The organism is Nocardiopsis alba (genome assembly GCF_000710955.1).
GTDB classification, from domain to species: domain Bacteria; phylum Actinomycetota; class Actinomycetes; order Streptosporangiales; family Streptosporangiaceae; genus Nocardiopsis; species Nocardiopsis alba.
Window position 1 is genome coordinate 228,983 of sequence record NZ_BAZE01000005.1, and the last position, 41,068, is coordinate 270,050.

Below are 41,068 nucleotides of genomic sequence, written 5' to 3' on the forward strand. Positions count from 1 at the left end.
CCCATCCCGGAAGCGGCACCGGTGACCCCGACCACCGGTCCCGCCGCACGTGAAGGGCTGTGCTCTGGGCGAACCTGGCTGCTTTCGGTATTCACTCCGGGCGACTCCCAGCTAACGTGACAGTGGAGACCAAACCTAATCCTGCCTGAGGTCTGATTGTGAGCGACCTGCCTTTCGGTTTCAGCATGCCGAACGATCCCGATGACGAGTCCGGACGCCGTTCAGGCGACTCCGGCTCGGGTGCCGGCAGCGGCCGCCCGGGCGGGGGGGACTCCGGAACGCCGGACGGTTTCCCGTTCGGCGACCCGCAACAGATGGCCGACATGCTCCGCCGCTTCGCGGACATGATGTCGTCCCAGCCCTCCCCCGGTTCCCCCGGGGAGAGCGCGACGTCCTCGACGTCCGGCATCAACTGGGACATGGCCAAGAACATCGCGCGGCACGCGGTGTCCCAACAAGGGGACCCGAGTGTGCCGCCCGCCGACTATGCCCGGGTGGAGGAGGCGCTGCGCCTCGCCGACCTGTGGCTCGACCAGGCTACCGACCTTCCTTCGGGGGTGCAGACGGCCCAGGCCTGGAGCCGCTCGGAATGGATCGAGCGGACGATGGACGCGTGGGCGCAGCTGTGCGACCCGTTGACCGCCAAGACCGTCCAGGCCATGGGGCAGAACCTGCCCGAGGAGATGTCCACCATGGCCGGCCCGCTGCTGGGGATGATCCAGCAGATGGGCGGCATGATGGTCGGTCAGCAGGCCGGTCAGGCCATCGGTGGCCTGGCGCAAGAGGTGATCGGCACCGCCGACATCGGCCTGCCTCTGGCCGGTGAGGGCAACGCCGCCCTGCTGCCCTCGGGGGTGGCCCGCTTCAGCGAGGGTCTGGAGATCCCCGACGACGAGGTGCGGCTGTACCTGGCGGCGCGTGAGGCCGCCGTGCACCGCCTCTACTCGCACGTTCCGTGGCTGCGTTCGCACGTGTCCCGTCTGGTCGAGGAGTACGCGGCCGGGATGTCGTTCGACGTGAGCGGCCTGGAGGACCGGCTCGGTGAGATCGACCTCACCAACCCGGAGGCGCTCCAGGAGGTCATGTCCGGCGGGATGGGGGCCGAGGGCCTGCTCCAGCCGGAGGACACCCCCCAGCAGAAGGCCGCCCTGACCCGACTGGAGACCACGCTCGCCCTGATCGAGGGCTGGGTGGCGACCGTCGTTTCGGCGGCCGTGGCCGAGCGGCTTCCGCACGCCGGGGCGCTCGCCGAGACCACGCGACGTCGTCGTGCCACCGGCGGCCCCGCCGAGCACACCTTCGCCGCCCTGGTCGGTCTGGAGCTGCGGCCGCGCCGACTGCGCGAGGCCGGTGCGCTCTGGAAGGCCCTGGAGGAGGCCCGTGGGGTGGAGGGCCGGGACGCCGTATGGCAGCACCCGGACCTGATGCCCACCGGCGCCGACCTGGACGATCCCGAGGCGTTCGTCGCCGGGGGCTCCGACGAGGGCCCGGACTTCGACATCTCCTCGTTGACCGGCCCCGAGGGGCCGTCCGACTCCGGCGCGGACGAGGACGACCGCGGGGACGACGGCCGTAAGGACGACAGGGGCGAGGGCGGCGCGTGAGCCTGCGTGAGGACGCCCGGGCGGTACTGACCACCTGGGCCGCCCCCGACCCCGGCCAGGAGGCGCTGCGCGTCTCCTACCTGGAGCATCTGGACGCCCATGAGGACGCCATGTGGCGTGACTGCCTGCCGGGGCACCTGACCGCGAGCACCGCGATCATCTCCGCGGACGGGGACCGGGTGGCGTTGGTACTGCATCGGATCCACCGGATGTGGTTGCAGACCGGTGGTCACTGCGAGAGCGACGACGCCACCCTGGCCGAGGCGGCTCTTCGTGAGGCCGCGGAGGAATCGGGGATCGTCGGTCTGACGTTGCTCCCCGCTCCGGTGCGGCTGGACCGGCACACGGTGCCGTGCGGCGGCGGCAGCGTCCATCTGGACGTGCAGTTCGCCGCGGTGGCTCCCGACGACGCGGTACTGGTACGGGATCCGGACGAGTCGGCGGGCCTGGGGTGGTTCCCGGTCGATTCTCCGCCCGAGCCCACCGACGACTCCGTGCGCGACCTGGTGCGCGCCGCCGTGGTGGCCGTTCGGGACCATGGTCCGGTACGCCCCTGAGGAGTATCCGTGTCCTTGATCACCGTCGTCGTCATGGTCGGCGGCCTGGTCACCACCTGGCTCGTCCGGCGTTCCCGTCGTGCTCTCGCGCGATTGCTGCTCGATGAGCGCGCCGGACGGGTCGGGGCGGCGGAGGCCGCCCGCCTCCGGTTCGAACACGTGCGCCGCTCGTTCCTCGTGGGACGGGCGGCCTGTGGTCTTCTGGCGGTGCTGATCGTGGCGGTCGTGGGCCGGGCCGCGGTCTCGGGTTCGTGGGGTGCCGCGACCGGCTACTACGTCGCCGCGTTCGGCGCGCTGCTGCTGGCGGGCCTGGTCATGCTCTGGCGGGTCCACACCGATCTGCGTCGTTCCCGGGCGGCCTTGGAGGGCTGACCCCGTCTTCTGAGGGGGCTCACCCTTCCAGGGTGTTCCGGCCGGTCTCCAGATCGTCCTCGTCGTCGTGGACGCACCCTTCGGACCGGCTGCCCGCGCTGTACCCCTCGAGGTAGCCGCGTGCGCGGTCGGCCTTGGGGTAGCGACGTACCAGTTCCCAGAACTCGCGACCGTGGTTGGGGTGGTGCAGGTGGGCGAGTTCGTGGACGAGGACGTAGTCGACGACCCAGGAGGGCATGCCCGCGATCCGGCGGGAGATGCGGATGTCCCCGGTCTCGGGGGTGCACGAGCCCCAGCGGGAGTTCTGGTTGTCGACCCAGCGGACGCTGGCGGGCAACCTGGTCCCGTCGAGGTGGCGTCGGGCCAGTTCGACGGCGCGTTCGTGGAGTTCGCCGTCGCCGGGGCGGCGGCGGTCCTCGCGTGCCTCCAGTCTCCGCAGCATCTGATCCACCCAGCGCTTTTCCTCTGCGCGGGAGAACGTCGCGGGTACGAGGACGACCGTGGTGTCCCCGTCACGGTAGGCCGACACCGTACGTCGACGACGGGGACTGCGCCGTACCTCGATTCTGGTGTTCGAGGGCACGAACTTTACGGTAGCCGAGGGAAGCGTTTCCGAACAGGTGTGCCCTGTTCTGATATGTCACCGGGATAGCGTTTTGTTCGAGTGGTCCGCACGAGCCGCGCGAGCCCTCCTCGGGTCGGATCTCCCCAGAACAGAGGGGTTCTCGTGGCTCCGAGGCACCATCCTCCACTCGGAACACGGCCCCCCGAACCCTCTCTTGGTTATGAAAAAGAGACCGGACGGCCCCGTGTCGGGTGCCGTCCGGTGCTATCGGATGCCATGTCGGCCGTCTCTCGACGTCAACACAGCCTCGACCACGCGATTTCCATGATCGCCTCTTCCGCACGACGCTCCTCGCGCTGACGGGCGCGCAGGTGCCGGGCGCCGAGCCTTCTGGCCAGACGCTCCCGGGGCTCTTCCTCGGTCCGTTCCACCATGCGCATGAGTTCCTGCATCATCGTTCTTCGAGTCCTTCGGTTCGTGTGGGAGTTGATTCGGTGACGGGTCAGGCCGCGACGGGGGCCGGGTTCTTCCGGGGCCGGCCGCGAGGACGCTTGCGCGCCACCACCTGGCCGGAGACGAGCAGCTGCCCGCCCCAGACGCCCCACGGCTCACGCCGTTCGAGAGCGTCCGTCAGACACTGTTCACGGATGGGGCAGTCACCACAGATCGCCTTCGCGGCCTCGACGTCGGCCGGAGCCTCCGCGAAGAACAGGTCCGGCTCGAGACGGCAAGGGATTTCGACCTCACCCAGCTGGGGCGTTACCAGGACCGACGCAAGCATCGGTGCCCTCCAAGATCTTTGATCGTTCGTACAACGCGGTCGGTGTTCGGTCACCGGAACCGGTCCGGTGAGGGACCTGGACTTGCGATGTCGCCGTCGTTCCGCCGTCCCCGGGGGACGGAGGTACTTCACGGAGATACAAAGAAAGCCGCGGGCCCCTGTGCTGGGGTCCGCGGCCACGGAGTGGAACTTCCGACCTCTAGGCCGGAATCCTCCGTGGACACTCCCCCAGTGCGCCGTACAGGCGCGGGGTTTCGCTCGAGGCGTGGACGTCACCGGTGTGCTCACCGCGATCAAGGGCGAGCTCGGACTCGTCACGCAGCAGAGCCATGACGGCACCGGTTTCGGACACACGGGTCCCCTGCGGCGCGGGCTGGGATCCATTGGCCAGCCTGACGCCGATGACGGACTCGCCACCGAAGGTGCGCATACGGATGCCGGTGAAGGCGCCCTCGAAGGCGCCACCGCTCAGGTCGGTGCCCTCGATCAGGTGAGTCATGGGCGAACGCCAGGTAGCGGCGAAACCGGTGCACTGCTCGTTCTTCGTGCTCATCAGATGGGACACCTCCTTCTACGTCGGGCACGGGGTCTTGCACCCGTACCGAGAGCGGTCATGACGACGCTGTACACATTACGGCCGCCCAAGAAAGACGGCAACCCATTTTTGACCTGCGAAAACGACCGCATCCGGCCAGAAGTTCACGGGAATGCCGAAGGGGCCGCGGGTGTTGCCCGCGGCCCCTTCGGTCGCTCTCTCCGAGATGGGATCCGATCAGGTCCAGCCCTCGGCGTCGACGACCCGGATCAGGCCCTCCTGCACCACCGAGCAGACCAGTCGGCCGTCCCTCGTGTAGACCAGTCCCCGCGCCAGACCCAGCGCCCCCTGCGCGGTCGGGGACTCCTGCGCGTACAGCAGCCACTCGTCGGCGCGGAAGGGGCGGTGGAACCACATGGCGTGGTCGAGGCTGGCCATGGAGATGCCCGCGAACGAGCGGCCGTGTCTCAACAGGACCGTGTCCAACAGGGACATGTCGGAGGCATAGGTCATCAGGCACACCTGGGTGAGACGGTCGTCGGGAAGCCTCCCGTCGACCTTGAACCACACCGGGTTGGTGGCGGTACGCAGCTCGGGGTCGCGTTCGGCCTCGAAGGACATCGCGCCCACCGGCCGCGTCTCGATGGGGTGCCAATGGACAAAGCTGGGCACCTTGCCGAACGCCTCGCGCAACCGGTCCCGGGTGCTGAGCAGCTCCTCGGGCGGAGGAACGTCGGGCATGGGGATCTGGTGGTCCAGGCCCGGCTCCTCCTTGTGGAAGGAGGCGGACAGGGTGAAGATCGGCTTGCCGTGCTGAATGGCCACGACCCTGCGGGTGGTGAAGGAACGCCCGTCACGGACCCGGTCGACCTCGTAGACGATCGGCACCGACGGGTCGCCCGGCCGTATGAAGTAGGCGTGCAGAGAGTGCACGTGGCGCTCGGCGGGCGTCGTCCGTCCCGCCGCCACCAGCGCCTGCCCCGCGACCAGGCCGCCGAAGACCCGCTGAGGTCCGGCCGACGGGCTGCTGCCGCGGAAGATGTCGGCCTCGATCCGTTCCAGGTCGAGCACCTTCAGCAGCTCGGTCAGCGATTGACCCACGCGCCCGTCACCGTCGCGTTCACTCATCCTCTTCCTCTCCGTCACCGGCGACCGTCTCCTCCGGGTCGCGGCCCGCCACAAGCGCGAGCACCGCCTCACCGTAACGATCCAGTTTGACCGACCCGACCCCGGACACGGCGGACAGCCGGGACACGCTCCCCGGCTCCTGCTCGGCGATGGCCTGGAGGGTCGCGTCGGTGAAGATCACGTAGGCGGGCACCTTCTGATCCCGCGCGGTCAGCCGTCGCCATTCGCGCAGGCGTTCCAGCAGCGCCTCGTCGTAGGTGGAGGGGCAGTCCAGGCAGCGACCCAACTTGCGTTCGACGGCGTCGGTGAGCGCGTCGGAGCACACCCGGCAGCGCACGACACCGCCCTTGCGCCGGTCGCGGCGGCCCGGGGTGCTGGGCGAGGCGGGGCGCAGTCCGTCGAGGAAGCGCGAGGGCTTGCGGGACTTGCGTCCACCGGGAGAGCGGGCCAGGGACCAGGACATCACCAGGTGCTCGCGGGCCCGGGTCACCCCGACGTAGAAGAGCCGACGCTCCTCCTCCACCTGGTCGTCGGTCTCGGCGTAGATGATGGGCATCATGCCCTCGGTGAGCCCGACGAGGAACACCGCGTCCCACTCCAGGCCCTTGGCCGCGTGCAGGGAGGCGAGGGTGACCCCCTCGAAACCGGGCGCGTGTTCGGTGGCCATGCGCATGTCGATCTCGTCGACGAGGTGGGCCATGGTGGCCCTGCCCCCTGCGGAGCCGGCCTTGGCGGCGACGTCCTCCGCCAGCTGGGCCAGCGCCGACAGCGACTCCCAGCGTTCCCGCGCCCGACGTCCCTCCGGGGCCTGCTCGACCAGCCCGAGGGGGGCGAGCAGGTGACGCACCGTCCGGACGAGGGGCTCGTCCTCCCCGTCGGCCGCGCCGTGGCGTGCCCCCCGCAGCAGGTGCACGGCCTCGCGGATCTCGGGGCGTTCGAAGAACCGCTCGCTGCCGCGCACGGTGAAGGGAACGCCCTGGTCGCCGAGGGCCTGTTCATAGGCGGCCGTCTGGGAGTTGGTGCGCATCAGCACCGCGATCTCCCCGGCGGGCACCCCCTCCTCCAACAGGACGCTGATCTTGCGGGCGACACCGGTGGCCTCGGCAGGCTCGTCGTCGTACTCCTGGTAGATCGGGTCCGGCCCGTCCGGCCGCTGGGCCCGGAGGGTGAGGTGGTGCGCCGAGGTCGCCCCCTTGGCCTGGGCGATGACGTGGTTGGCCACACGCACCACCTGGGGGGTCGAACGGTAGTCGCGGACCAGCCGCACCAGGGTGGCGTGCGGGTAGCGGTCGCCGAAACCTGTCAGGTAGTCGGGGGTGGCCCCGGTGAAGGAGTAGATGGTCTGGCTGGGGTCGCCGACCACGCACAGGTCGTCGCGGTCGCCCAGCCAGGCGTCCAGGAGGAGCTTCTGGAGCGGGTTGACGTCCTGGAACTCGTCGACGACGAAGTAGCGGTACTGGTCGCGGACCCTCTGGGCGATCTTGGGGCTCTCGTTGATCATCGCCGCGGTGAGTTCGAGGACCGACTCGAAGTCGATGAGGTGCTCCTCACGGCACAGCTCCTCGTAGGCCTCGAAGACCCGCGCGACCTCTCCCTCGGGAAGCGGTGACTGGCGACCGGCCTTGGCCACGGCCTTGTCGTAGTCACTGGGCCGTACCTGGGTGACCTTCGACCACTCGATCTCCCCGGCGAGGTCGCGCAGACCGGTCCGGTCCGGCTGCTGGCCCACCGAGTGGGCGGCGCGGGCCACGGCCTGGACCTTGCTCTTGATCAGGTTCGGTTTGGCCCCGCCGACGGCCTCCCCCCAGAAGAAGCCGAGCTGGCGCAGGGCCGCGGAGTGGAAGGTGCGGGCCTGCACCTTGGGGGCGCCGAGCGAACGGAGACGGCCGCGCATCTCGCCCGCGGCCCGGGCGGTGAAGGTGACCGCGAGGACCTGCTGTTCGGAGACGACCCCACCGGCCACGGCGTGCGCGATCCGGTGGGTGATCGCCCGGGTCTTGCCCGTGCCGGCACCCGCCAGGATGCACACGGGGCCACGAAGCGCTCGTGCCGCCTGGGTCTGTTCGGGGTCCAGTCCCTCCAGGACGCGGTCGGGGTCCATGCTGCTCCTGCGTATGGTCGGACGGGTGGGTCTGGACGGTCAGTCTCTCAAGTATCGGCGGTCACAGGGAGCGAACGGTCCCGCGCGGCACCCCGGGAGACGGAACGATCCGTGTCGCACATTCCCCAGAACCAGTCGCCCTTGTGAGGCGTCCCACGTTGTGTCGAACGGCCATGGGAAGCGGTGACGGCCCCGCGGTGTTGGAACCGAGGGACCGATCCCGCAAGCCATGACAGTCGACACGGAAAAGACGTGAGCGAGATGACGAGTACGGGCACCGAGCAGTTCACGATGTACACCACCCCCTGGTGCGGCTACTGCAAGCGGCTCAAGAGCCAGCTCTCCCGAGAGGGCATCACCGGCCGCGAGGTGAACATCGAGGAGAACCCGGAGGCCGCGGATTTCGTGATGAAGGTCAACGGAGGGAACCAGACGGTCCCCACCGTGGTCTTCAGCGACGAAACGGCCATGACCAACCCGTCCCTCGCTCAGGTGAAGAAGAAGCTGGCCGAGCTGTCCTAGGACGGATCGCGCGGACCGCCCGGGGCGGTCCGCGCGGCGGGCGCCCTCCCTCAGGGCGGACCACCCCTGGTCTCCGAAGAACGACTCGGCCGACACCGACGGACCCGAAACGACGGGGAGTGTTGAGTTGGGGGACGACGTGAGGCCTCATGACATAGCGGTCACCGACACGGTGGACGCCGAAGTGGTACGGCGCACCCCGAACGGGTGGCGTGTGGGCGACGGGCACGACGACCGCGAAGCCCCGGACCTGATCAGCGCCATGGTGCTGGCCGACCTCCTCACCTCCGAGGCGGGCGGGGCCCGGCCTCGTGCCCAGGCCCCCGGACGCGCCCCCGAGGGCGCCTCGGAGGTGGAACGCCTGAAGCACACCATCACCCAGTTGGAGCACGCGCTGCACTCGCGCGTCATCGTGGAGCAGGCGATCGGCGTCCTGTCCGAGCGGCACACGATGCCGCCTCGGGAGGCGTTCGAACGGCTGCGCTCCTCGGCGCGTTCCCGCGGGCGCAAGGTCGCCGACCTGGCCGGGGACGTGGTGGACAGCAGCACCAGCCCGCTGACCGTCCTGCCGGACGAGCTCGCCACGGGACAGGGCTGACCGGATCTCCGGCAGGCCATGACCCGGGGCGAAGCCGCCACGGTGGGGCCGCGGTCCGTCCGTGACGGGGGGTCGGACGGCCCGCGGCCCCGTCGTGTCCGGCTCAGGGGCCGTCGATCAGCTCGCCGCCGTACCAGCCCTCGATGAGGGTGCGGGCGATGGAGACCCGTCCGGGCAGGACGATCTCCCCGGCCGCGGTGGCCTCGGCCAGGGCCTCCCGGGTGAACCAGCGGGTCTCGGCGATCTCGTCGTCCGTGGGACTGGTCCGCCCCACCGCCCGGGCGGTGTAGCCCACCATGAGACTGCGCGGGAAGGGCCAGGGCTGAGAGGACACGTAGACCGGTTCCTCGACGATCACCCCGGTCTCCTCCGCGACCTCGCGCGCCACCGCCTGTTCCAGTGACTCGCCCGCGTCCACGAACCCTGCCAGCACGGAGAAGCGGCGCGCGTCCCAGTGCGGATTGTTGCCGAGCAGGGCCTCCTCGCGCCCCTCGTGTTCACGGTGCACCAGCATGATCACCGCCGGATCCGTGCGCGGGAACTGTTCGGTCCCCTCCTCCTCACAGATCCGGACGTGCCCCGACCGTTCCATCCGTGTGCGCGCGCCGCACATGGGGCAGAAGCCGTGGGCGGCGTTCCAGTTGGCCAGGGCCAACGCCCGGGTGAACAGCCCGGTGTCGCGGTCGTCGAGGACCGCGCCGACGTCGCGCAGGGAGGCGGGCTCGGCCCCGGTGACCGCTCTCACCTCCTCGTGGGAGCGCACCGCGAAGTAGGCGTGGTCGCCGTCGTGGCCCAACAGGTACCGCTCGCCCTGCGGAGCGCGGTCGGGCGTGGTGAGGACCAGCCTCGGGTTCGGACCCGTGGTGACCAGGGCCCGTGTCTGTCGCGCTCTGAGCGCTCCGGGGCCGTAGCCTCCCGGTTCACCGCCCTCCAGGACCAGAACGCGCGTGTGCGGGTCGTTCCAGGCCTTGGCCGACCATTCCTCATCGCCTCGCAGATGCCCGGCGGGATCGACCGCGTTCCGGGAAAGAGCGGGTACCGCTTCGGAGTCCATGGGTCCTTCCGGCGTTCGTACTCGACATGACAGGTGTAACGCTTTCGAGGACCCCGCGCACTCCCCTTCCGCGGAACCGGGGGGAGTGCGCGGTTCACGCACGGTTCGTCGTGGTCGTACGCGGGGTCGGGCCCGGTCAGGTGTCCCGGGCCGTGCCCAGTTCCTCCCAGAGGTGGGCGACGCTCTCGGCGCCCTTCAGCAGCAGCGGCATCTCGACCTTCTCGTTGGGCGCGTGGATGCGGTCCTCGTTGAGGCCCACCGCCACGAACACCAGGGGCGCGTCGAGGATGTCGGCGATGTCGGCCTCGGGGCCGCTGCCGCCCTCGCGGGTGAACAGGATCTCCTTGCCGAACGCCCGTCCCATGGCGGAGCGGGCCGCCTTGAGCGCGGTGGAGGACAGGTCGGAGGCGCAGGCGCGCACGCCCGGGCCGCCGAACTCCAGCTCGGCGCGGATCCCCTCGGGGAGGGCGGCCTCCACGTACTCGCGGACACGGGCCTGGATCTCCAGCGGCTCCTGGCCGGGGACCAGTCGGAAGCTGATCTTGGCGTGCGCGGAACGGGGGACGATGGTCTTGCCGCCGGCCCCGGTGTGGCCGCCCCACATGCCGTTGATCTCGGCGGTGGGGCGCAGCCAGACCCGCTCCAGGGTGCTGTAGCCCTTCTCTCCCCACGCGGCGGTGGAGCCAGCGGTGGCCAGCCACTCCCGCTCGTCGAAGGGCAGGCGGGAGATGAGCTCGCGCTCCTCGGCGCCGGCCTCGACGACACCGTCGTAGAAGCCGGGGATCGCGATCCGCCGGTCGGCGTCGTGCATCCCGGAGAGCAGGTCGCTCATGATCTTGAGCGGGTTGGGAACCGCGCCGCCGAAGGAACCGCTGTGCAGGTCCCTCTCGGGGCCGTACAGGGCGATCTCGACGTCGGTGACGCCGCGCATGCCCACGCACATGGACGGGGTGTCGGCCGCCCACATCGTGGTGTCGGAGATGACCGCGACGTCGCAGGCCAGACGCTCACGGTTGGCCTTCATGAGCTCGGCGAAGTGCACCGAGCCGGACTCCTCCTCGCCCTCGATCAGCATCTTGATCGTGACCGGAGGGGCGTCGGCGCCGGAGACGGCCAGGGCGGCGCTCACTCCCAATGCGTGGAAGAGGACCTGTCCCTTGTCGTCGGAGGCGCCGCGCGCGTAGAGGGAGGTGCCCTTCTCCGTGGGGGTGAAGGGGTCGGTCTCCCACTCCTCGACCGGGTCGACCGGCTGGACGTCGTGGTGGCCGTAGACGAGCACGGTGGGCGCGGACGGGTCGGCGGCGGGCCACTCGGCGAACACGGCGGGCAGTCCGGGCGTCTCCCAGATCTCGACCGTGGGGAAACCGGTTCCGGTCAGGTGGTCGGCGAGCCACCGGGCCGAACGACGCACGTCCTCATGGCGCTCGGGGTCGGCGGAGATCGAAGGGATCGCCAGCCACTCGCGCAGCGCGGTGAAGAATTCGCCCTTGTGGTCCTCGATATAGGCGCGTGCGTCCATCTGCCCTCACTCTTCTCGACATTCTCGTCCGCATCGACCTTAGGACCTGGACGAACCGGACGGTGACGCCCCTCCGTCGAGAAGGGGCGTCGAACGTCGATCCGGGTCAGCCGTCGGTGGCCTCGCGCCAGGCGTCGAGGTACTCGGACAGGTTGGCCTCGATGTCCTTCCAGTCGGGCTCGAAGATCTCGACGCCCTCCATGAGTTCGGCCAGGGCCTCGGCGTCCTCCCCGGTGGGCTCCACGTCGACGCGGGCCGGGAAACCGCCCGCGGCGGAGGAGACCTGCTCCTGGGACCCCTCGGAGAGCAGGAAGTCGATGAGGGCCCGTCCGTTCTCGTCGTTGGGCGCCCCGGTGAGCAGGCCCGCCGTGTAGGGCAGGGCGAAGGTCGTGGGGGCGCCGCCCTCCTCGGCGGGGAACCAGATCCCGAGGTCGGGCATGGAACGGGCCTGGGCGTAGTTCATCTGGACGTCCCCGTTGGCGACGAGCAGCTCGCCCTTGTCGACCTTGGGCCCCAGGGCACCGGTGGAGGAGGAGGGGCCGACGTTGTTCTCCTGGAGCTCGCCGAGGTAGTCCATGGCGGGGTCGAGGCCGCCGAACCGGTGCATGGCCTGGATGAGGACCGCGGTGCCGTCTCCGGCGACACCGGGCGTGGAGTACTGGAGCCGCCCTTCGAAGCGCGGGTCGAGCAGGTCCTCCCAGGTCGCCGGTGGCTCGTCCAGCTCCTCGGTGTTGTAGATGAAGGCGAAGTAGTTGTCGACCACCGTGGTCCACTTGCCGTCGGGGTCGCGGGTCTCCACCTGGTCGGCGCCCTCGGGTTCGTACTCCTGGAGGAGGCCGAGTCCGTCGGCCTGCTGGATGAAGGGCGGCAGGGTCACGATCACGTCGGCCTGGGGGTTGGCGCTCTCCCGATCGGCGCGTTGGACCATCTCTCCGGACCCCCCTTCCACGTAACGGACCTCGATACCGGTCTCGGCCTCGAACTCCTCGAAGACCAGGTCGAACCAGCCGGTGCCGGCCTCGTCTCGCAGGCCGTCGGCGGAGTAGACGGTGACGACGTCGGTGTCGGCGGTGGCCCCGCAGCCGGTCATGGCGAGGGCCGCGGTCAGGGCGATGGGGGCGAGGGCGCGGACGCGCATGGTGTGTCCTCCGGGTGGGTCAGCGATGGCCGGCGCGAGTGCGCACCAGGGAGAGGGCGAACATGACGAGCAGGGTCGTGGCCATGAGGACCACGGCGAAGGCGGAACCGGTGAAGAGCGCGCCGCGGTCGGTGGCGGCGAAGATCCGGACCGGCAGCGGGGTCCAGTCGGGCGGGTAGAGCATCATCGTGGCGCTGAGCTCCCCCATGGACAGGGCGAAGCAGAGTCCGGCGGCGGCGCCGAGCGAGGGCAGCAGCAGGGGCAGGCGGACCAGGAACAGGGTGCGGGCCGGGCGCGCGCCCAGGGAGGCCGCGACCTGGCCGTACACCGGGTCGAGGCGGGTCAGGGCCGCCGACACCGACTGGTAGGCGAAGGCGGTGACCAGGACGGTGTGGGCGAGGAAGACGATCGTGTGGGTGCCGTTGAGCAGGACCGGCGGTCGGCTGAAGGCCACCAGCAGCGCCAGCCCCACCACGACGGTGGGCACCGCGACCGGGAGCATGAACAGGGCGTCCATGATCCGGCGGCCCCTGGGCCCCATCGATGCGGCGGAGAGCGCCGCCCAGGTACCGATGACCAGGGCGCAGACACTGGCGACCAGAGCGGTGACCACGCTGACGCGCAGGGCCTCCAGGGTCTGGGGGCCGAACGCCACCGCGTAGTTGTCGAGGGTGGGCCCCGAGGGCAGGGCGCCGCTCCATCCGGTGCTGAACGAGGCCGCCACGATGACGCCCAGCGGCAGCGCGAACAACGGCAGGAACAGGAGCGCGAAGAGCGCCTGGATCGCCCTGCGGGTGAGCCGGTCATGGACGAGCACGACGACCTCCGTCGGTGGGGGCTCCCAGTCGTGAGGTGAGGGAGCGGTAGAGCAGGTAGAGGCCGATGGAGAGCGTCGCGTTGATGGTGGCGACCACGCAGGCGGTGGTGTAGTCGGCCTCCAGGATCGCCGAACTGTAGACGAGCATGGGCAGGGTGACGACGTCCTTGGCCCCGGTGAAGAGGACGATCGCGAACTCGTTGAGGCACAGCACCAGGACCAGGGCCCCACCGGCGACGAGGGCGGGGAGGGCCTCGGGAAGGATCACCGAGCGCACGACGCGGGCGGGGCGCGCGCCCAGGGAGGAGGCGGCCTCCAGTTGGGCGGTGTCGATCTGCGCGAAGGCCGCCAGGAGCGGGCGCAGCACGAACGGGGTGAAGAAGGTGACCTCGGCCAGGATCACGCCCCACGGGGTGGACAGGAAGGTGAAGGGGCCCGAGTCGGCCCCGGTCAGATCGGTCCACATCCCGTTGGCCATGCCGACGGTGCCGTAGACGAACAGCAGCGCCAGGGTGATGAGGAAGGACGGGAACGACAGGTAGGTGTCGATGAACCGACCGGCCGACCCGCTGCCCGGGAAGGGCACGAACGCGATGATCAGGGCCAGGACGAGTCCGAGGACCAGACATCCGACGGTGGAGCCGACCGCGATCAGGACCGTGGTGGTCAGCGCGGTGCGGAACCTCGTCGAGGACAGGACGTCGACGTAGGGCCTCGTGGAGAACCCTCCGTCCGGCCCGGTGAACGACTCGGAGATCACCGAGCCCAGCGGATACAGCACCGCCAGGGCCAACAGGACCACGGGCGGGATCGCCCAGACCCAGGCCGGTACGGTGATCCCCGATCGGACCGGGGCGGGTTCGGACGGAGACCCGGTCGCGGCGGTGGAGGCGGTCCGGGGCGGGGCGAGGGCGCTCACGGTTCCTCACCCACCGGGATCAGGACCGCGTCATCGCGGTCGAAGCCGAGCTCGACGGCGCCGCCGGGCCCGGGAGGTGTCCGGTGCCCGGCCAGTTCGACGGTGACGGACCGGCCGTCGACGTCGACGGTGAGGTGGTGCACCGAGCCGCGCCAGCTCAGATCGGTGACCGTGCCCCGAAGGGTGTGTTCGGCCGGTCCCAGGACGATCCGGTGCGGACGCAGGCACACCTGGAGTCCGGCCCCGTCGGCGGTGCCCGCGGGCAGGTCCTCCGGGGAGACCGGCAGTTCCAGACCGCAGACGCGCACCCGGTCCCCCTCCAGCCGGGCCGGCAGCAGGTTCGCGCTGCCGACGAACCCGGCGGTGAAGGCGGTGCGCGGACGGTCGTAGAGCGCGCGGGGCGTGTCGTACTCGCGGAGCCGGGCCCGGTCCAGGACCGCGACCCGGTCGGCGAGGGTGAGGGCCTCGCCCTGGTCGTGGGTGACGTGCAGGACCGTGAGGTCGGGCAGCTCCCGGTGCAGACGGGCGAGTTCGTCGGTCATCTCGGCCCGCAGCCGGGCGTCCAGGGCGGAGAGGGGTTCGTCCAACAGCAGGACCTTGGGGCGGATGGCCAGGGCCCGGGAGATGGCGACCCGCTGTTGTTGACCGCCCGAGAGCTCGCGCGGGTAGCGGCGGGCGTAGGAGCCCATCCCGGTCATCTCCAGCGCCTCGGTCACCCTGGACGCCACCTCGTTCCGAGGGACCCCCTGCGCGCGCAGACCGAAGGCCACGTTCCGTTCCACCCTCATGTGGGGGAAGAGCGCGTAGCTCTGGACCACCATGCCGACGCCCCGGTCGTAGGGAGGCAGGTCGGTGACGTCCCTGCCTCCCAGGTGCACCCGCCCCGAGTCGGGGCGCACGAAGCCGGCGACGGTGCGCAGCGCCGTGGTCTTACCGGATCCGGAGGGACCGAGCAGGGCGGTGAACTCTCCGGGTTCGACGGTCAGGTCCAGGGAGTCGAGGACGGTGGTGCCGCCGTAGGAGACGCTCACCCCGTCGAGACGGATCCCCACCGGTCAGCCCTCCCGAGCCGCGAGCAGATCGGGCAGTTCGGCCACGGAGTCGAGCACGTGCCCGGCCCCGGCCAGGCGCAGGGTGGCGGTGTCGTGCGCCCCGGTCCGGACCCCGGCGACCACGGAGGCCCCGGCGTTGCGGCCGGCGCGCATGTCCGAGTCGGTGTCCCCGGCCACGGCGACGGCGGCCATGGAGGAGACCCGGGAGCGCAGGGCCGCGGTGAGGATCATGTCGGGGTGGGGGCGGCCGCGCCCGTCGACGTCGGAGGGGCACAGGGCGAGGTCGACGAGGTCGTTCCAGCCCAGGGCGGCGAGGATCCGGTCCTGGGTGTCCCTGGCGAAGCCGGTGGTCAGGGCGATCCCGCGGCCCTGGTCCCGGAGCCGGCGGAGGGCGTCCTCGGCTCCGGGCAGAGGCGCGCAGTGGCCCTCGTCGACCAGGCGGGCGTAGGCGGCCTCGAAGGCGGCGTTGGCCGCGTGGGCCCGCTCCTCGTCTCCGCCGGTGAGGTGGCGGAAGACGGTGATCTTGGACTCGCCCATGGTGGCGCGTACGTAGGCGAGCTGTTCGTCGGTGGCGTCGGGCAGCGCGGCTCCGAAGGCGCGTTCGACCAGGCCGTCGTCGGCGACGGTGGTCCCGGCCATGTCCAGGACCACCAGTTCGATCCGGGAGGGTCGAGGGTCGAGGAGCGCTCCGGTGCGGGTTCCGTGGTCGTTCATGGTCACCATCCCAGTTCGTCGGCGGTGGTCTCGGCGATGGCGGGGGAACAGGTCATGCCGCGTCCGCCGGGGCCGGTGACCAGCCAGGCGGAGTCGGCGACGGGGGCGCGGTGCACCACCGCGTCGGGGTCGAGGCACTGGGCGTAGACGCCGGCCCAGCGTCGGCGGATCGGGGGCAGGGGACGACCGAGGAGCCGTTCGACCACCCCGGTGAGGTGTTCGTAGGGGTCCTCGACGGTGTCGAAGGAGAAGGGGTGTTCGTACTCGTGGGTGTCGCCGATGGTCAGGGAGCCGTCGGCGCGCTGGACCATCAACAGCTGCATGGCGTGGTCCCGGGCGGTGGGCGGCTGGGGCTGCTCGGCTCCGAGGGCGTCCAGCGCCGGTCCCCGGTAGGCCGGGTAGTAGCGGAAGCTGTCGGCGTCCGCGACCGAGGTGGTGAGGGTCTCGCCCAAGGGCGCGGTCTGCATCATCTGGAGGCGGACCCGGCGCACGGGCGGATCGGGGACGAGTTCGCGGACCAGCCCGCCCAGCCAGGCACCGGTGCAGAGCACGACCTGGTCGCCGTGGTGAAGGTCGCCGTGGTCGTCGCGGACGGTGCCGGGCGCCGGGAGGTCGCGGACCTCGCGTCCGGTCAGCAGGGTGTAGCGGTCGCTGCGGGCGAGCTCGGCCTGGAGTACGGCCTGGGCCACGCGGGGCTCGACCTGGGCGTCGCGTCGGCACCACAGGGCGCCGAGGAGGTCGCCGCGCAGGGCGGGGTTGACCTCGCGAACGCGGTCCGGCGCCAGAAGGCTCAGTTCGCGCAGATGCGCGTCGGGGCCCTCGACCGCGGCCTCGGCCACGGCGAGCTCGTGTTCGGTGGTCAGCGCGGTGAGCGACCCGGAGGGGCGGAAGCCCAGACCGGGAAGCCGTTCGCCGATCTCCTCCCACAGCTCGCGGGCGCGCAGCGCGGTCTGGAGTTCGGGGCCGGAGGAACGGCCGCTGACCCAGACCAGACCGAAGTTGCGGACCGAGGCGCCTCGCGCGGCGGCCTCCCGTTCGATGTGGACGACCTCGTGCCCTCGGGAGAGGGCCTGCCAGGCGTGCATGGTGCCGAGAACGCCGGCACCGACGATGATCACTCGCATGCCCCGAGGTTCTCGGGCGCGGGTGGAGCGCTCGATGACCGCCGGGGACATCCGGGTGAACCGCCTTCGAACTCTGGACCAGACACGTTATCTTTCCGTTATCGAACGGTCCGGGTCGTGTCCCCGAGATCAGCCGGAGGTTCCGTCGGCACCGGTCAGACGGGTGGTGAAGCTGAACCGGTCGCCCCGGTAGAGGGAGCGCACCCGTTCCAGGGGACGGCCCCGGGCGTCCCGGGAGAGTCGGTGGATGAGCAGCATCGGCAGGGCCGGAGGCGTGCCGATGAGCAGCGCCTCGCGCGGGGTCGCCAGGACCGTCTCCAACCGCTCGTCGGCGTCGGCGAACGCCGTGCCCACCCGTTCGTCCAGGTAGGCGTAGAAGCTGGAGTCGGGGTCGAAGTCGACGTCCAGCCGGGGTACGCGTTCCACCGCGATGTAGGTGGACTCCAGACCGACCCGCTCGTCGTCGGCCCACAGCACCCGCTCCATGTGCCAGATCGGCTCCCCCTCGACCAGGCCCAGTTCCTCGGCCAAGGGTCCCGGGCAGGGCCAGCTGCGCAGGTCGACCAGGGTCCTCCCCGGGTCGAGGCCCTGCCTGCGCACGCCTTCGGTGTAGCTGGCCAGGGACAGGGGCTGTTCGAGTTTGGGTCCGGCGACGACGGTGCCGCGTCCTCGACGGCGCAACCGTCCCTCCAGGAGCAGGTCGCGCAGCGCCTGTCGTACCGTCTCCCGCGCCGCGCCGAAGCGCTCGGTCATCTCCCGTTCGGTGGGCAGCGCCTCCCCCTCGCCCAACCCGTCCACCAGCTCGGTGAGGAGTATGCGCACCGCGTAGTACTTGGGCACGCGACCGTGTTCGGGCACCCCGGCACGTACCGGGGCCCCGCCGTCCTGAGGGATACCTGTCACCGACATGCGGGGCATTCTCCCCCAGCCCGGTGAACGTCCGGGTGAACGGAGAGGGACCGACCGGCCGCCCCGGCCGCGTTCTCGCCCCGACCTTGGTGCGTTCGAGGGATTCGAGAAAGGTCGCTCGGGAAACTCCGGCCTCAGGAACATCGACGTGAGGAGACGAACACATGGCCATCACCGGTGTCGAAAGGAACGACGAGAACCTCACCTTGACGGTGGTCGCGGACTATCCGGCCCCCGTCGAGGAGGTCTGGCGGCTGTGGGCCGACCCGCGTCGTCTGGAGCGCTGGTGGGGCCCGCCGACCTACCCCGCGACCGTGGAGGAGCACGACCTGAGCCCGGGCGGCTCCGTCACCTATCTGATGACCGGCCCCGGAGGGGACCGACATCGCGGCTGGTGGAGGGTGGTCTCGGTAACGGAACCGACCTCCCTGGAGTTCGTCGACGGGTTCGCGGACGAGGACGGGACCCCGTCCGAGAACCTGACCAACACCACCCACGTGGAGCTCCTCGAACACGACGGCGGCACCCGGATGGTGCTCCGTTCGACCTTCGTCTCCCGCGAGGACATGCGCAGGCTCATGGAGATGGGCATGGAGGAGGGACTGCGGGAGGCCATCGGCCAGATCGACGCGCTTCTCATCGAGTGAGAGGCGATCCTCCCGTTCGGGCCCCGAGGGAACCTTTCCGGTGGTAGGAGACTCAGAGGGACCGGGGGCGGGACAGGCCCGTCCCCCAAGGAGTCCGGGAGGAAACCCCATGGCCATCACCCCCTCTGAGGCGATCGACGCCAGGTTCGGTCACCTGTTCGACGTTCTCGACACCGACGACGACAAGGTCGCCACCTGGGACGACTACCGCCGGCTCGTGGAACGCTACATCTCCGGCTACAGGCTGGATCCGGAGGAGCGCAAGGCCCGGGCCCTCGACTCCTCCTACCAGGCGCTCTGGCAGGAGCTGCTGCGACGTTCGGACGAGACGGGGGTTCGTCTGGAGCGCGAGCGGTTCGTGGCGGCCATGCGCGCGGTGTCGGAGGACCGCAGCCGGCACAACGCGGTCGAAGGCGTGGCCGAGGCCGTCTTCGACCTGCTGGACGAGGACGGGGACGACCGGATCTCCCTGGAGGAGTTCCTGACCTACGCGGACGTCCTCGGCGCTCGTGAGGAGGACGCGCGGAACCGGTTCGCGCACGTGGACACCGACGGCGACGAGCACATCAGCCGGGAGGAGTTCGTGCTCTCGGCCCGTCAGTACCTCTTCGGCGAGGACATCGAATCCCCGGGCGGTTTCGTGTTCGGCGTGGTCTGAGACCTCGGGGCGGCGGGGAGTGGTCTCCCCGCCGCCGCTCACTCCGGTTCGGGCAGGGCGGTGAAGAGGGCCGCCAGCCCCTCCGCGTCGAGCAGGTCGACGGGACGGACGGTCTCGTCGGCCCGGACGTAGTGGAAGGCCGCGCGGACCTCCTCCGGCCGCACCCCGACCAGGTCGGCCCAGGCCAGCCGGTAGGCGGCCAACTGCACCCCCACCGCGTGGCGTTCGGCCCGGTTGCCCGGTGGGCGTCCCGTCTTCCAGTCGACCACGTCGTAGGTGCCGGTCTCCGGGTCGTGGAAGACCGCGTCCATGCGCCCTCGGACGAGACGGTCGCCGATGACCGTCTCGAAGGGCACCTCCACCTCCAGCGGCACACGCGAACCCCACTCGCTCGCTTCGAACATGCGCTGGAGTTCGGCCAGGTCCTCGTCCTCGCCGGCGGTCTCGTCGGCGGCTCCGGGAAGCTCGTCGAGCAGGGTGGCGTTCTGCCCGAAACGCCCCTCCAACCAGGTGTGGAAGGCCGTCCCCCGCCGGGTGTGCGGGGCGGGCGGTCGCGGGAGCGGTCGCCGGATCTGTCGGGCCAGCGCCGAGGGGTCGCGGGCCAGCCAGACCATCGAGGAGACCGACAGGTGGTCGGGCAGTTCCACCTGGACGGGCCCCTCCCCCGGCCCCGAGGCGGCGCGGTCGCGGTGGGCGAGCAGCAGTTCGGTGTCGCGCTCCCAGCCCCTGAGCCTGCGACGCAGCACCTCGGGGGCGTTCTCGGGAAGGACCCGATCTCCCTCCCTGATCCTCCGACGCGCGCGTTCGACCAGTTCGGCGCCGACCAGGACCCTGGCACGACGCTCCTCGGCGGGGTTCCGAGCCCCTGAGGCGGGGGCGACCTCGACGGTCGACCCCTCCGCCTCGACCGGGGGCTCCGGCGGCCACACGGCCGTGGTCTCCTCGTCGGCGTGCGGGTTGGTCTCCTCCGGATCGGGCGGGGGCGCCCAGGTCACCACCGGTCCGGCGCCCCGCTCACAGGCCTCGCGGATCTCCTCCAGGAACACCGAGGGGCCGCGCGGCGTACTGCCGGTGCGCCCCCACCAGTGGCCGGTGCACACCAGGGCGTAGGAGGCCCGGGTGACCGCGACGTAGGCGAGCCGCCGCTCCTCCATCAGGTGGCGGGCCTCCTCGGCCTCCTTGAATCCGGCGATGTCGTCCTTCTCCACCCCTCGCAGGACGGGCAGGCTCGCCCGGTCCCCGCGCAACGGGTAGGGCAGCATGTGGTCGGCCTTGAGCCAGGCCAGGGGGTCGCGCGCCTTGGCGGGGAACAGCGGGGAACGCCGGCCACCGCTGACGCCGGGGACGAACACGACCGGCCACTCCAGGCCCTTGGCCCCGTGCATGGTCATGAGCTTGACGCTGTCGGAGCCGCCGACGCGTTCGCCGGGGCTGAGCGCGCTCTCGTTCTCCTCCGCGGCGTTGAGGTAGCCGAGGAAACCGCCGAGGGTGGGGTCCTCCGAGTTGCCGACGAAGCGGACCGCGTGGTCGACGAAGGCGTCCAGGTCGGCGCGGGCCGACAGCGGATCCCGGTTGGTGCGGGAGCCCACCTCGATGTCCAGGCCGAGCGTGCGCTCGACCTCGGTGATCAGGTCGGGCAGGGGCTGGCCGACGAGCCTGCGCAGAGAGCGCAGCTCCTCGGCCAGGCGGCCCAGTCTCTCGTAGGCGACCTCGGAGTAGTTCTCGGCCGGCCCCGGGTCGTCGACGGCGTCGACGAGGCTGCCGCTCTCGGCGGTCAGGTCCAGCACGGTACGACGCAGCAGGTCGTCGGTGTCCTCACCGCCGTCCTCTGAGGCGGCTCCGGTCAGGTCCCTGCGGGTGTGCCGGGCCAGTTCGGTCGCGCGGGCGCCCAGGGCCGCCAGGTCGCGCGGGCCCATCCGCCATCGGGGCCCGGTGAGCAGACGCGCCAGTTCGTTGCCGGCCGAGGCGTCGTGGACCACCCGCAGGGTCGCGATGATGTCGCGGACCTCGGGCACCATCATGAGGCCGCCCAGACCGACGACCTCCACGGGGATGTCCCTCGCCTCCAGGGCCTCCCGCAGGGGCGGGAACTGTGAGCGTTTACGGCACAGGACGGCGATGTCGCCCGGACCGATCGCGCCGTCGGAGGCGCCACCGAGCTCTCCGTCGGGCCAGACCCGCCCGTCCGGTGCGAAGACCGGGCCGCCGGGATCGTCGGCCGTGGCCCTGACCAGCCGGTGGACCTGGTCGGCGATCCACTCGGCCTCCTCCGTCTCGGTGGAGAACAGGGCGGCCATGGCGGTACCCCGATCACGTCGGGCGGGGCCCGGGTGCAGGACCGGAACGTCCACGGCCTCGGCCCTCAGCTCCTCGGAGACGCGCTCGGCGACGTCGAGGACGCGGGCGCCGTTGCGGAAACTGACCGACAGACGCCGCACCGGGGCCGGGTTCCCCGGAGAGACCGGGAAGTCGGTGGGGAAGCCGGTGAGGTTGGCGGCGATCGCCCCGCGCCATCCGTAGATGGACTGGCAGGGGTCGCCGACGGCCGTGACCGGATGCCCCTCGCCGAACAGCGCGCGCAACAGTACGAGCTGGGAGTGGCTGGTGTCCTGGTACTCGTCCAAGAGCACCACGCGGTAGCGGCCGCGTTCCAGCAGCCCCACCTCGGGATGGTTGAGGGCGATACGGGCGGCCAGGGCCATCTGGTCGCCGAAGTCCATCGCCTCACGGGCCCGTTTGGCCCGGTCGTACAGGTCGACCAGCGGCAGGAGTTCCTCGCGTCGGCGCTGGGTCGAGACCAGTTCGCGGGTGGGCGCCGTGGGCTTGCGGCGCATGGCGTCCACCTGGGACTGGATCCAGCGCCCCACCCCGCGCACCCGGTCGGTGGTGGTCAGGTGGTCGGAGATCTGCCCGGACAGGTCCAGAACCCTCCGCGTGACGGTGTCGGCGCCGACGTCGACGTGGTCCATGGGACCGTCGTACTCGCCGACGATACGAGCGGCGAGCTGCCAGGCCTGCCCCTCGCTGAGCAGTCGCGAGGTGGGCTCGACCGCCTCGCGCAGGGCGTGATCGGCCACGATCCGCCCCGCGTAGGCGTTGTAGGTGGAGATCGTGGGCTCCCCGTCGAGTTCCTCCTCGGGGAACTGCTCGGTGGAGCGCAGCTGCTCCAGGCGTTTGCGCACGCGTTCGGCCAGCTCGGCCGTGGCCTTGCGGGTGAAGGTCAGACCGAGGACCTGTTCGGGCCGCACCAGACCGTTGGCGACCAGCCAGACCACACGTGAGGCCATGGTCTCGCTCTTGCCGGAGCCGGCGCCGGCGATCACCACACCGGGTTCCAGGGGGGCCGAGATGACCTGGGCCTGCTCGATGGTGGGCTCGGGACGCTTGAGCAGGCGGGCGAGTTCGGCGGGGCTGAAACGGGGGCGGGGGCCGGGGGTCTCGGGGGTGGGGGCGGGGTTGGGTTCAGACATGTCTGCCCTCGTCCTGGACCGGACAACAGGCGCGTACGGCGCACGCGTTGCATCCGATGTTGCGGGTGGCGGCGAAGCGGGAGCCCCCCATGCCGGTGGCGACCTCGTGCACGAGGGTCTTCGCCCAGCCGGGATCGGGGTCCTCGCCCAAGGGGGGCTGGACCTGTTCACGCGCCTTCTTGCTGAACGCGGCGGCACCGACCTGGACCAGCGCGGCACCGCCGGGCTCGAACAGGCCGAGCTTGGCGAAGGCGCCCTGGAGCACGGCCATCTGATAGACGCCGAGCTGGGGGTGGCGGGCCAGGTCGTCGGCCTTGGAACCGCCGGTCTTGATGTCGACGACCACGGCACGGCCTTCGGAGTCGCGTTCGAGACGGTCGACGCGGCCGGTGATCTCGATACCGCCGACGTCCACCTTGAACCCCTCCTCGGTGACGACCAGTTCACGGTCGTTGAGGGCGTCCCAGGTGACGAGCTTCCGGATCATCTCGTCGGCGCGGTCGCGCTGTTTGTCGGACTGCCAGGGGCCGCCGAAGTCGAGGTCGGACCAGATCTCGTCCATGCGCTCGCCGACCTCCTCGGCGTCGCCGCCCTGGGCGACCAGGACCGCGACGGCGTGCACGATGGTGCCCAGGGCCGAGGCGGAGTCCCCGGAGGAGGCCCCGGCGGCGCGTTCGAGCAACCAGCGGAACTGGCAGTTGGTGAAACTCTCCACCTGGGAGGGCGAGACCCGGATGGTGTCCTCCGGGTCGGCGAGGGGACGATCGTCGCTGAACGGGGTGAGGGCGTACCACTCGGAGGGGTCTGCGCCCCGCACCCCCTCCTCCGCCAGTCGGGCCAGGTGGGCGGCGGAGGCCTCGCGCAGAGGGCCCGGCGCGTCGGGGTCGGTGACCACCGAACGCAGGTCGGCGACCAGGGCGGGCAGCGACAGCCAGCGCCGTCCCGTGCCGACCGGCTCCGGGTCGCCCAGTCCCATCTCGTTGAGGAAGCGGGAGGGACGTTCGTCGGACTCCTCCCCTCCCACACAGGTGACGTAGAGGGTGCGCCGGGCGCGTGTGAGCGCCACGTAGAACAGACGGCGCTCCTCGGCGAGGAGTTTGGAGGCCAGGGCGGCGCCGCGCGAGTCGGCGTGGAGCCCCTGGGAGTCGACCAGCTCCTCGACCCCGAGCAGGGAGCCGCGCAACCGCAGGTCGGGCCAGTCGCCCTCCTGGGCTCCGGCCACCACGACCAGACCCCACTCCAGTCCCTTGGAGCGGTGGGCGGTGAGGATGCGCACCGACTCTCCGTCGGGGGCGCGTTCGGCGAGGCTGTCCCCGGGGATCTCCTGCGCGGCCAGATCCTCCAGGAAGCCGTCGGGGGTCCCCGGCGGCAGCCGGTCGCAGTAGCGGGCGGCGCTCTCGAACAGGGCGACGACGGCGTCCAGGTCACGGTCGGCCGCGGCGCCGCGGCGCCCTCCGGCCAGGCTCGCGCGCAGCAGGCGGTCGGCCAGCCCACTGGCGCGCCACAGTTCCCACAGGACCTGTTCGGCGTCGGAGCCGCCGGCGGCGAGCGCGCCGACCGTGCGCAGGGCCTCGGCCACGCGGACGGCCGGGGCGGCGATGACGGGGTCGATCAGGGTGAGCCGGCCGGGGTCGCGCAGGGCGTCCACCAGAAGTCGGGTGGAGGGGCGGTGTTCGGCCTCCTCCGTCTCCCCGTTCTCCCTCGCCTCCCGGACCCGGTCCAGATCCAGCCTGCGCAGGGCGCGGGTCAGCCGGCGCAGACGAACGGTGTCGGCCTCACCGAAGGGGCTCGTCAGGAGTTCGCGGGCCGCGTCGTCGTCCAGTTCCTCCGGACGCAGGCCGTAGCGGATGAGGGCGAGCATGGGGCGGACGATGGGCTCGGCCGCCACGGGCAGGTCGTCGGCGCCCACGGCCACCGGGACCGAGGCCGCGGTGAGCGCTCGGCGCAGCACGGGCAACTGCCGGCTGGAGGAGCGCACCAGGATCGCCATGTCCGACCACGGGACCCCGTCGATCAGGTGGGCGCGGCGCAGGAGGTCGGCGATGACCGCGGCCTCCTGGGTGGGGCTGTCGGCCATCAGCAGACGCACCTCGCCGTCGGGGATCCCCTCGGCGGGTGTCAGGTCGCGGTGGGCGTTGACCCGCCCGCGAGCGGAGGCCACGGCGGGCAGTCGACGGGTGATCGCGCGCGAGGCCGCCAACAGGGCGGCGCCGCTGCGGCGGCAGGTGCGCAACGCCACCACCGGGGCGTTCTCCCGCCGGAGCGTGGGGAAGCGTTCGGGGAACTCCAGGATGTTGTGGACCTCGGCGCCGCGGAAGGCGTAGATGGACTGGTCGGGGTCTCCCACCGCGATCAGATCACGGCCGTCCCCGGCCAGGGCGCGCAGGAGCTCCTCCTGGGCGGGGTCGGTGTCCTGGTACTCGTCGACGAACACCACCTCGTGGGCGGCCCGTTCGCGGTCCTGCACCTCGGGGTCCGAGAGCAGACCGGCCGCGATCCGCACCAGCTCCGCGTAGTCGAGGGTGGGCACGGGGGCGACGTCGAAGCGACCGTTCATCCGGTCCAGGAAACCGGCGGCGGCGACCCAGTCGTCACGATCGCGTTCGGCCCCCATGGCGGCGAGTTCGGCGGGGCCCAGTCCGCGCTCCTGGGCGCGCATCATGAAGTCGCGCAGCTCCTCGGCGAAGCCGCGCGTCTCCAAGGCGGGTTGGAGCCGTTCGGGCCAGTCCCGGGCGCCGTCGGCCAGCTCCCAGGAGAGGAGCTCACGGATCTCCATCAACTGTTCGGGGCCGGAGAGCAGCCGGGGCGGCAGGTCGCCCATCCGCTGGAACTCGCGTCGGATGAGCGCGTAGGCGTAGCTGTGGAAGGTGAGGGCCAGGGGTTCGCGGGTGGTACGACGCAGCCGTCCGGTGATGCGCTCGCGCAGTTCCTGGGCGGCCTTGCGACTGAAGGTGAGCACCAGGATCCGGGAGGGGTCCACCCCACGGTTGTCGATGCGGTCGACGACGGCCTCGACGATGGTGGTGGTCTTGCCGGTCCCCGGCCCGGCGAGGACCAGGAGCGGCCCTCCGGGATGCTCGACCACGAGCCGCTGGTTCTCGTCCAGCACCGGTGGCGGCTGCACCCGGTGGGCACGCCGCACGAGACGGTACGGGGATGTGTTCACCTCACCAGTTCACCAGAGTCGGACGACCATCCCGAACGACCCCGGCCGGGTCGCCTACCTCGTCAGGCCCCGGAACCGCCGTCCCATCGGGCTCGTGTCATATCGACCCGATCGCTCTGAGAACGCATCGGCGTGCCCTCCGCCGCGTAGTGGGAGCGGGCCCGCACCTCGTGTCCGGAGGCCGGCCGACCGTCCGAGCGCACCACGCGCCACCACGGCACTCCTCCGCCCCAGCGGGACATGACCGAACCCACCTGGCGCGGGCCGCCCCGGCCCACGTACTCGGCGATGTCGCCGTAGCTCATCACACGGCCCGGCGGGATGGCCTCCACCACCGCCAGGACCTCCTCGGTGTAATCGTCGGGCACGTCGTCCGTCATGGGGCCGAGCCTAGCCACCCCCGACGACAGGCGTGCCCGGGTTCCCCGCTCCGCCGGAGCCCATGACGAAGGGGCCGCCCTGGAAGGGGACGGCCCCGCTCGCGTCGCGGCGCGGGTCAGGGCGTTCTCGTGGTCACCCCGGCGTCGTGGTGGTTGTTCCAGGCCAACTCCGGGTGTCGCTTGTGGGTCTTGGCCGCCATGACCACACCGAACACGCCCAAGGCGATCAGGAGGCCGCCGCCCACCCACGCGGTGATCGCGGCCGCGAGGATGTGGGTGAAGCCGAGCAGCCACGGCAGGACGAACAGCACCACCCCCGCCGCCAGGACGCCGAGCTCGCTCGCGATCGCGGCGGGGCGGGTCAGCGACAGCACCGCGGCGAAAATGGTCCCCAGCCCCAAGAGGAAGAACATCCCGCCGGAGAACCCGTACATTCCATGCCAGATCCAGCTCAGGCCCACGGCGAAGCCGAGGACGATCGCCGCCCAGTCCGCCCGGCGTCCCTTGTCACGCATCACTCCACCTCCCACGACGAGGGCGCGCGCCGGTCGGCGCGGCCACCCATGTGAGGTTTGTACCCACTTGCGTAGTTTTCAGGGACGCGGGTCCGTGAACGCGTCCGGGCGGCACGGGAGACCCGTACCGCCCGGAGGGAGCGTGACCTAGTAGGAGGGCAGGCTCGGGTCGACCTGGTTGACCCAGGCCAGCACACCGCCGCCGACGTGCACGGCGTCGGCGAAACCGGCCGCCTTCACCGCGGCCAGCGCCTCGGCCGAGCGGACGCCCGACTTGCAGTGCAGGACGACGCGCTTGTCCTGGGGCAGGCGCTCGAAGGCCTTGCCGTTGAGGAACTCGCCCTTGGGGATCAACGTCGCGCCCGGGATGCTGACGATCTCGTACTCGTTCTTCTCGCGCACGTCCACGAGGAAGATCTCGTCGGGCTTGTTGTCCAGGAGGTCCTTGAGCTCCGGCGCGGTGATCGTGGAGTCCGCGGCGGCCTCGGTGGCCTCCTCGGACACGGCGCCGCAGAAGGCCTCGTAGTCGATGAGCTCGGTGACCGGCTCGGTCTCCGGGTCCTTGCGGACCTTGACCTCGCGCCAGGTCATCTCCAGGGCGTCGAAGATGAGCAGACGGCCCACCAGCGGGTCACCGATACCGGTGATCAGCTTGATGGCCTCGTTGACCATCACCGAGCCGATGGAGGCGCACAGGACGCCCAGGACACCGCCCTCGGCGCAGGAGGGGACCATTCCGGGCGGCGGCGGCTCCGGGTAGAGGTCGCGGTACTGGGGCCCGTACTCGTTCCAGAAGACGCTGACCTGACCGTCGAAGCGGTAGATCGAACCCCACACGTAGGGCTTGTTCAGGATGACGCAGGCGTCGTTGACCAGGTACCGGGTGGCGAAGTTGTCGGTGCCGTCCAGGATCAGGTCGTAGTCGGCGAAGATCTCCAACGCGTTGTCCGACTCCAGACGATCCTGGTGCAGGACGACCTCGACGTTGGGGTTCACCTCCTTGATGCTGTCCCGGGCGGACTCGGCCTTGGGCCGGCCGACATCGCTCTGGCCATGGATGACCTGGCGCTGGAGGTTGGACTCGTCGACGACGTCGAAGTCGATGATGCCGAGCGTGCCCACGCCCGCGGCCGCGAGGTAGAGCAGGGCCGGGGATCCCAGGCCACCCGCCCCGACGACCAGCACCTTCGCGTTCTTCAGTCGCTTCTGGCCGTCCATCCCCACGTCCGGGATGATCAGGTGACGCGAGTAACGACGCACCTCGTCCACGGTCAGCTCGGCGGCCGGTTCGACCAGCGGCGGCAGCGACACGGTGACTCCTCATGTCTGTTCGGGTCGCCTCGCATCCACACCCGTACCGAGGGGAGCCCGCGGAGGGCGGGGCGGCGCGCGAAGCGTCTTGCACTCATACCCAACCTAACGGGTGGGGTATTCCATTCCCACCCCGGGGAGGAGTGGTCCACGTCGCTCCACGCGCACGCCCCGTCGAGCGGCCTCCCGGAGGAAGGGGGGCGGGTGTCGAGAGGCACCGAAGGGTGGAGTAACGGTAGTGTCACGGGTACGGAGACGACGTTGGGGAGGACCCCGTGGCATCTTCCGATTCCGACCGGAGAACGGGCGGACGCCGCCCTGAGAACGACGACCCGACCACCGATGTACCCGAGGCCGACGCCGCCGAACAGCGCGCCCCCGCCGGGTCCGACGAACCCGGCGACTGGACCGAGGGCGCGGCCCGCGGCACCTTCGACGAGGCCGACGAGGCCGACGTGATCGAGCAGTCCATCGAGGCGGGCGAGGAGGACGAGGAGGAGCGCCGCTGACCTCCTCATCCGCACCGGCCGACGACATACGCCCCCGCCGCCCCTGAGGACGGCATTCGCCCCGTGCCGCCCACACGGAACCTACGCGGGAGTAAGATGAGGGACGACCTGCGGGCCGGGCCACAGATCACAGGCCGCGTCCGCAAGCACTAGCCACGCAGATGCCCGGTCAACGGCGTGCATCTGCCATGCCGAGTTCGGAGGGTGTGGGTGTGACAGCTCCTTCAGACGCCCGCGCCCGGGGTACCCGCTTGCCCCGGGTCAGGCGCCGTCGCCAGCTCCTGGCCGCGGCTCAGGAGGTCTTCGTCTCCCGCGGATACCACGCGGCGGCGATGGACGAGATCGCCGACCGCGCGGGGGTCAGCAAACCCGTTCTGTACCAGCACTTCCCGGGGAAGTTGGAGCTCTACCTGGCCCTTCTGGAGGAGCACTCCGAGGCCCTGGTCGAGAAGCAGCGCGAGGCGCTGGAGAGCACCGACGACAACCGTCAGCGCGTCACGGCGAGCTTCCAGGCCTACTTCGACTTCGTCGCGGGCGACGGCGAGGCCTTCCGGCTGGTCTTCGAGTCCGACCTGCGCAACCTCCCCGCGGTCAGAGAGAAGAGCGAGCAGACGTTCCGGCGTTGCGCCGAGCTGATCGGCGAGGTGATCCGTCAGGACACCAGCATCTCCGACGACGAGGCCCACCTGCTGAGCATCGCCCTGGTCGGTATGGCCGAGACCAGCGCCAGGTACTGGCTGAACAACGAGGGTTCGATCCCCAAGGACGCCGCCGAGCAGCTGGTCGCCCGGCTGGCCTGGCGCGGCATCAGCGGCTGGGACCTGACCCGCTCGGCCGAGGAGGACGGCTCCTAGCCTCTCCCTCGCGAAGACGACACCCCCGGACGCCCACGCGCCCGGGGGTTCTTCCGTTCCACCCCGAGGAAGAACACGGGTCGCGAATTCTCCCATCTTGAAAAAGGGAATTCACCCAGCTCTCCACCAAATCCCGATAAAGGACATGCAATCACTTCGAGGTATTGCTGACAAACGGTTCGAAACTCCCTCGACGGGTATCGCGAAACTGAGAAGTAACGAGCTTCTCTTCGCCGTATCCGCTCGACTCCGGCCACCGGAATCACGGGCGGGACCAGCGATTCGGGGGTGAAGACGTATGGACATCGGGCAGGGTCTGATGAGCGCCTGGCAGTCGATAGCGGGCTTTGTGCCACTGCTGCTGGGCTTCCTGGTGATCCTCGTTCTGGGCTGGATCATCGCCTGGTTCGTGGGCAAGGGGGTCGCCAAGGGGCTCCACGGCGTCGGGCTGGACCGCGCCCTGCACCGCGGCGGTGTGGGCCACTACTTCGAGCGCAGCCGCTGGACCGCCAGTGAGCTGGGCGGGAAGATCATCTACTACGTCGCGCTGCTGTTCGTGTTGACGCTCGCGTTCAACGTCTTCGGGCCGAACCCGATCAGCACGCTGCTCAACGACGTCATCGCCTGGATCCCGCGGGGCATCGTCGCCCTGGTGATCGTCGTGGTGACGGCCATGATCGCCAAGGCCGTCCGCGACCTGATCGACGGGGCCCTGGGCGGACTCTCCTACGGACGCCTGCTGGCGAACATCGCGGCCGTCGCGATCGTCGCCCTCGGTATCATCGCCGCGCTGAACCAGATGGGCGTGGCCGTGGCCGTGACCCTGCCGGTGCTGATCACGGTGCTGGCGACCATCGGCGGCATCCTCGTCGTCGGTGTCGGCGGCGGTCTGATCAGGCCGATGCAGTCGCGGTGGTCCCGCTGGCTGGACGTGGCCGAGCGCGAGACCAGCCGGCTGAGCGAGGAGAGCAGCTACCGGGCCGGGCGCGAGGCGGCCATGAACCGCCCCGGGGCCAGGGCCGAGGAGGAGACCGCCGAGACCAGGGAGGAGAGCTCCAGCCTTCCCGGGCAGCGCGGGACCGGCGGCGAATCCACCCCGTAGCCGTCGGGTCCCGCACGTTCCCACCCGTCCGGGAGGAACGCGAGATCGGCGGACTCGGAAGCACACGAAAAGAGGGCGGGGCCCGGCGGCCTCGCCCTCGTCGTGTGTCCCGGACCGAGCTCGGACGTCTACGGCCGGAGGCGACTCACAGGAACTCGGAGTCGCGCAGCTCCAGTCGGGAAAGGTGTTCGATACGCCGGAAGGCCAGCACGACGGTGGCGATCAACGGCAGGAAGGCCAACCAGAAGACGACGCTTCCGGGTCCCGTGAGCACCATCGACGCGAGCGCGACGACGAAGATGAGTGCGAAAAGCGCGAAGTCGACGCGATCCTGCTGGATCAGGACGCCGACGGGTGGGCGCGCCGCCCCATGCCGACCGCTCCTCATTCGCATTCCTTTCTCGCGGCTCCGCAGGCCGCTCCGCCGGTTACGGTGACCGAGATCCGCCCGGCACCTTGAACGCCGTGAATCCCACGCCGCATTCCGCGGGGTTCTCGATCGCACCCGGATACGCCGGACCACGATCGGCCACGGTGGAGCCACCGTCGTGTTTCAGCCTACGCCCGGTCACGGCATTTCGCCGGGGAACCGCCAAGGGCGACGATCGCGAGAGGCTCGCGTCGAAGATCACATACGCCCGCGGGTCACGACCAACCTAGCGGACGAAACCGCGCTCCTTCGCCAAGCGACAGATGGCGAGAATGCGAAGGGTCTCCCAGTCGTAGCCGGCGTCCTCGGAATCCCAACCGCGTTCGAGACAGCCGTCGAGGAAACCGTGAAGGTAGGTTCCTAGGGTGGCGGCGTTGAGTTCGGCACCGCCGGAGACGATGCCTTCGCACACCTGTGCGGCATGCTGATCCAGCTCAGCGCTCATCCAGGGCTCTACAGAGCCCTCGAGCGGTCCGAGGCGGTGGAAGTCACGGGTGAGTCCGGCCAGTGGGTGGCGCACGGAGGTCCCACGGGGCATGGAAGTACCTACTCGCGTGGTCGAGGAGACGGGAAACCTTCTCGACTATATGTGCCGGCGACCAATGGATCGTCACGAATGTGGTGGAAATTACCCGCACTTGACCAAGAGCCGACAAGAAAAAGTCAAGGCCCCGATACACGACGAAACCGGCATCCGTCGTCACGTTAACGGATGCCGGCGAGCACTCGGACCGTCGGTCCCCACGCCCTTTCGGACCTGTCAGTCGGCCAGGCCCATGGCGGCCAGACGGGCGGTGTGGCCCTCGGTGAGCGAGGCGAACATCCGACTCACCGCGGCCAGATCGCCCAGACCCGAGCCGCTCTTGTCCCTCTCGCTCCCCCGCGAGAGCAACCCCGCCAGCTCCGGCCGATCCACGGCCACCGACTGCGCCTGACTCAGCGCCTCGCCCACCAGACGTCGCGCCCACAAGGACAGTCGACCGGCCAGCTTGGGGTCCTCCTCCAGCGCGGCGCGCACCTGACCCGCCACGAACTCGGCCCTTCCGGTCTCGGCGAGGACGTCCTCGACCAGGGCCCGGGTCTCGGCGTCGGCCAACTCGGCGACCTTGCGATAGAAGTCACCCGCGATGCCGTCGCCGACGTAGGTCTTGACCAGACTCTCCAGCCAGCTCTGCGGCTCGGTCCGCTCGTGCCAGGCGTCCAACGGCGCGATGAAGGGGGCCATCGCCTCCTCCGGATCGACGCCGAGCTCCACCAGCCGGTCGTGGATCGCCTGGTAGTGGCTCTGTTCCGTGGCGGCCAGCCCGGCCAGCTCTCCCTTGGTGCGCAGCGACGGGGCCAGGCCCGCGTCGTCGGCCAGACGGAAGAAGGAACCGAGCTCGGCGTAGGCGAGGAGTCCGAGCAGATCGATCACGCCGGGTTCGGCGGAAGGGCCTTGGGTCATGACCGTCAGGGTATCGCCCGGCCCTTCGGACCCGAACCGGGGACTAAACGGCCTCGAATGACGGTTGCACCGGGCGGGAGCGGGTACGGTCTCGGCCGTCCACCGACCCGGTGAACCTCTTCTGTCCACCGGGCGAACCAACAGCTAGACTCTGTGTGATGACCAGCGTGCGCGCACACCGCGCCGCCCTCCGCGCCCTCCACACGCGGGCCCTCCCGCGGGTACCCCTCGGCGCCGCGAAGGCGGGCGCTCGGGGTGCGGGCGCCGGACACCACGACGTGTCCTCACGACCAGTGCGGCGTGAGGGAGCGATGGCCACGCGCCCAGCGACGCACCGCACATGACAATCCAGCGGATGGAACCGGAAAGTCCGCGGCAGGGGCAGTGTCCCCGGGCCGCGCGGATCCAGTCGGCAGCGCCACCGGGGCTCCCTCCGTCAGACGGGGACCGGGTGTGCCGCGCCCTCCGCGGCGGCCGGAGGCCGACCGCGACCGCACCCCGCCGCGGCCACGAACGACGCTGCGGCCCGCCTAGATGGAGGCTTGAGCCCTGAGCAGCACAGATGAGACGAAGACACCCCGCATCACCTTTCGCGACCTCGGAGTGAGTCCCGAGATCTCCGACGCCCTGGAGGCGGAGGGGATCGTGGAACCGTTCCCGATCCAGGAACTGGCCCTGCCCATCGCGCTCAACGGCAGCGACATCATCGGGCAGGCGCGCACGGGTACCGGCAAGACCCTCGCCTTCGGCCTGCCGCTGTTGCAGCTGTCCCAGCGCGAGCCGGGCACGGCCAAGCGACCGCGCGCCCTCGTGGTGGTCCCCACCCGTGAACTGGCCATCCAGGTGGCCGCCGACCTGACCACCGCGAGCAAGCGCAGTGGCGGTCGCATCCTCACCGTCTACGGTGGGCGTTCCTACGAGCCGCAGATCAACGGCCTCCAGGAGGGCACCGACGTCGTGGTCGGGACCCCGGGCCGCCTTCTCGACCTGGAGAAGCAGAAGCACCTGCGGCTGGACGGCGTCGCCTCGGTGGTCCTGGACGAGGCCGACAAGATGCTCGACCTGGGGTTCCTCCCCGACATCGAGCGCATCCTCACCAAGACGCCCGCCGAACGTCAGACGATGCTCTTCTCGGCCACCATGCCGAGCGAGATCGTCACCCTGTCGCGCAACTACCTGACCCGACCCACGCACGTCAGGGCCGGGGACGACAACGAGATCGACGGCTCCGCCATCACCAGCCGGATCGCCCAGCACGCGTTCCGCACCCACCAGATGGACAAGCCGGAGATGCTCGCGCGTCTCCTCCAGGCCGAGGACCACGGGCAGAGCATGGTGTTCTGCCAGACCAAGCGGGCCTGCGACCGGGTCGCGAGCGACCTCAAGAGCCGTGGCTTCGCGGCCGCGGCCGTGCACGGCGACCTCGGGCAGAGCCAGCGTGAGCGCGCCCTGCGGGCCTTCCGCAATGGCAAGATCAACATCCTGGTCGCCACCGACGTGGCCGCCCGGGGTCTGGACGTCGACGACGTGACCCACGTGGTCAACTACGAGACGCCCGAGGACGAGAAGACCTACACCCACCGGATCGGCCGGACCGGCCGCGCCGGACGCACGGGCACCGCCGTCACCTTCGTGGACTGGCAGGAGATGCCGCGCTGGAAGCTGATCAACGGCGCGCTCGACCTGGACTTCCACGAGCCCGAGGAGACCTACTCGACCTCGCCGCACTTCTTCGAGGCGCTGAGGATCCCCAAGGGCACCAAGGGCCGGCTCGCCGAGGACAAGCGCGGAGAGCACGCGGGCCTGGAGGCCGAGGAGATCGAGGACATCGGCGACACCGGCCAGCCGCGGGGCGGCGACCGGGGGGAGCGCGGTGGCCGTCGAGGACGCGGTGGCGATCGTGACCGCGGCCGCGGTAAGCAGGGCGAACGCCGTGGCGGCGGCCGTGACCGCTCGCGCCGACGGACCAGGAACGGCGAGTCCGTGACCGGTGCCGGGGCCTCGGCGGAGAAGGCCGGGACCACCGCGCCGCCCTCCACCGAACGGTCCTCCGCCTCCGAGAAGGGCTCCGATGGAGAGGGCACTCGCCGGATCCGTCGCCGTCGTCGTACGCGCGGCGCCCGCAGGGACCCCGAGAACACCTGACCGAACCCGCGTATCCTCCCGTTCCGGCGCCCTGATCGTCTAGGGTGTCCCGACGTGAGTACACCTGAGTTCCTCGATCTGCCGCCGGGTGTGCGGCGCACGGACCTGAGTCTTTCCTATGGTCCGGTGGCCGCGCTCCGGGCTCTGCCCACCTCCGGCGGCACAGAACTGTCCCCTGCCGTCCTGGTGCACGGTTTCACCGGCAGCAAGGAGGACTTCATCGCCCTCCTCCAGAGTCTGGCGCAGGCCGGACGGGAGGTGGTGGCGATCGATCTGCCCGGCACCTACCGGTCGCCGGGCCCGGAGACCCTCACCCCGCCGCCCGGGGTGAGACTTCCCGACTACCGTCTCTCCTCTCTGGGAGAGGTGGTCTCCGAGGTCCTGGACCAGGTCGGCGACGGCGGCCCCGTACATCTGGTGGGGCATTCCTTCGGCGGCCTGGTGTCCCGTGAGGCGGCGTTGGTCGACCGTTCCCCCCTGGGCTCCCTCACCCTCATGTGCTCGGGCCCCGGCGCGATGAGCGGGGCCGCCGCGACGCGCACCCGCAACCTGATCGCCGCCGTGTCGATGAACCCCACGAGCGAGCGCCTGCGCGAACTGTGGGACGAACTCTTCGAGGCCGAGGCGCACCGCCGTTCGAGCCGGCCCGAGATCGTCGACTTCCTCCGCGACCGTCTTCTGTCCAGCAGCGCCGTGGGCCTGTTGCGCATGGCCGAGGACCTGTTGGGCGCCCGGGACCGGGTGGACGAGCTGGTCGAGGTCGACATCCCCAAGCTGGTCCTGTACGGCGAGAACGACGACGCCTGGCCCACGTCCGAGCAGGACGAGATGGCCGTGCGTCTGGGCGCCCGACGCCTGGTGATCCCCGGTGCGGGCCACTCCCCCAATGTGGAGGCGCCCGAGACCACGTCGAGCGCGCTGACCGCCTTCTGGAACGAGACCGAGTCGGTGGGCCGCCGCTGAGACGACTCGTGCCGCCACCCCGATAGGGGCGGCGGCACGATGTGCGGGGGACGGTCCTCGGGATCAGACCCAGGCGTCGAAGTTGCGGCTCTCCGTCTCCACCGTGGTGGAGGGTCCCCGGTCGGGCAGGATCCGGGTGTCCGGCGGGAGCGTCAGCAGGTTCTCGCCGATGGAGGCGAGCTGCGTCGTGTAGTCGATGTAGATCCCGCCGACCATGCCGGGCTCGCCCTTGCGCAGGGTGTCGCCGCCGAACACGGCGCCGAGCTGGCTGACGTAGTAGCCGACCGTGCCGGGGGAGGTTCCGGGCAGCGGAAGGACGTCGATGTGCAGGTCGCCGACGTCGAAGGAGCCGCCGCCCTCCACCTCGATCTCCGGGCGGTGCTCGGCACCGTGGACGCGACGCCAGGCGCGCATCTCGCGGGGGTGCAGGGCGATGTCGGCCTCGGTCTCCTCCGCGATGGTCAGGGCCGCCTCGATGTGCGGACTGTAGGCGTTGGTGCAGGCCACGAGGTACACCTCGCGGTCGCCGACGACCTTCAGGATCGCCTCGGCGTCGTGGGCGGGGTCGATGACGACGACACCGTCCTTGTCCGCCTCCACGATCCAGGTGTTGCTGATGATCTCGGACTTCTCACCGTCGAACTCGAAGGTGCCGGCGGTGCGCACGCGGGTGATCCCGTCGGCGTCGGGGCCGGTGACCCCGACCTCCACGACCTCGTCCTCCTCCTCGGAGTCCTCGGTCTTCGCCTCCTTCGCGTCCTCGTCGGCCTTCTCGTCCGTGTCGTCGGAGGCGCTCTCGTCGGAGTCGACCTTCTCGTCGGCGGCCTCGGCCTCATCGGACCCGGCGGTCTCGGTCTCGTCGGCGGACCGGTCCTCGGTCGCGGCCTTCTCGGTGGTCTCCTCCGTGTCGGTGTCCTCGGACCCGACCGCGTCGTCGACCTTCTCCTCGGTGTCCTCCGCGACCTCCACAGCGGAATCGGTGGCCTCGTGGCCTTCCTGCTTCTTCGGCTTCCGCTTCCAGAACACGGCGTCAGACCCTTCGTCCAGATATGTGCTGATTCAGCGCTGCGACCATTGTCGCGCCCTCACGCAGTGTTCCGTACCGTACCGAACCTCGGCGCGTCAGGGCATCCCTTCTTCCGCCTCTCACCCGCGGATCGGCTCGGCACCGGTCGCGGGGGCGATGAGCTCCTCGAACGCCTCGGGTGCCGTGGTCCGACAGCCCAGCCTGCGACCGCTCAGAGTGCCGTGGTCGTCGCTGGAACCGGTGACCACCGCTCCCAGGTCGGAGGCGACACCGCGCCAGAACTCCGCCTGGGATCTCCGGTGCGAGGGATGGTCGGCCTCGATCCCGCCCAGCCCGGCCGCCACCATGTGTTCGACCAGCTCGACCGGGACCGCGCCGTTCATGGCGCCCTCCGCCCGGCCCGGGTGTGCCAGGGAGCAGACCCCGCCGGCCTCACGGACCATCCGGACCGCGCGGACCGGATCGAGCGCGTAACGGGAGGCGTAGGCCGGACCGCCCGAACCGATCCACCGATCGAAGGCGTCCTGGACGTTCTCGGCGGCGCCCGCCTCCACCACGGCCCTCGCCAGGTGGGGGCGGCCGATCGTGTTGGCGTCGGCGTGCTCGGAGTGACCGGCCCCGGCGATCTCCAACACCCGCTCCCAGGTGACGTCGACGCCCAACTCCTGGAGCTTGCGCACCATCTCCTCGGCCCGGGAGGCCCGGTCGGAACGGATCCGGCGCAGTTCCTCGAGCAGGCCGGGCGCCTCCGGGTCGAACAGGTAGGACACCAGGTGGACGCTCGATCCCTGATAGGCGCAGGACAGCTCCATCCCCGGAACCAGTGTGAGGTCGGGCGGCAGGCTCCGGGCGGCCTCCTCGATCCCCCCGACCGTGTCGTGGTCGGTGAGGGCGAGCACGTCCACCCCCGCGGCGACCGCGTATGCCATGACCTCGGCCGGGGTGTCGCTCCCGTCGGAGACCGAACTGTGCGAGTGCAGATCGATACGTGTCACCGGGCGATTGTACGTAAGACCGGGGTCCGGCCGTCAGTCGTTCGTGTCCGTCGAGGCGAGGTTCCGCTCCAGGAAGGGGCTCGGCGCGCCGAACGGAGGCTCCAACGCGACCCCTCCGTCACGTAGATCCCTCAGGTCGCGCAGGGCGTGGATCTCCCCCATGAGGATCCCGGTGTCGGCGGAGTCGAAGACCAGCCACAACCAGTGGGCGAGCGCCTCACCCGTGTAGACGGCCCGGCTCCTGCCCATGTCCAGGTTCCACAGGGCCACGTCGTGACCATCGAAGCGGACCTTGGCGGCGGGCGCGCCCGCATCACAGCCCGCACCCGGATCCGGCCCGTTCAGACCGGCGAGGCGGGCCCCCAGACCGATCCCGGGGTCCTCCGCCACGATGACGAGCTCGCCGAAACCACCGAGCGGGTTCGGCCCCGAGAGGGCGACCGCGGTGGCCAGGGCCCCGCTGCGCTCGTCGCCCGCGTCGGCGAAACCGGTGACCACCCATCCCGCGGGCAACGGCCACGGGATCCACAGAGGCACCCGGGCACGGGGCAGAAGGACTTCGAGGGAGGCGCTCCCCGGCACACGCACACCCTGGAGCGGCGCCACCGACCCGTGGGCGTCGCACTGCCAGGCGCTGGACCACAACCCCGGAGGTTGTACGCCGCGCCCACAACGTGGACACGTGGGCTCGAACTTCATGTTCTGGTCATCTACCCGGCCGTAGCCCGGGAAAAACGCGGGGCGGACGGGACACATGATCCCGACCGCCCCCTGCCACCGTCCGGCCCCCGATCAGGGCCGGAACGGTGCTAGCGCTGCTGGCGCTTCTTGTTCGCGGTGATGCGCCCGCGCTCTTTCTGGTCGAGGATGACCTTGCGGATGCGCACGTGCTCGGGCGTCACCTCGACGCACTCGTCCTCGCGGCAGAACTCCAGCGCCTGCTCCAGGGAGAGCTTGCGCGGCGGCACCAGGCGCACCAGCTCGTCACCGGTGGCCGAGCGCATGTTCGTGAGCTTCTTCTCCTTGGTGATGTTGACGTCCATGTCGTCGGCGCGAGAGTTCTCGCCGACGATCATGCCCTCGTACACCTCGGTGGTCGGCTCGACGAACAGGACGCCGCGCTCCTGGAGGTTGAACATCGCGAAGGGGACGGCCACACCGGCGCGGTCGGCGACCAGGGAGCCGTTCGGGCGGGTGCGCAGCTCGCCGAACCACGGCTCGAACTTCTCGAAGACGTGGTGGGCGATACCGGTACCGCGGGTCTCGGTGAGGAACTCGGTACGGAAGCCGATCAGACCGCGGGAGGGGACCAGCCAGTCCATGCGCACCCAGCCGGTGCCGTGGTTGACCATGTTCTCCATGCGGCCCTTGCGGACGCTGAGCAGCTGAGTGATGGCGCCCATGTAGTCCTCGGGCGCGTCGACGGTCAGACGCTCGACCGGCTCATGGACCTTGCCGTCGATGTCGCGGGTGACCACCTGCGGCTTGCCGACGGTGAGCTCGTAGCCCTCACGACGCATCTGCTCGACCAGGATCGCCAGAGCCAGCTCGCCTCGGCCCTGCACCTCCCAGGCGTCGGGACGCTCGGTCGGCAGCACACGCAGGGAGACGTTACCGACGAGCTCCTTCTCCAGGCGGTCCTTGACCAGACGCGCGGTGACCTTGGCGCCCTTGACCTTGCCGACCAGCGGCGAGGTGTTGGTACCGATGGTCATGGAGATGGCGGGCTCGTCCACCTTGATCAGCGGCAGCGCCACCGGGTTCTCGGGGTCGGCGAGGGTCTCGCCGATCATGATCTCCTCGATACCGGCGATGGCCGCGATGTCACCGGGGCCGGCCTTCTCGGCGGGCTTGCGCTCCAGACCCTCGGTCATGAGCAGCTCGGTGATCTTGACCTGCTGGGTGCTGCCGTCGGTGCGGATCCACGCGACCTGCTGACCCTTGCGCAATTCGCCCTGCTGGACGCGGACCAGGGCCAGACGGCCCAGGAAGGGAGAGGCGTCGAGGTTGGTGACGTGGGCCTGGAGCGGGGCGTCGGGAACGTACTCGGGCGCCGGGATGGTCTCCAGGATCGTGGAGAACAGCGGCACGAGGTTGTCGTTCTCGGGGACCGCGCCGTTCTCCGGGCGCTCCAGCGTGGCCTTGCCGTCGCGGGCGCAGGTGTAGACGATCGGGAACTCGATCTGCGACTCGTCGGCGTCCAGGTCCATGAACAGCTCGTAGGTGTCGTCCACGACCTCGGAGATCCGGCTGTCGGGCCGGTCCACCTTGTTGATCACGAGGATGACGGGGAGCTTGGCCTGGAGGGCCTTGCGCAGCACGAAGCGGGTCTGCGGGAGCGGGCCCTCACTGGCGTCGACCAGCAGGACGACACCGTCGACCATCGACAGACCGCGCTCGACCTCGCCACCGAAGTCGGCGTGGCCGGGGGTGTCGATGATGTTGATGACCACGTCCTCGCCTTCGGGCGTGGTGTAGTGGACCGCGGTGTTCTTCGCGAGAATGGTGATGCCCTTCTCGCGTTCCAGGTCGTTGGAGTCCATCACACGGTCGTCGACGTCCTGGTTGTCCCGGAACACACCGGACTGCCAGAGCATGGCGTCGACGAGGGTCGTCTTGCCATGGTCGACGTGTGCCACGATGGCGACATTGCGCAGGTCGGTGCGGCGGGCGGAGCCCTCGACGGAAGTGGCGGTGGGCATGCTTGAGTCTCGATCTCCTGTACTGGGTAGAGACCGCAGATCGCCACGGCCCGTCGCCAGTTTATGTGGTCATGATGGTCTGGTCGGGAAGCGAACGAGTCGTCCCGGTTAGCTTCGTCACTACGAGGCGTCCCGGAACGGAACCCGCGAAACCCTTGTACGCGCGCCTCAGGCGGTTTGTTCCCCCACCTGGAGGATGTGGGCGATCGGTCCCAGGAAGGGTCGATCGGCGGGCAGCCAATCGAGCCTCTCCAGACCCGCGATATCCACCCATTCCAGGGCCAGATGCTCCAGAGGACGGGGGACGCCCTCCAGGAGTTCGACGCGATACAGCCGCAGGACCGCGGGGAGCCCGGTACGCCGGTCCGGTCGGGGCAGGGGAAGGTCGGATCCGATCCGCTCCCGCACCTCGACGGTGACGCCGAGTTCCTCACGACATTCACGGACGAGCGCGTCGCCGGGGCTCTCCCCCGGCTCGGTCTTGCCGCCGGGGAACTCCCATCGGCCGCGATCGGCTTCCGGTTCGGCCCGTTGGGCGGCGAGGACCCGTCCGTCCCGGATGACGACGGCGCCCACCACGATCAGTGTTTCTTGCACGGCACTCCAGCCTACGGGCTGTGAGCCACACCCCGCGCCAGCTGTGTTTGCTTTGGCCCTCCGCCGGCGCTTCGGGCCGTGTTCGGGCGCCCCTGGGGTCGAGGTAGGGAACCGTGTCACCCTTACACCCTGCTGTGGCTGAGG

The 41,068-nt window shown here is 70.5% G+C and carries 41 protein-coding genes (1 of these 41 only partly in view); 12 read left to right on the plus strand and 29 right to left on the minus strand.

The window, feature by feature from the left end; genetic code table 11:
* Nucleotides 1-35, minus strand: the 5' portion of a protein-coding gene (locus tag TR33_RS11610) for an NAD-dependent epimerase/dehydratase family protein (protein WP_017533489.1). 1,033 nt of this gene lie to the left of the window's left edge; only the first 35 of its 1,068 coding nucleotides appear in the window; it begins with the start codon at nucleotides 33-35; its stop codon lies beyond the left edge, outside the window.
* Nucleotides 36-158: 123 nt separating this feature from the next.
* On the opposite strand from TR33_RS11610, the gene TR33_RS11615 reads away from it, so the two are divergent.
* From TR33_RS11615 to TR33_RS11625, 3 genes are read left to right on the plus strand one after another with little or no spacing between them, the layout of a single operon-like run.
* Nucleotides 159-1,604, plus strand: coding sequence for a zinc-dependent metalloprotease (locus tag TR33_RS11615; RefSeq protein ID WP_014912046.1), 1,446 nt, complete (start codon nucleotides 159-161; stop codon nucleotides 1,602-1,604).
* Nucleotides 1,601-2,161 carry an NUDIX domain-containing protein gene (locus TR33_RS11620; RefSeq protein WP_042283096.1) on the plus strand — a complete coding sequence of 187 codons (561 nt, stop codon included), beginning with the start codon at nucleotides 1,601-1,603 and terminating at the stop codon, nucleotides 2,159-2,161. The genes TR33_RS11615 and TR33_RS11620 overlap by 4 nt, the downstream gene beginning before the upstream one ends.
* Nucleotides 2,162-2,170: 9 nt before the next feature.
* Complete coding sequence (locus tag TR33_RS11625) at nucleotides 2,171-2,533, plus strand: hypothetical protein (protein ID WP_014912705.1); 363 nt, start codon at nucleotides 2,171-2,173, stop codon at nucleotides 2,531-2,533.
* Between the two features lie 19 nt (nucleotides 2,534-2,552).
* Here TR33_RS11625 and TR33_RS11630 read toward each other — a convergent pair whose 3' ends face one another.
* The 6 genes from TR33_RS11630 to TR33_RS11650 form a co-directional block, all read right to left on the minus strand.
* Nucleotides 2,553-3,116, minus strand: a complete 564-nt coding sequence (locus TR33_RS11630) for a M48 metallopeptidase family protein (protein ID WP_014908245.1) — start codon at nucleotides 3,114-3,116, stop codon at nucleotides 2,553-2,555.
* Between the two features lie 278 nt (nucleotides 3,117-3,394).
* A complete protein-coding gene (locus TR33_RS26880; protein WP_017533487.1) occupies nucleotides 3,395-3,553 on the minus strand; it encodes a hypothetical protein in 159 nt (52 codons plus the stop codon).
* A gap of 47 nt (nucleotides 3,554-3,600) precedes the next feature.
* On the minus strand, nucleotides 3,601-3,879 hold the full coding sequence (locus TR33_RS11635) for a WhiB family transcriptional regulator (RefSeq protein WP_014909219.1): 279 nt from the start codon (nucleotides 3,877-3,879) through the stop codon (nucleotides 3,601-3,603).
* A gap of 199 nt (nucleotides 3,880-4,078) precedes the next feature.
* Nucleotides 4,079-4,432 carry a hypothetical protein gene (locus tag TR33_RS11640; RefSeq protein WP_036567764.1) on the minus strand — a complete coding sequence of 118 codons (354 nt, stop codon included), beginning with the start codon at nucleotides 4,430-4,432 and terminating at the stop codon, nucleotides 4,079-4,081.
* Nucleotides 4,433-4,651: 219 nt separating this feature from the next.
* Entirely contained in the window at nucleotides 4,652-5,542 is an 891-nt protein-coding gene (locus TR33_RS11645; protein WP_017533485.1) for an acyl-CoA thioesterase, read from the minus strand.
* A complete protein-coding gene (locus tag TR33_RS11650; RefSeq protein WP_014913426.1) occupies nucleotides 5,535-7,643 on the minus strand; it encodes an ATP-dependent DNA helicase UvrD2 in 2,109 nt (702 codons plus the stop codon). Before TR33_RS11650 ends, TR33_RS11645 begins: the two co-directional genes overlap by 8 nt.
* A 261-nt stretch (nucleotides 7,644-7,904) precedes the next feature.
* On the opposite strand from TR33_RS11650, the gene TR33_RS11655 reads away from it, so the two are divergent.
* Together TR33_RS11655 and TR33_RS11660 are read left to right on the plus strand one after the other, a co-directional pair.
* Nucleotides 7,905-8,165, plus strand: a complete 261-nt coding sequence (locus tag TR33_RS11655; protein ID WP_026124808.1) for a mycoredoxin — start codon at nucleotides 7,905-7,907, stop codon at nucleotides 8,163-8,165.
* Between the two features lie 172 nt (nucleotides 8,166-8,337).
* On the plus strand, nucleotides 8,338-8,763 hold the full coding sequence (locus TR33_RS11660) for an ANTAR domain-containing protein (protein WP_042283098.1): 426 nt from the start codon (nucleotides 8,338-8,340) through the stop codon (nucleotides 8,761-8,763).
* Nucleotides 8,764-8,866: 103 nt separating this feature from the next.
* Here the strand turns inward: TR33_RS11660 and nudC are convergent, their stop codons facing one another.
* The 9 genes from nudC to TR33_RS11705 all read right to left on the minus strand — a co-directional run bounded on the left by nudC (nucleotide 8,867) and on the right by TR33_RS11705 (nucleotide 18,018).
* Nucleotides 8,867-9,817 carry an NAD(+) diphosphatase gene (nudC, locus tag TR33_RS11665; protein ID WP_042283100.1) on the minus strand — a complete coding sequence of 317 codons (951 nt, stop codon included), beginning with the start codon at nucleotides 9,815-9,817 and terminating at the stop codon, nucleotides 8,867-8,869.
* Between the two features lie 136 nt (nucleotides 9,818-9,953).
* On the minus strand, nucleotides 9,954-11,336 hold the full coding sequence (locus tag TR33_RS11670) for a dipeptidase (RefSeq protein ID WP_042283102.1): 1,383 nt from the start codon (nucleotides 11,334-11,336) through the stop codon (nucleotides 9,954-9,956).
* A 106-nt stretch (nucleotides 11,337-11,442) separates the two neighbouring features.
* Complete coding sequence (locus tag TR33_RS11675; RefSeq protein ID WP_042283103.1) at nucleotides 11,443-12,474, minus strand: 2-aminoethylphosphonate ABC transporter substrate-binding protein; 1,032 nt, start codon at nucleotides 12,472-12,474, stop codon at nucleotides 11,443-11,445.
* Nucleotides 12,475-12,493: 19 nt separating this feature from the next.
* The gene (locus TR33_RS11680; protein ID WP_014911322.1) at nucleotides 12,494-13,291 is read right to left on the minus strand and encodes an ABC transporter permease; all 798 of its coding nucleotides are present in this window, start codon (nucleotides 13,289-13,291) and stop codon (nucleotides 12,494-12,496) included.
* Nucleotides 13,278-14,210, minus strand: a complete 933-nt coding sequence (locus TR33_RS11685; RefSeq protein WP_017533477.1) for a 2-aminoethylphosphonate ABC transporter permease subunit — start codon at nucleotides 14,208-14,210, stop codon at nucleotides 13,278-13,280. Before TR33_RS11685 ends, TR33_RS11680 begins: the two co-directional genes overlap by 14 nt.
* Nucleotides 14,207-15,262: an ABC transporter ATP-binding protein gene (locus tag TR33_RS11690; protein WP_017533476.1), complete on the minus strand. Its 1,056-nt coding sequence runs from the start codon at nucleotides 15,260-15,262 to the stop codon at nucleotides 14,207-14,209. Before TR33_RS11690 ends, TR33_RS11685 begins: the two co-directional genes overlap by 4 nt.
* A 3-nt stretch (nucleotides 15,263-15,265) precedes the next feature.
* A complete protein-coding gene (locus TR33_RS11695; protein WP_042283234.1) occupies nucleotides 15,266-15,976 on the minus strand; it encodes a phosphonatase-like hydrolase in 711 nt (236 codons plus the stop codon).
* A gap of 2 nt (nucleotides 15,977-15,978) precedes the next feature.
* Nucleotides 15,979-17,094, minus strand: a complete 1,116-nt coding sequence (locus TR33_RS11700; protein WP_036567759.1) for a TIGR03364 family FAD-dependent oxidoreductase — start codon at nucleotides 17,092-17,094, stop codon at nucleotides 15,979-15,981.
* Nucleotides 17,095-17,229: 135 nt separating this feature from the next.
* Complete coding sequence (locus TR33_RS11705) at nucleotides 17,230-18,018, minus strand: GntR family transcriptional regulator (protein ID WP_026124805.1); 789 nt, start codon at nucleotides 18,016-18,018, stop codon at nucleotides 17,230-17,232.
* A 155-nt stretch (nucleotides 18,019-18,173) separates the two neighbouring features.
* On the opposite strand from TR33_RS11705, the gene TR33_RS11710 reads away from it, so the two are divergent.
* The gene (locus TR33_RS11710) at nucleotides 18,174-18,656 is read left to right on the plus strand and encodes an SRPBCC family protein (protein ID WP_042283105.1); all 483 of its coding nucleotides are present in this window, start codon (nucleotides 18,174-18,176) and stop codon (nucleotides 18,654-18,656) included.
* 109 nt (nucleotides 18,657-18,765) lie between these two features.
* Nucleotides 18,766-19,314 (plus strand): EF-hand domain-containing protein, encoded by a 549-nt coding sequence (locus tag TR33_RS11715; protein ID WP_017533471.1) that lies wholly within the window; start codon nucleotides 18,766-18,768, stop codon nucleotides 19,312-19,314.
* A 38-nt stretch (nucleotides 19,315-19,352) separates the two neighbouring features.
* Here the strand turns inward: TR33_RS11715 and TR33_RS11720 are convergent, their stop codons facing one another.
* The 5 genes from TR33_RS11720 to moeZ all read right to left on the minus strand — a co-directional run bounded on the left by TR33_RS11720 (nucleotide 19,353) and on the right by moeZ (nucleotide 28,156).
* A complete protein-coding gene (locus TR33_RS11720; RefSeq protein WP_017533470.1) occupies nucleotides 19,353-22,784 on the minus strand; it encodes an ATP-dependent helicase in 3,432 nt (1,143 codons plus the stop codon).
* Nucleotides 22,777-25,926, minus strand: a complete 3,150-nt coding sequence (locus TR33_RS11725) for an ATP-dependent helicase (RefSeq protein WP_026124804.1) — start codon at nucleotides 25,924-25,926, stop codon at nucleotides 22,777-22,779. The genes TR33_RS11720 and TR33_RS11725 overlap by 8 nt, the downstream gene beginning before the upstream one ends.
* A gap of 86 nt (nucleotides 25,927-26,012) precedes the next feature.
* A complete protein-coding gene (locus TR33_RS11730; protein WP_042283109.1) occupies nucleotides 26,013-26,330 on the minus strand; it encodes an MGMT family protein in 318 nt (105 codons plus the stop codon).
* Between the two features lie 116 nt (nucleotides 26,331-26,446).
* Nucleotides 26,447-26,845 (minus strand): SPW repeat domain-containing protein, encoded by a 399-nt coding sequence (locus TR33_RS11735; RefSeq protein ID WP_017533468.1) that lies wholly within the window; start codon nucleotides 26,843-26,845, stop codon nucleotides 26,447-26,449.
* A gap of 147 nt (nucleotides 26,846-26,992) precedes the next feature.
* Nucleotides 26,993-28,156, minus strand: a complete 1,164-nt coding sequence (gene moeZ / locus TR33_RS11740; protein ID WP_014909009.1) for an adenylyltransferase/sulfurtransferase MoeZ — start codon at nucleotides 28,154-28,156, stop codon at nucleotides 26,993-26,995.
* Nucleotides 28,157-28,431: 275 nt separating this feature from the next.
* Here moeZ and TR33_RS11745 point away from each other — a divergent pair, with 275 nt between their 5' ends.
* The 3 genes from TR33_RS11745 to TR33_RS11755 all read left to right on the plus strand — a co-directional run bounded on the left by TR33_RS11745 (nucleotide 28,432) and on the right by TR33_RS11755 (nucleotide 30,621).
* Nucleotides 28,432-28,665 (plus strand): Rv3202a family protein, encoded by a 234-nt coding sequence (locus tag TR33_RS11745; RefSeq protein ID WP_014911341.1) that lies wholly within the window; start codon nucleotides 28,432-28,434, stop codon nucleotides 28,663-28,665.
* Between the two features lie 212 nt (nucleotides 28,666-28,877).
* The gene (locus tag TR33_RS11750) at nucleotides 28,878-29,519 is read left to right on the plus strand and encodes a TetR/AcrR family transcriptional regulator (protein ID WP_026124803.1); all 642 of its coding nucleotides are present in this window, start codon (nucleotides 28,878-28,880) and stop codon (nucleotides 29,517-29,519) included.
* 298 nt (nucleotides 29,520-29,817) lie between these two features.
* Entirely contained in the window at nucleotides 29,818-30,621 is an 804-nt protein-coding gene (locus tag TR33_RS11755; protein ID WP_017533467.1) for a mechanosensitive ion channel family protein, read from the plus strand.
* A gap of 145 nt (nucleotides 30,622-30,766) precedes the next feature.
* Here the strand turns inward: TR33_RS11755 and TR33_RS11760 are convergent, their stop codons facing one another.
* The 3 genes from TR33_RS11760 to TR33_RS11770 form a co-directional block, all read right to left on the minus strand.
* Nucleotides 30,767-31,009 (minus strand): hypothetical protein, encoded by a 243-nt coding sequence (locus tag TR33_RS11760; RefSeq protein WP_014911150.1) that lies wholly within the window; start codon nucleotides 31,007-31,009, stop codon nucleotides 30,767-30,769.
* Between the two features lie 268 nt (nucleotides 31,010-31,277).
* Nucleotides 31,278-31,589: a DUF6401 family natural product biosynthesis protein gene (locus TR33_RS11765; protein ID WP_026124802.1), complete on the minus strand. Its 312-nt coding sequence runs from the start codon at nucleotides 31,587-31,589 to the stop codon at nucleotides 31,278-31,280.
* 222 nt (nucleotides 31,590-31,811) lie between these two features.
* Nucleotides 31,812-32,495: a ferritin-like fold-containing protein gene (locus TR33_RS11770; RefSeq protein ID WP_014909199.1), complete on the minus strand. Its 684-nt coding sequence runs from the start codon at nucleotides 32,493-32,495 to the stop codon at nucleotides 31,812-31,814.
* Between the two features lie 603 nt (nucleotides 32,496-33,098).
* On the opposite strand from TR33_RS11770, the gene TR33_RS11775 reads away from it, so the two are divergent.
* Both TR33_RS11775 and TR33_RS11780 read left to right on the plus strand, forming a co-directional pair.
* Complete coding sequence (locus TR33_RS11775; RefSeq protein WP_026124801.1) at nucleotides 33,099-34,640, plus strand: DEAD/DEAH box helicase; 1,542 nt, start codon at nucleotides 33,099-33,101, stop codon at nucleotides 34,638-34,640.
* 54 nt (nucleotides 34,641-34,694) lie between these two features.
* The gene (locus TR33_RS11780) at nucleotides 34,695-35,603 is read left to right on the plus strand and encodes an alpha/beta fold hydrolase (protein WP_017533466.1); all 909 of its coding nucleotides are present in this window, start codon (nucleotides 34,695-34,697) and stop codon (nucleotides 35,601-35,603) included.
* A gap of 63 nt (nucleotides 35,604-35,666) precedes the next feature.
* Here TR33_RS11780 and TR33_RS11785 read toward each other — a convergent pair whose 3' ends face one another.
* The 5 genes from TR33_RS11785 to TR33_RS11805 all read right to left on the minus strand — a co-directional run bounded on the left by TR33_RS11785 (nucleotide 35,667) and on the right by TR33_RS11805 (nucleotide 40,924).
* Nucleotides 35,667-36,629, minus strand: coding sequence for an MBL fold metallo-hydrolase (locus TR33_RS11785; RefSeq protein WP_017533465.1), 963 nt, complete (start codon nucleotides 36,627-36,629; stop codon nucleotides 35,667-35,669).
* 120 nt (nucleotides 36,630-36,749) lie between these two features.
* Nucleotides 36,750-37,625 carry a PHP domain-containing protein gene (locus TR33_RS11790; RefSeq protein WP_017533464.1) on the minus strand — a complete coding sequence of 292 codons (876 nt, stop codon included), beginning with the start codon at nucleotides 37,623-37,625 and terminating at the stop codon, nucleotides 36,750-36,752.
* Nucleotides 37,626-37,658: 33 nt separating this feature from the next.
* Nucleotides 37,659-38,381, minus strand: coding sequence for a DUF6758 family protein (locus TR33_RS11795; RefSeq protein ID WP_338010204.1), 723 nt, complete (start codon nucleotides 38,379-38,381; stop codon nucleotides 37,659-37,661).
* 53 nt (nucleotides 38,382-38,434) lie between these two features.
* Nucleotides 38,435-40,327, minus strand: a complete 1,893-nt coding sequence (gene typA, locus TR33_RS11800; RefSeq protein WP_014909627.1) for a translational GTPase TypA — start codon at nucleotides 40,325-40,327, stop codon at nucleotides 38,435-38,437.
* 168 nt (nucleotides 40,328-40,495) lie between these two features.
* Nucleotides 40,496-40,924: a (deoxy)nucleoside triphosphate pyrophosphohydrolase gene (locus TR33_RS11805; protein WP_017533462.1), complete on the minus strand. Its 429-nt coding sequence runs from the start codon at nucleotides 40,922-40,924 to the stop codon at nucleotides 40,496-40,498.
* Between the last annotated feature and the right edge of the window lie 144 nt (nucleotides 40,925-41,068).

Coding starts and splice junctions, on each gene's coding strand:
- TR33_RS26880 (WP_017533487.1), bottom strand. CDS start 3,553: ATGATGCAGGAACTCATGCGCATGGTGGAACGGACCGAGGAAGAGCCC.
- TR33_RS11635 (WP_014909219.1), bottom strand. CDS start 3,879: ATGCTTGCGTCGGTCCTGGTAACGCCCCAGCTGGGTGAGGTCGAAATC.
- TR33_RS11640 (WP_036567764.1), bottom strand. CDS start 4,432: ATGAGCACGAAGAACGAGCAGTGCACCGGTTTCGCCGCTACCTGGCGT.
- TR33_RS11645 (WP_017533485.1), bottom strand. CDS start 5,542: ATGAGTGAACGCGACGGTGACGGGCGCGTGGGTCAATCGCTGACCGAG.
- TR33_RS11650 (WP_014913426.1), bottom strand. CDS start 7,643: ATGGACCCCGACCGCGTCCTGGAGGGACTGGACCCCGAACAGACCCAG.
- TR33_RS11655 (WP_026124808.1), top strand. CDS start 7,905: ATGACGAGTACGGGCACCGAGCAGTTCACGATGTACACCACCCCCTGG.
- nudC (WP_042283100.1), bottom strand. CDS start 9,817: ATGGACTCCGAAGCGGTACCCGCTCTTTCCCGGAACGCGGTCGATCCC.
- TR33_RS11670 (WP_042283102.1), bottom strand. CDS start 11,336: ATGGACGCACGCGCCTATATCGAGGACCACAAGGGCGAATTCTTCACC.
- TR33_RS11675 (WP_042283103.1), bottom strand. CDS start 12,474: ATGCGCGTCCGCGCCCTCGCCCCCATCGCCCTGACCGCGGCCCTCGCC.
- TR33_RS11695 (WP_042283234.1), bottom strand. CDS start 15,976: ATGAACGACCACGGAACCCGCACCGGAGCGCTCCTCGACCCTCGACCC.
- TR33_RS11705 (WP_026124805.1), bottom strand. CDS start 18,018: ATGCCCCGCATGTCGGTGACAGGTATCCCTCAGGACGGCGGGGCCCCG.
- TR33_RS11710 (WP_042283105.1), top strand. CDS start 18,174: ATGGCCATCACCGGTGTCGAAAGGAACGACGAGAACCTCACCTTGACG.
- TR33_RS11715 (WP_017533471.1), top strand. CDS start 18,766: ATGGCCATCACCCCCTCTGAGGCGATCGACGCCAGGTTCGGTCACCTG.
- TR33_RS11720 (WP_017533470.1), bottom strand. CDS start 22,784: ATGTCTGAACCCAACCCCGCCCCCACCCCCGAGACCCCCGGCCCCCGC.
- TR33_RS11730 (WP_042283109.1), bottom strand. CDS start 26,330: ATGACGGACGACGTGCCCGACGATTACACCGAGGAGGTCCTGGCGGTG.
- TR33_RS11735 (WP_017533468.1), bottom strand. CDS start 26,845: ATGCGTGACAAGGGACGCCGGGCGGACTGGGCGGCGATCGTCCTCGGC.
- TR33_RS11755 (WP_017533467.1), top strand. CDS start 29,818: ATGGACATCGGGCAGGGTCTGATGAGCGCCTGGCAGTCGATAGCGGGC.
- TR33_RS11760 (WP_014911150.1), bottom strand. CDS start 31,009: ATGAGGAGCGGTCGGCATGGGGCGGCGCGCCCACCCGTCGGCGTCCTG.
- TR33_RS11765 (WP_026124802.1), bottom strand. CDS start 31,589: ATGCCCCGTGGGACCTCCGTGCGCCACCCACTGGCCGGACTCACCCGT.
- TR33_RS11770 (WP_014909199.1), bottom strand. CDS start 32,495: ATGACCCAAGGCCCTTCCGCCGAACCCGGCGTGATCGATCTGCTCGGA.
- TR33_RS11795 (WP_338010204.1), bottom strand. CDS start 38,381: ATGTGTCCCGTCCGCCCCGCGTTTTTCCCGGGCTACGGCCGGGTAGAT.
- typA (WP_014909627.1), bottom strand. CDS start 40,327: ATGCCCACCGCCACTTCCGTCGAGGGCTCCGCCCGCCGCACCGACCTG.